Source organism: Nonomuraea glycinis (assembly GCF_014646515.1).
In the GTDB taxonomy this organism is placed as follows: domain Bacteria; phylum Actinomycetota; class Actinomycetes; order Streptosporangiales; family Streptosporangiaceae; genus Nonomuraea; species Nonomuraea glycinis.
Genome location: NZ_BMNK01000024.1, coordinates 2,045 through 58,863, shown reverse-complemented (window position 1 = coordinate 58,863; position 56,819 = coordinate 2,045). Strand labels below are relative to the sequence as shown.

At 69.6% G+C, this 56,819-nt stretch carries 53 protein-coding genes and 1 pseudogene (1 of these 54 cut by a window edge); 20 read left to right on the top strand and 34 right to left on the bottom strand.

The genetic code is table 11. The features are described 5' to 3' along the window. The 10 genes and pseudogenes from IEY87_RS42165 to IEY87_RS47370 form a co-directional block, all read right to left on the bottom strand. Positions 1–1,513 carry the 5' portion of a glycoside hydrolase family 3 protein gene (locus IEY87_RS42165; protein ID WP_189144507.1) on the bottom strand. The gene continues 1,250 nt to the left of window position 1, outside the view, so only the first 1,513 of its 2,763 coding nucleotides appear in the window; it begins with the start codon at positions 1,511–1,513; its stop codon lies off the left edge, out of view. Between the two features lie 102 nt (positions 1,514–1,615). Continuing rightward, positions 1,616–2,821 (bottom strand): ROK family transcriptional regulator, encoded by a 1,206-nt coding sequence (locus IEY87_RS42160; RefSeq protein ID WP_189144506.1) that lies wholly within the window; start codon positions 2,819–2,821, stop codon positions 1,616–1,618. Between the two features lie 54 nt (positions 2,822–2,875). Then, positions 2,876–5,761 (bottom strand): glycoside hydrolase family 3 protein, encoded by a 2,886-nt coding sequence (locus tag IEY87_RS42155; RefSeq protein ID WP_189144505.1) that lies wholly within the window; start codon positions 5,759–5,761, stop codon positions 2,876–2,878. A gap of 17 nt (positions 5,762–5,778) precedes the next feature. Next, positions 5,779–6,600, bottom strand: coding sequence for a carbohydrate ABC transporter permease (locus tag IEY87_RS42150; RefSeq protein ID WP_225278185.1), 822 nt, complete (start codon positions 6,598–6,600; stop codon positions 5,779–5,781). Continuing rightward, positions 6,597–7,460, bottom strand: a complete 864-nt coding sequence (locus tag IEY87_RS42145) for a carbohydrate ABC transporter permease (protein WP_189144504.1) — start codon at positions 7,458–7,460, stop codon at positions 6,597–6,599. Before IEY87_RS42145 ends, IEY87_RS42150 begins: the two co-directional genes overlap by 4 nt. Then, a complete protein-coding gene (locus tag IEY87_RS42140; RefSeq protein ID WP_189144503.1) occupies positions 7,461–8,750 on the bottom strand; it encodes an ABC transporter substrate-binding protein in 1,290 nt (429 codons plus the stop codon). Continuing rightward, on the bottom strand, positions 8,747–11,104 hold the full coding sequence (locus tag IEY87_RS42135; RefSeq protein ID WP_189144502.1) for a TIM-barrel domain-containing protein: 2,358 nt from the start codon (positions 11,102–11,104) through the stop codon (positions 8,747–8,749). The genes IEY87_RS42140 and IEY87_RS42135 overlap by 4 nt, the downstream gene beginning before the upstream one ends. Positions 11,105–11,504: 400 nt before the next feature. Beyond that, positions 11,505–11,711 (bottom strand): DUF397 domain-containing protein, encoded by a 207-nt coding sequence (locus IEY87_RS42130; protein WP_189144501.1) that lies wholly within the window; start codon positions 11,709–11,711, stop codon positions 11,505–11,507. Between the two features lie 39 nt (positions 11,712–11,750). After that, the gene (locus IEY87_RS46895; protein WP_268241374.1) at positions 11,751–12,125 is read right to left on the bottom strand and encodes a DUF5753 domain-containing protein; all 375 of its coding nucleotides are present in this window, start codon (positions 12,123–12,125) and stop codon (positions 11,751–11,753) included. A gap of 23 nt (positions 12,126–12,148) precedes the next feature. Then, a pseudogene (locus IEY87_RS47370) lies at positions 12,149–12,523 on the bottom strand (helix-turn-helix transcriptional regulator); the annotation flags it as partial. A gap of 347 nt (positions 12,524–12,870) precedes the next feature. On the opposite strand from IEY87_RS47370, the gene IEY87_RS42115 reads away from it, so the two are divergent. The 3 genes from IEY87_RS42115 (at position 12,871) to IEY87_RS42105 (ending at position 14,434) form a co-directional block, all read left to right on the top strand. After that, entirely contained in the window at positions 12,871–13,158 is a 288-nt protein-coding gene (locus IEY87_RS42115; RefSeq protein WP_189144498.1) for a hypothetical protein, read from the top strand. Between the two features lie 85 nt (positions 13,159–13,243). Further along, a complete protein-coding gene (locus IEY87_RS42110; RefSeq protein WP_225278184.1) occupies positions 13,244–13,582 on the top strand; it encodes an ATP-binding protein in 339 nt (112 codons plus the stop codon). A gap of 210 nt (positions 13,583–13,792) precedes the next feature. Further along, positions 13,793–14,434, top strand: a complete 642-nt coding sequence (locus IEY87_RS42105; protein WP_225278196.1) for a DNA alkylation repair protein — start codon at positions 13,793–13,795, stop codon at positions 14,432–14,434. Between the two features lie 101 nt (positions 14,435–14,535). On the opposite strand, the gene IEY87_RS42100 is transcribed toward IEY87_RS42105, so the two are convergent. Further along, the gene (locus IEY87_RS42100) at positions 14,536–14,883 is read right to left on the bottom strand and encodes a DoxX family protein (RefSeq protein WP_189144495.1); all 348 of its coding nucleotides are present in this window, start codon (positions 14,881–14,883) and stop codon (positions 14,536–14,538) included. Between the two features lie 138 nt (positions 14,884–15,021). Here IEY87_RS42100 and IEY87_RS42095 point away from each other — a divergent pair, with 138 nt between their 5' ends. Continuing rightward, positions 15,022–15,936 (top strand): LysR family transcriptional regulator, encoded by a 915-nt coding sequence (locus IEY87_RS42095; RefSeq protein ID WP_189144494.1) that lies wholly within the window; start codon positions 15,022–15,024, stop codon positions 15,934–15,936. A 115-nt stretch (positions 15,937–16,051) separates the two neighbouring features. Here the strand turns inward: IEY87_RS42095 and IEY87_RS42090 are convergent, their stop codons facing one another. Next, positions 16,052–17,443 carry an NAD(P)H-quinone dehydrogenase gene (locus IEY87_RS42090; RefSeq protein ID WP_189144493.1) on the bottom strand — a complete coding sequence of 464 codons (1,392 nt, stop codon included), beginning with the start codon at positions 17,441–17,443 and terminating at the stop codon, positions 16,052–16,054. A gap of 71 nt (positions 17,444–17,514) precedes the next feature. Between IEY87_RS42090 and IEY87_RS42085 the strand changes: the two genes are divergently transcribed. Beyond that, positions 17,515–17,967 (top strand): gamma-glutamylcyclotransferase family protein, encoded by a 453-nt coding sequence (locus IEY87_RS42085; protein ID WP_189144492.1) that lies wholly within the window; start codon positions 17,515–17,517, stop codon positions 17,965–17,967. Here the strand turns inward: IEY87_RS42085 and IEY87_RS42080 are convergent, their stop codons facing one another. Beyond that, positions 17,968–19,269 carry an MFS transporter gene (locus IEY87_RS42080; protein WP_225278183.1) on the bottom strand — a complete coding sequence of 434 codons (1,302 nt, stop codon included), beginning with the start codon at positions 19,267–19,269 and terminating at the stop codon, positions 17,968–17,970. A gap of 111 nt (positions 19,270–19,380) precedes the next feature. Here IEY87_RS42080 and IEY87_RS42075 point away from each other — a divergent pair, with 111 nt between their 5' ends. The 5 genes from IEY87_RS42075 (at position 19,381) to IEY87_RS42055 (ending at position 25,647) form a co-directional block, all read left to right on the top strand. Next, entirely contained in the window at positions 19,381–20,361 is a 981-nt protein-coding gene (locus tag IEY87_RS42075) for an Lrp/AsnC family transcriptional regulator (protein WP_189144491.1), read from the top strand. Then, entirely contained in the window at positions 20,358–21,665 is a 1,308-nt protein-coding gene (locus tag IEY87_RS42070) for a M20/M25/M40 family metallo-hydrolase (protein ID WP_189144490.1), read from the top strand. Before IEY87_RS42075 ends, IEY87_RS42070 begins: the two co-directional genes overlap by 4 nt. Before the next feature lie 3 nt (positions 21,666–21,668). Next, complete coding sequence (locus IEY87_RS42065; RefSeq protein ID WP_189144489.1) at positions 21,669–22,472, top strand: purine-nucleoside phosphorylase; 804 nt, start codon at positions 21,669–21,671, stop codon at positions 22,470–22,472. Further along, positions 22,469–24,142 (top strand): phospho-sugar mutase, encoded by a 1,674-nt coding sequence (locus tag IEY87_RS42060; protein ID WP_189144488.1) that lies wholly within the window; start codon positions 22,469–22,471, stop codon positions 24,140–24,142. The genes IEY87_RS42065 and IEY87_RS42060 overlap by 4 nt, the downstream gene beginning before the upstream one ends. Before the next feature lie 101 nt (positions 24,143–24,243). Next, complete coding sequence (locus IEY87_RS42055; protein WP_189144487.1) at positions 24,244–25,647, top strand: ATP-binding protein; 1,404 nt, start codon at positions 24,244–24,246, stop codon at positions 25,645–25,647. 188 nt (positions 25,648–25,835) lie between these two features. Here the strand turns inward: IEY87_RS42055 and IEY87_RS42050 are convergent, their stop codons facing one another. Beyond that, positions 25,836–26,318 carry a GyrI-like domain-containing protein gene (locus IEY87_RS42050; RefSeq protein WP_189144486.1) on the bottom strand — a complete coding sequence of 161 codons (483 nt, stop codon included), beginning with the start codon at positions 26,316–26,318 and terminating at the stop codon, positions 25,836–25,838. Between the two features lie 19 nt (positions 26,319–26,337). Beyond that, positions 26,338–27,339, bottom strand: a complete 1,002-nt coding sequence (locus IEY87_RS42045) for an RNA polymerase subunit sigma-70 (protein ID WP_189144485.1) — start codon at positions 27,337–27,339, stop codon at positions 26,338–26,340. A 132-nt stretch (positions 27,340–27,471) separates the two neighbouring features. On the opposite strand from IEY87_RS42045, the gene IEY87_RS42040 reads away from it, so the two are divergent. From IEY87_RS42040 to IEY87_RS42030, 3 genes are read left to right on the top strand one after another with little or no spacing between them, the layout of a single operon-like run. Then, positions 27,472–28,137, top strand: coding sequence for a TetR/AcrR family transcriptional regulator (locus IEY87_RS42040; RefSeq protein WP_189144484.1), 666 nt, complete (start codon positions 27,472–27,474; stop codon positions 28,135–28,137). Next, on the top strand, positions 28,130–29,728 hold the full coding sequence (locus IEY87_RS42035; RefSeq protein WP_189144483.1) for an AMP-binding protein: 1,599 nt from the start codon (positions 28,130–28,132) through the stop codon (positions 29,726–29,728). Before IEY87_RS42040 ends, IEY87_RS42035 begins: the two co-directional genes overlap by 8 nt. After that, on the top strand, positions 29,725–30,456 hold the full coding sequence (locus IEY87_RS42030) for an enoyl-CoA hydratase/isomerase family protein (protein ID WP_189144482.1): 732 nt from the start codon (positions 29,725–29,727) through the stop codon (positions 30,454–30,456). Before IEY87_RS42035 ends, IEY87_RS42030 begins: the two co-directional genes overlap by 4 nt. 93 nt (positions 30,457–30,549) lie before the next feature. Here the strand turns inward: IEY87_RS42030 and IEY87_RS42025 are convergent, their stop codons facing one another. The 5 genes from IEY87_RS42025 to IEY87_RS42005 all read right to left on the bottom strand — a co-directional run bounded on the left by IEY87_RS42025 (position 30,550) and on the right by IEY87_RS42005 (position 34,809). Beyond that, positions 30,550–31,161, bottom strand: a complete 612-nt coding sequence (locus IEY87_RS42025) for a PH domain-containing protein (protein WP_189144481.1) — start codon at positions 31,159–31,161, stop codon at positions 30,550–30,552. After that, complete coding sequence (locus tag IEY87_RS42020) at positions 31,158–32,231, bottom strand: adenosine deaminase (RefSeq protein WP_189144480.1); 1,074 nt, start codon at positions 32,229–32,231, stop codon at positions 31,158–31,160. Before IEY87_RS42020 ends, IEY87_RS42025 begins: the two co-directional genes overlap by 4 nt. A 47-nt stretch (positions 32,232–32,278) precedes the next feature. After that, entirely contained in the window at positions 32,279–32,629 is a 351-nt protein-coding gene (locus IEY87_RS42015) for a cupin domain-containing protein (RefSeq protein WP_189144479.1), read from the bottom strand. Between the two features lie 4 nt (positions 32,630–32,633). Further along, positions 32,634–33,266, bottom strand: a complete 633-nt coding sequence (locus IEY87_RS42010) for an AMIN-like domain-containing (lipo)protein (RefSeq protein WP_189144478.1) — start codon at positions 33,264–33,266, stop codon at positions 32,634–32,636. A 130-nt stretch (positions 33,267–33,396) separates the two neighbouring features. Beyond that, complete coding sequence (locus tag IEY87_RS42005; protein WP_225278182.1) at positions 33,397–34,809, bottom strand: MFS transporter; 1,413 nt, start codon at positions 34,807–34,809, stop codon at positions 33,397–33,399. Positions 34,810–34,895: 86 nt separating this feature from the next. Here IEY87_RS42005 and IEY87_RS42000 point away from each other — a divergent pair, with 86 nt between their 5' ends. Next, positions 34,896–35,282, top strand: coding sequence for a MarR family winged helix-turn-helix transcriptional regulator (locus IEY87_RS42000; protein ID WP_189144476.1), 387 nt, complete (start codon positions 34,896–34,898; stop codon positions 35,280–35,282). Positions 35,283–35,361: 79 nt separating this feature from the next. Here IEY87_RS42000 and IEY87_RS41995 read toward each other — a convergent pair whose 3' ends face one another. From IEY87_RS41995 to IEY87_RS41970, 6 genes are all read right to left on the bottom strand, one after another. After that, positions 35,362–36,636, bottom strand: a complete 1,275-nt coding sequence (locus IEY87_RS41995) for a thymidine phosphorylase (protein ID WP_189144475.1) — start codon at positions 36,634–36,636, stop codon at positions 35,362–35,364. Continuing rightward, a complete protein-coding gene (locus tag IEY87_RS41990) occupies positions 36,636–37,031 on the bottom strand; it encodes a cytidine deaminase (protein ID WP_189144474.1) in 396 nt (131 codons plus the stop codon). Before IEY87_RS41990 ends, IEY87_RS41995 begins: the two co-directional genes overlap by 1 nt. After that, positions 37,028–38,332, bottom strand: coding sequence for an ABC transporter permease (locus tag IEY87_RS41985; RefSeq protein WP_189144473.1), 1,305 nt, complete (start codon positions 38,330–38,332; stop codon positions 37,028–37,030). The genes IEY87_RS41990 and IEY87_RS41985 overlap by 4 nt, the downstream gene beginning before the upstream one ends. Beyond that, the gene (locus tag IEY87_RS41980) at positions 38,329–39,468 is read right to left on the bottom strand and encodes an ABC transporter permease (RefSeq protein ID WP_189144472.1); all 1,140 of its coding nucleotides are present in this window, start codon (positions 39,466–39,468) and stop codon (positions 38,329–38,331) included. The genes IEY87_RS41985 and IEY87_RS41980 overlap by 4 nt, the downstream gene beginning before the upstream one ends. Then, on the bottom strand, positions 39,468–41,075 hold the full coding sequence (locus IEY87_RS41975; RefSeq protein WP_189144471.1) for an ABC transporter ATP-binding protein: 1,608 nt from the start codon (positions 41,073–41,075) through the stop codon (positions 39,468–39,470). The genes IEY87_RS41980 and IEY87_RS41975 overlap by 1 nt, the downstream gene beginning before the upstream one ends. A 109-nt stretch (positions 41,076–41,184) precedes the next feature. Further along, the gene (locus tag IEY87_RS41970) at positions 41,185–42,255 is read right to left on the bottom strand and encodes a BMP family lipoprotein (protein ID WP_189144470.1); all 1,071 of its coding nucleotides are present in this window, start codon (positions 42,253–42,255) and stop codon (positions 41,185–41,187) included. Between the two features lie 280 nt (positions 42,256–42,535). Between IEY87_RS41970 and IEY87_RS41965 the strand changes: the two genes are divergently transcribed. Next, the gene (locus tag IEY87_RS41965; RefSeq protein ID WP_189144469.1) at positions 42,536–44,416 is read left to right on the top strand and encodes a Xaa-Pro dipeptidyl-peptidase; all 1,881 of its coding nucleotides are present in this window, start codon (positions 42,536–42,538) and stop codon (positions 44,414–44,416) included. Positions 44,417–44,505: 89 nt separating this feature from the next. On the opposite strand, the gene IEY87_RS41960 is transcribed toward IEY87_RS41965, so the two are convergent. After that, the gene (locus IEY87_RS41960) at positions 44,506–45,741 is read right to left on the bottom strand and encodes an amidohydrolase (protein ID WP_189144468.1); all 1,236 of its coding nucleotides are present in this window, start codon (positions 45,739–45,741) and stop codon (positions 44,506–44,508) included. A 71-nt stretch (positions 45,742–45,812) separates the two neighbouring features. Next, positions 45,813–46,028 (bottom strand): hypothetical protein, encoded by a 216-nt coding sequence (locus tag IEY87_RS41955; protein ID WP_189144467.1) that lies wholly within the window; start codon positions 46,026–46,028, stop codon positions 45,813–45,815. Between the two features lie 228 nt (positions 46,029–46,256). Here IEY87_RS41955 and IEY87_RS41950 point away from each other — a divergent pair, with 228 nt between their 5' ends. After that, entirely contained in the window at positions 46,257–47,660 is a 1,404-nt protein-coding gene (locus IEY87_RS41950; RefSeq protein WP_189144466.1) for a peptide ligase PGM1-related protein, read from the top strand. Here IEY87_RS41950 and IEY87_RS41945 read toward each other — a convergent pair. Beyond that, on the bottom strand, positions 47,623–47,823 hold the full coding sequence (locus tag IEY87_RS41945) for an SCO4848 family membrane protein (RefSeq protein ID WP_189144465.1): 201 nt from the start codon (positions 47,821–47,823) through the stop codon (positions 47,623–47,625). The genes IEY87_RS41950 and IEY87_RS41945 overlap by 38 nt on opposite strands. 98 nt (positions 47,824–47,921) lie before the next feature. On the opposite strand from IEY87_RS41945, the gene IEY87_RS41940 reads away from it, so the two are divergent. Next, positions 47,922–49,043, top strand: coding sequence for a D-alanyl-D-alanine carboxypeptidase family protein (locus IEY87_RS41940; RefSeq protein WP_225278181.1), 1,122 nt, complete (start codon positions 47,922–47,924; stop codon positions 49,041–49,043). Here the strand turns inward: IEY87_RS41940 and IEY87_RS41935 are convergent. Further along, positions 49,032–50,141, bottom strand: a complete 1,110-nt coding sequence (locus IEY87_RS41935) for a YihY/virulence factor BrkB family protein (protein WP_189144463.1) — start codon at positions 50,139–50,141, stop codon at positions 49,032–49,034. The genes IEY87_RS41940 and IEY87_RS41935 overlap by 12 nt on opposite strands. 135 nt (positions 50,142–50,276) lie before the next feature. Between IEY87_RS41935 and IEY87_RS41930 the strand changes: the two genes are divergently transcribed. After that, entirely contained in the window at positions 50,277–50,750 is a 474-nt protein-coding gene (locus IEY87_RS41930; protein WP_189144462.1) for a GNAT family N-acetyltransferase, read from the top strand. A 47-nt stretch (positions 50,751–50,797) separates the two neighbouring features. On the opposite strand, the gene trpS is transcribed toward IEY87_RS41930, so the two are convergent. Together trpS and IEY87_RS41920 are read right to left on the bottom strand one after the other, a co-directional pair. After that, positions 50,798–51,802 carry a tryptophan--tRNA ligase gene (trpS, locus tag IEY87_RS41925; RefSeq protein ID WP_189144461.1) on the bottom strand — a complete coding sequence of 335 codons (1,005 nt, stop codon included), beginning with the start codon at positions 51,800–51,802 and terminating at the stop codon, positions 50,798–50,800. 14 nt (positions 51,803–51,816) lie between these two features. After that, positions 51,817–53,130, bottom strand: coding sequence for a hemolysin family protein (locus IEY87_RS41920; RefSeq protein ID WP_189144460.1), 1,314 nt, complete (start codon positions 53,128–53,130; stop codon positions 51,817–51,819). An 86-nt stretch (positions 53,131–53,216) separates the two neighbouring features. On the opposite strand from IEY87_RS41920, the gene galE reads away from it, so the two are divergent. Both galE and IEY87_RS46890 read left to right on the top strand, forming a co-directional pair. Next, complete coding sequence (galE, locus tag IEY87_RS41915; RefSeq protein WP_189144459.1) at positions 53,217–54,164, top strand: UDP-glucose 4-epimerase GalE; 948 nt, start codon at positions 53,217–53,219, stop codon at positions 54,162–54,164. A gap of 67 nt (positions 54,165–54,231) precedes the next feature. Continuing rightward, positions 54,232–54,357, top strand: coding sequence for a hypothetical protein (locus tag IEY87_RS46890; RefSeq protein ID WP_263653277.1), 126 nt, complete (start codon positions 54,232–54,234; stop codon positions 54,355–54,357). Between the two features lie 41 nt (positions 54,358–54,398). On the opposite strand, the gene IEY87_RS41910 is transcribed toward IEY87_RS46890, so the two are convergent. Continuing rightward, on the bottom strand, positions 54,399–55,373 hold the full coding sequence (locus tag IEY87_RS41910) for a malate dehydrogenase (RefSeq protein WP_189144458.1): 975 nt from the start codon (positions 55,371–55,373) through the stop codon (positions 54,399–54,401). 54 nt (positions 55,374–55,427) lie between these two features. Then, positions 55,428–56,819: transporter substrate-binding domain-containing protein (locus tag IEY87_RS41905; protein ID WP_189144457.1), on the bottom strand; the 1,392-nt coding region annotated here is incomplete at its 5' end.

Here is a 56,819-nt window from a genome sequence, read left to right as displayed (position 1 = left end):
CGTCGCCCGTGCCGACGTAGCGGCCGGTGTGCAGGTGGCGCAGGGCGAGCGAGCCGCGCGGCCGCTCCTCCAGGCGGAAGGTCTGGCGCACCTCCCAGCCGCTGGGTCCCGGCTGGTCGTTGACCACGATCCCGTCGGCGACGGAGACGAAGCGGCCGGTGGCCACGGCACGCAGCGCGTAGGCGCCGCCGCCCCAGTCGAAGACGTCGAACATGTCGGCCGCCGCCGAGCCCAGGCTGAGCGGCCCGCCGGCCGGATCGGCGGTGACCGGCCCGGCGTCGGCGGTCAGCGTGACCCGGTCCACGCCCTCGCAGAACACGGTCTCGCACCGCTCAGCCAGCCCCCTGCGGGCGGTGACGGCGTACGGGAGCGTGCCGCTGTACCAGTCCTCCATGAGCGTGTCGCCGAGCTGGCCGATCACCGCGAGCCGGGCCACCTCCCCCAGGGGTAACAGCCCGTCGTTGGCCAGCAGCACGAACGACTGCCGGGCTGCCCGCCTGGCCAGGTCCTGGTGTTCGGGGCAGTTGACCACCTCTTCGGTGACGTGGTCGTACGGCGTGGCGGGATCGAACTCACCGAGCCGGAACCTGACGGACAGCGCGTGGCGCACGGCGGTGTCCAGGTCGTCCTCGGTGAGCAGCCCGCGGCGCAGCGCCTCGCGCAGGTGGCCGAGGGTGGCCTCGGCGCGGTCGTCGTCCTGGGTGAAGCTGTCGAGCCCGGCCTTGACGGCGTGCGCGTACGCCTCGGCGGGGGTGTCGTGGTAGGCCTGCACCTCGACGAGGTTGGCCGGGGCGTAGGCGTCGCTGACCACCAGGAGGTCGTCGGGCGCCCAGCCGCGCAGCACCTCGTTGATCAGCGGACTGAGGTGCGCCGGGCGGCCGTTGACGAGGTTGTAGGAGGGCATGACCGCGACGGCGGCGCCTTGCTCGATGGCGGGCCTGAAGGCGGGCAGCTCGTATTCGTGCAGCACCCGTGGCGGCACGTTGCTGGAGGTCGCGCAGCGGTCGGTCTCGTTGTTGTAGGCGAGGAAGTGCTTGAGGGTGGGCGCGGTCCGGAGGACGTGAGGGTCGCTGCCGCGCAGCCCGGAGGCGTACGCGGTCGCCATCAGCCCCGTCAGCCAGGGATCCTCGGAGTAGCCCTCCTCGTTGCGGCCCCATCGCGGGTCGCGTAACGGGTTGACGACCGGGGCCCACACGTTGCGGCCGACGCCGGTCGGGTCCTTGTGGTGAAAGACCAGCACCTCCTCGCCGGTGGCTTCGCCCACCTGGCGCACCAGGTCCGGGTCCCAGGTCGAGGCCAGGCCGATGGCCTGCGGGAACACGGTGGCGGGGCCCTGCCAGGCCAGTCCGTGCAGCGCCTCGGTGCCGGTGCGGAAGGGGCCGAGGCCGAGCCGTTCCACGGGTGCCTGGTACTGGTGGAGGAGGCCGACCTTCTCCTCCAGGGTGAGCCTGCTCGACAGGTCGGCGATCCGGGCGAGGAGGGGGGTCTCGGGGTCGCGGAAGGGTTCGTGCATGGCCATCCCTTGGGGTGTCGAAGCGCTTCGATGACCGGGCCGGGGCGTAACGGAGAAGTTTCGATAGGTTTCAAGAAGGGTGCACGCCGCGGCGAACCTGGGTCAAGAGGTTCCGCCGGGCAATCTGCCCGAATCGACGGAGTCGAGCACCATGGCCGCGCCACCGAGCGCGGGCGCGTCGTACCCGAGGGTCGAGGCGACGACCTCGCACCCGCCGGACTCCGGCGCGATGGCCCGATCGGCCACCTCCGCCCGCACCGGGGGCAGCAGCCACGGGGCGAGCGGGACGTAGTAGCCGCCGAGGATCACCACCTCGGGGTTGAGCAGGTTGGCGATGACGGACACGCCCCTGCCCAGGTGCGTGCCGACGGCGGCGAGGGTGGCCAGGGTGGCCTCGTCCCCCGCGCGGGCGGAGCGCACCACCTCCTCGATCTCCACCTCGATCTCGGCCGGTGAGGGGTCCCTGCGGCGCAGCACGGCGCCGATGCCGGCCATCGCCTCCAGACAGCCGCGCCTGCCGCACCGGCACTCGGGGCCGTCCGCGTCGAGTTGGACGTGGCCGATCTCGCCGCTGTAGCCGAGGCCGCCCCTGCGCAGCCGCCCGTCGAGGATGACGCCCGCGCCGACACCCATCTCGCCGGTGAGATAGACCAGGTCGCCGGCCCCGGAGTGGGCGCCGAAGCGCTGCTCGGCCAGCGCTCCGAGGTTGGCGTCGTTGTCGACCTGGATGGTGAAGCCGGGGTCGCGCAGCGCCTTGGCCAGGTCGCCGGCGAGGTCGGCGTCGTGCCAGCCGAGGTTGGGCGCGATGCGCACGGTGCCCGCCACGTCCACCAGGGCGGGCAGGGCGACGGTGAGGCCGAGGACCTGCCGGTCCTGTTTGATCATGCGGTTGACCACCCGCCGGATGATCGCGGCCACGGCGGCCACGCCCTGGTTGACCGGCACGCCGGCGCTGAAGGAGCGACGCCAGGTCAGCAGCCGCTCCCCGGCCAGGTCGGTGGCGACGGCGCAGACGTAGTCGACGTTGATCTCGACGCCGATCGCGACGTAGGAGGAGCCGTCGAGGACCAGCATGGTGGCCGGGCGGCCCACCCGGTTCTCCGTCAGGCCCGTCTCACGCACCATCCGGCGGTCGATGAGGTCGGCGATCAGGCTGGAGACCGTCGCCTTGTTCAGCCCGGTCGAGGAGGCGATGTCCGCTCGGGAACACGGCGCGTGCTCCCGCACGAACCTCAGCACGACCGCCAGGTTGGTGGCCCGGACGTCCGCGAAGTCGGCCGGCTGAGGGCCGGTCGTGGATGTGATCAAGATTCGCCCCGTTCCCACCGAGAAGTGACCCCAGCATGCCGTATTCCGAGCTGGTCAGCCGGTCAGGGTGAGATCTTTGAGGCGGATGTCACCCTTGAAGACCACGTACAGGTCCCCCTTTCCCGGCTTGATCGTCGCGGTGGTGGTGGTCCAGTCGTAGACGCCGCCTGTGGCCGGGGCCTGGGCGGTGCCGAGGAGGGCGCCCTTGGGGGAGCCGCGGCGCAGTTCGAGGGCGCCGCCCGTGACCGAGGCCACCCCGGCGGTCAGGCGGGCGCCGTGGACGGTGTCGGTGAAGGAGATCCAGTCGCCGTCGGATCCGGCCACCACGTCGCCGCTGACCTTGGTCTCGTCGGCGAAGGTCACGCCCGAGTAGGCGTCGAAGTTCATCGCCCTGGTGGTCTTGGTGAGGTCCCTGGGCGGGATCTTCTCCCCGTCGACCCGCAGCGTGGCGCGCTGCCGGATCCGGTCGGAGGAGGAGCCCACCAGGATGTCGTGGGTGGCCGGCTCGACCGCCCAGGTCTCCCTGGTGTGGTCCCACACGGCCAGGTCGGACCGCTTGAGCGGGAACGTCACGGTCGTGCTCGCGCCGGGGTCCAGCGTGACCCGCTGGAAGCCGCGCAGCTGCTGGACCGGCTGCTGGAAGCGGGAGCGACGCTGGTGGGTGTAGAGCTGGACGACCTCCTCGCCCCTGGCCCCTCCGGTGTTGGTGACCTTGACGCTGACCTGCTCGCCGCGCACCCGCAGGCCCTGGTAGCCGAAGGTGGTGTAGCTGAGGCCGTGGCCGAACGGGAAGAGCTCACGCCCCTGGTGGTACAGGTACGTCATCCCGGTTTTGGCCAGGTCGTAGTCCAGGATGCTGGGCAGTCTGTCGTCGGCGGCGTACCACGTCTGGGTGAGCCGCCCGGCCGGGTTGACGTCGCCGAAGAGCACGTCGGCGAGGGCGTGTCCGGTCTCGGCGCCCGCGTGCGTGGTCCACAGCAGCGTCGGGGCGTCCACGATGACGGGATAGCTGGTCTCCAGCACCACGACGGTCTTCGGGTTGGCCTTGCGCACGGCCTCGATCAGCCGCCGCTGCCCGTCGCCGAGCCGCAGGTCAGGACGGTCTTGGAACTCCCGGCCTGCGACCCACGGGTGGCTGCCCACCACCACGACCGCGATCTCCGCCTTGCGGGCCCGCTCGGCCGCCGCGGCGATGCCGTCGAAGACGACCTCCTTGGCGAAGCGGGCCGCCTGCGCCTTCGGGGCCAGGCCGAGCGTGCCGTCGGCGGTCACGGTGACGTACGGGTCGGGCAGGCCGTACCAGCTCTCCACGTTCTCGAAGCCGGCGTAACGGATGAGGTGGGAGCCGTCGGACTGGCGTTCCAGAGCGAACTGCTGCTGGACGTACCAGCCGTTGGGGTCGGCGTCGTCGGTGTCCAGGGAGCGCCAGTCGCCGCCGAGCAGTTTGCCGTTGCCGGCGTTGCGCAGCGTGGAGATGCCGCTGACCCAGTCGGTCAGGTCCCACTGCGAGGCAGCCGTGGGGGTGGTGTCGGTGAGGGCGGCGTTGTCGTCCGGGCCGGTGCCGGTGGCGGTGACGTACTTGCCGGACTCGATGTGCTTGAGCGCGACGCGCTCCAGCCCCTCGCCGGTGGTGACGCCGGGCACGCGCTCCTTGACGCCGGCGAGCGGGGTGATCTGGTACGGCATGACGCCGCCGTACCAGTCGCTGTAGAGCTTGTCCGACAGCGGGCCCAGCACGGCCGCGGACTTCGGCGACCTCAGCGGGAGCACGCCGGAGTTCTTCAGCAGCACCGCCGCCTTGCCCGCCGTCTCGCGGTTGAGCCGCTGGTGCACGGGGCTGTTGATCACGTCGGCGGTGATCTTCTTGTACGGCCCGCCGTCGGGGTCGAAGTGACCCAGGCGGAAGCGGATGGACAGCGCGTGGCCGACGCCCTTGTCCACGTCGGCCTCGGTGAGCAGGCCGCGGTCCAGGGCGGCGGTGAGGTTCGCGACCAGCGGGCCGTGGTCGCTGCCGTCGATGGTGAAGCTGTCCTGGCCGGACTTGAGCACGGCGGCGAACGCCTCGGGCTTGTCGTCGAAGTATTTCTCCAGGTCGGTGAGCGCGTGCGGGCCCCAGGCGTCGCTGACGTTGTAGAGCGTCCTGTCCGTCCACGACCTGACGACCTCGTTCAGGTCGGGGTTGACGTGGTTGGGGCGGCCGTTGACCAGGTTGTAGGAGGCCATCACGCCGGTCGCCGCGTTCGCCGAGATGGCCGATTTGAACGCCTGCTGGTAGTACTCGTGCTTGAGCTTCGGCGTCAGGTTGGCCGAGGTCAGGCTGCGGTCGACCTCGTTGTTGTAGGCCAGGTAGTGCTTCAGGACGGGGGCCGTCTTCAGGTAGAACGGGTCGTCGCCCTGCAGCCCCTTGCCGTACGCCGTGGCGATGGCGCCGGTCAGCAGCGGGTCCTCGGCGTAGCCCTCCTCGTTGCGGCCCGCTCGCGGGTCGCGCAGCGGGTCGACCACGGGCGCCCAGACCTGCAGGCCCCACAGGACGGGGTCGAGGGCGTTGTGGCCGCGCGTCTCGTCACCGACGGCCGCGCCGACCCGCTTGATCAGCTCGGGGTCCCAGGTGCTGGCCAGGCCGAGAGCCTGCGGGAAGACGGTCGCCGTGGCGAGCTTCTGGTTCCAGTTGTCGTCGAGGTCGTTGGACCAGGCGACGCCGTGCAGGGCCTCGGTGCCGTTCTTGTGGTACGGGATGCCGAGCCGGGGGATGGCGTCCTGCGACTGGTGCAGCAGCCCCAGCTTCTCCGGCAGCGTGAGCCGGCCCAGCAGGTCGTTCACCCGCTGCTCCAGCGGCAGGGCCGGGTCGCGGAACGGCAGGTCGTCGGCGGCCCTGGCGGGGGCGGCGACCATCGAGCCCGCCAGGGTGAGCACCAGAAGTAACGGGAAATGTCGGCGCATGGGGGGTCTCCTCGGGATCACTTCACGGCTCCGACCGTGATGCCACGGGTGAGCGTGCGCTGGAAGATCAGGAAGAAGGCGACCGCCGGCACGATCCCCAGCAGGGCCGAGGCGCTGGACATGGTGGCGTCCATGTACCTCTCCCCTTGCAGGATGCCCAGGGCGACCGGCACGGTCTGGTTGTCGTTGGAGATCAGGAAGATCAACGGCAGGAAGAACTCGTTCCAGGTCCAGATGAAGAAGAAGATCAGCAGGACGCTCAGCGTCGGCCTGCTGATCGGCACCACGACCCGGATCAGCGAGCGGAACCGCCCGGCCCCGTCGATCGCCGCGGCCTCCAGGATCTCCTTCGGGAACTGGCCCAGCACGGCGCTGAGCAGGTAGGTCCCGAACGCCGCCTGGATCACCGTGAAGATGATGATCATCGACAGCTTGGTGTCGTACAGCCCGAACTCCTTGGCCAGGTAGTAGAGCGGGTAGGCCAGCGCCTCCTGCGGCAGCGTGTTGGCCACCAGGAACAACACCAGGATCGACAGCCTGCCCCGCACCCGGCCGATGCCGAGGGCGTAGGCGTTGAGCACCGACAGCACCACGGCCAGCACCGCGACCGAGCCGCTGATCAGCAGGCTGTTCCAGAGCTTCTGGCCGAAGTCGACCCGCTGCCAGAAGTCGATGATGCCCTGCACGTAGAGCCCGTCGGGCAGGCTCAGCGGACCCGCCGAGCTGTACTCGGCGGGCGACTTCACGGCGTTGATCGCCACGATGACGAACGGGAACATCATCACGACCGCCAGCACGGTCAGCGCCGCCAGCACGGCCCAGCGTCCGGGCCCCCTCACCGCTCACGCTCCTGCAGGCGCAGGAACAGGAAGGTGACCACGATGATGATCACGGCCAGCACGGTGGCGATGGCGGAGCCGTACCCCACGTTGCTCTTCTGGAAGAAGTTCAGATAGGAGAAGTACGACGGCACCATCGTGGCGTTTCCTGGCCCGCCGCGGGTCAGCACGAAGATCGGGCCGAACACCTTCAGCGCGGCGATCGTGCAGGTCAGCAGCACCACGAAGATCTCCGGCCGGATCTGCGGGATGGTGATGTGCCAGACCCGGCGCCACCAGGAGGCCCCGTCGAGCTCGGCCGCCTCGTAGAAGGCCGGATCCACCCGCTGCAGCCCTGCCATGAAGATCACCACCGGATAGCCGAGCTGGAACCAGACCATCACCGCCATCACCGTGGCCAGCGCCAGATCCGGGTCGCCGAGCCAGTCGAGGTCCAGGCCCAGCGCCCGGTTGATCGCGCCGTACGAGGGATGCAGCAGCCAGCCCCACACGACGCCCGCCACCGCCACCGGCAGCACCTGCGGCAGGTAGTACATGGCGCGCAGCGCACTGGCCGTGCGCGGGCCGAACCGCTTGCCGATGAAGTCGAACAGAGCGGCCGCCAGCAGCAGACCGAACGCCGCCGGCACGATCGCCATGGCCACGATGAGCGCCACGTTGTTCTGGAACGACAGCCAGAAGCGCTCGTCCGCCAGCAGCCGGGTGTAGTTGTCCAGGCCGATCCACCTGGGCGTGCCCACCCCCGACCAGCGGGTGAAGCTCACGCCCAGGTTCATCAGGAACGGCACCACGATGACGCCCAGGAACAGGATCAGGCTGGGCACCAGATAGGGCCAGTAGCCCTTGGTGCGGTTGTTCATCTAGTTGCCGAGGTCCGCGAGGTTGTCCTCGTACGGCTTGGCGATCTCGTCCAGCACCTGGTCGGGCGTCTTGCTGCCGTTGATGAGGTTCTGCGTGCCCGCGACCAGCACGTCGTAGTAGCCGGGGGCGGGCCAGTCGGGGTAGAACGCCAGCCCGTCCTGGGCCGTCAGCTTGTTGAAGGTCTCGATGAGCTCCTTGCTCTTGGCGTCCGTGATCGCCGCCGGGTCGGCCGCGACCGGCACGCCGCCGGAGTTGCCGAGCAGGTTCTGGATGTCCTTGGTCATCGTGAGGTCGATGAAGTCGTAGGCCAGGTCCTTGTTCTCGGACTTCTCCGGGACGACCCAGAGGTTGCCGCTGGAGCCGGGGGCCATGGTGGTGCCGGGGAACAGGAAGTGTCCCCACTCGAACGAGGTGGCCTCCTCGACGACCCTGCCGTACCACCAGCTTCCGCTGATCATGACGGGGAACTCGCCCTTCATGAACGCCACGCCCATGTCCTCGGCCTTGAGCCCGGAGGACTTCTTGTCGAGGTAGCCCTTGCTCACCCAGTCGGCGAAGGTCCGCGTGCCGTAGGTGAACTCGGGGCCGTGGAAGTCGACCTTGCCGTTGTAGATCTGGTAGGCGTCCACCCACGGCCGCTGCACCTTGGACAGCGCGAGCTGATAGACGATCTGCTGGGCCGGGTACTCGGCCCCGGCGGAGGCGATCGGCGTCACCCCGGCCTTGACGAAGGTGTCCAGCGCGGCCGTGAACTCCTCGAAGGTGGTGGGCACCTCGACCTTGTGCTTCTTGAACAGGTCCTTGTTGTAGTAGACCATCACGAACTCGCCGTAGTTGGGCAGGCCGTACCACTTGCCGGATCCCATGACGCCGCGGTCGTCGTACTTCGCGGTGGTCGCCAGGCCGCCCGGCAGCAGCTTGTCCCAGCCGCGCTTGGTCACCTCCGCGCTGAGGTCGGCGATCAGGCCCTGCTTGGACAGCAGGCCAGCGGTGGCGTTGCCCTTGTTGTACTCCATGAGGTCGGGGGCCTCGTCGGAGTTGAGCACCATGCTCGCCGTCTTCTGGATCTGCTCGAAGCCCTTCGCCTCGAACTCGACCCGCACGCCGGGATGCGCGGCCTCGAACTTCTTGATCGCCTCGGCCCACGCCTTGCCCATGGCGCTGTCGGCGCCCTCGTAGTGCCAGAGTTTGAGCACCCGGGCCTCGCCGCTCTTGGGGGCCTCCGCGCCGGAGCCGCAGGCCGTCAGGGCGAGCAGCACGGCCGCCAGTGCCGCCATTTTCCTGATCATGATTCCTCCTGAATGATGACGGCCCGGCCGGGAGCACCCGCCACCGGGGCGAACTCGACGGCGGCGACCCGTTTCCGCCCGGTGACGGCCACGCGGAGCGTGTCACCGTCCCGGGTGGCCACGACGACGGTCTCGCCGTCGGTGTCGTGGATCCGCATCCGCCGGTCGCCGCCCCCGAAGGCGACCAGCGTGATCCGGTCCGGCGTGCTCACGGTGTCGCCGGGCCCAGTGTCATCGGGCTCGGTGCCAGCGGACTCGGTGCCAGCGGACTCGGTGTCAGCGGACTCGGTGACCGGGATGAGCGCGCCGTACCGGACGAACAGCGGGATCTGCTCCAGCGGTTTGCTGACGGTGATGTACCGGGAGCCGCTGTGCACCTCGCCCGTCCAGTAGTCCACCCACTCCCCCGCCGGCAGGTAGACCGCCCGGGTGCCCTCGGGCGAGATCATCGGCGCCACCAGCAGGTCACGGCCGAGCAGATACTCCAGGTCGGCCTGCCAGGCGACCGGGTCCTGCGGGTGGTCCACGCAGAGCGCGCGCATCATCGGCGCGCCGGTCCTGGCGGCCTCGACGGCCGCCGAGTAGATGTACGGCATCAGCCGGTATCGCAGCTTCAGCGCCGCCACCACCTGCTCTTCGACGGCCGGGAACTCCCACGGCTCCCGGCTGGTGGTGCCGTGCAGGCGCAGCAGCGGCGACAGCGCGCCGAACTGGGTCCAGCGGACGAACAGGTCGTCGGTGGGCCTGCCGGTGAACCCCCCGGCGTCGTGGCTCCAGAACGGCACGCCGGACAGGCCGTGCGCCAGCCCGCCCCGGATGGTGCTGCCCATGGCCGCGTAGCTGGTGAAGGTGTCGCCGCCCCATTGGGCGCTGTGCCGCTGACCGCCCAGGAAGGACGAGCGCGCCCAGACCAGACTGTGGCCGTGCACCTCGCGGGTGACGGCGGCGACGGCGTCGTTGAAGAGCAGGGTGTAGACGTTGTGCAGGTCCGTGCCGGTCATACCGTCGAAGGCGACCGCGTCGTGCGGCACTCCCTCGGCGAAGTCGGTCTTGAAGGCCTGCACCCCCTGCTGGAGGAGGGTCCGGAGCAGGCCCTGGTACCAGCGGGCGGCGTCCGGGTTGGTGAAGTCGACGATGCCGCAGCGCGGGTGGGAGCTGTGCCAGGTGTCGGCCACGTACACCCCACCATCCCGATTTTTCAGGAAATATCCGGCGTCGGCGGCCTCGGTGAACACCGGGCTCAGGTGGGAGATGTACGGGTTCATCCAGAGGCAGACCTTGAACCCCATCCCGTCGAGCTCGTCGAGCATCGCCTCGGGCTCGGGAAAGTTGACCGGATCCCACCGCAGGTCCGACCAGTGGTCCTTGCTCTGCCAGTAGGTGTCCAGATGCAGCACGTCACACGGGATGCCGCGCTCCCTGATCGTGCGTGCCCTGGCCAACACCCGCTCCTGGCTGTCCACGCAGAACCCGGAGGAGATCCAGGTGCCGAACGCCCACTTCGGCGGCAGCTCAGGCCGGCAGGTCAGCCCGTCGAACCGGTCCAGCACCTCCGGCGGCGTCGGTCCGGCGATCACGTAGTAGTCCAGCACGTCGTCGGGCACCACGATCTGCACGACACTGTGCGTCGACTGGCACACGTCGAACTCGGTCGGCGCCCCGCTGTCGACCAAGATCCCGTAGCCCTTGCTCGACAGGTAGAAGGGCACGTTCTTGTACGCGCGCTGCGACTCGGCGCCGAACGCGTCGAAGTTCCACATGATCGGCCGCTGCCCCCGCTTGTCCAGCGGCGTGAACGACTCACCGAAACCGGTGAACGCCTCATCGGGGGCGGCGGCGAAGCTCTCGTGGAAGGCCACCGCCGCGCCACCGGCCACCGACCTGCCGAACGGCAGCGTACGCAGGCGCCCGCTGATGTCGGTGTGCCCGCGATCCTGCTCGACCAGCGTGGCACCGGAGGCGTCGGTGAAGCGCAGCTGCCACGGCGCGAGTTGGATCTCGGCCCGCAGGGAGCCCGCGTCGACCACGATCGGCTCCCCGGGCACCACCTCGGCCCGCGCCCCCCGGTACGTGCCAGGGGTCACCAGCCGGATCGCCCGCTCCGACCGGGGCCTGGCGTCCGCGTTCTCGCTCAGCCGGACCCGGATCACCCCCTCACCGGCCACCCCGATCTGCACGACCAGGGTCTCCTCCGCCGTGGTCACGGCCTTGAGCATGACTCCGGCCGCGTCGACGGCCACCAGCTCGGCGGCGGTCAGCGCGGACAACCCACCCTCACCATGCGCACGAACCGGCAGCTCAGGCGGATCGGCGACGAAGTACTCGTGCGCCACCAGCGGGGGGCGATAGGGCATGGACGCTCCTTAGCGGGACGGCGCAAACTTGAGAATTAGTTTGGCGTCCATACCAACAAACGTCAACGCTTCAGCTGCACTGACCGGTTCGCCGCTCCAAGACGCTGACCGTACGCCGCTCAAAGGCAAGGTCCTCGCCGGAAACCCGCTACGCGCGAAGGCAGCTCGGGCTCCCCCAGCGGGGGGCCAAGCCCCCCCGCACCCCCTGGCAGGGGGCCGCCGGCCCCCTGCACCCCCGAGCGGAAGGCGAGCGCCGCTGGGTCAGATGCTTCGGGCAGGAAGAGAGGAAAAGGCGTGCTAGCGCCGCCGATCAAGGTCGGCTGCGGAGACCCGCCGGCCGGCCGGTGCCGTGATTGCCCTGGTTGGCGAGAACGGCGCGGGGAGAACAGAAGTGCGGTGGTCACGCCAAGGAGTCGAACTCACCGGCCCTGACGCCGCCGAGGAACGCCTTCCATTCGGCGAGGGTGAAGGCCAGCTTGGCGCCGTTCGGGTCCTTACTGTCGCGTACGGCGACCACCCCGGGCAGATTGGTAGCAACTTCGACGCACTGACCACCGCTGTCTCCCGAATGGGATGACTTGCGCCATACGGCAGCGCTCAGGTCCATTCGAGTCTCGCTTTCTCGATCATTTGGAGGGATACGTGCTCAAGGTAAGAGCCGGATCGCCTCGTAGCGGTTCCACATCGCAGTCACGGTATCGAGATCTGTGGTGACTTGTCCCTCCGCGGAGGATTCCGCATGAATGGCATCCGGCTGCCCGCCCGGAAGCTCGGCGATAGTAAAGGCACCCATTAGACCGGTGAGGCAGTCCTGGCTGACTACCTGGAGGGAAACGGTCGGCACCTGAACGACCTCCAGCAAGTAGTGGAGTTGGTCGCGCATCAGTTCGACTCCGCCGACCTTGCGGCGCAGCACGCCCGCGTCGATGAGCACGAGAACGAGCGGAGGGTTATCTCGGTCGAGGATCCTCTTGCGATGCATGCGGGCCTGGACGCGCTCCTCCACCTCGGCAGAGGTGATCTGCGGGGCCTGCTGAAGAGGTGCCGGGCGTATACCTCTGTCTGAAGGAGGCCAGGGATCAGGAGGGGGTCCCAGGAGCGGAGGATGCGGGCGGTGGGCTCGATCTCCTCGACCCAGCCGCGGAACCAGAGCGGGCCGCCGGGCTGGGTGACAGTGCGCTGGAAGAGCCGAGTGAAGGAGACGCCATCGGACGGGCCGAAGAGCCGGTCCAGCCGTTCGGCATCGGACTTCGACGGGGTCCGGGTCGCCTTTTCCAGGCGGCTCACCTGGGTCTGGGTGCAGCCGAGGCGTGCCGCCACCGCGGCCTGCGAGAGCTGCGCCGCCTCCCGCAGGCGGCGTAGCTCGGCGCCGAAGCGCACCCTCGGGGATCTGGGGTCGAGAGACGGCACAACGTCCATTGAATTTCCTCCCGAATTAGACAAATTAGCTCGATATTCGATTCGTCATGCCGCATCCAGGCCAGGACAGGCCAGGACAGGCCAGGGAGTGTCATGACCCCTGCTGTTTCGGACTGTTGAACCACTCGCCGACCTAATAATGGAAAGGCAGTCAAGGCGCGAACCTTCCGTTTCGTGAATCGCCGAGAAAGGCATGGTTCCACTTTCTCAGCGGCTCGAAAAACGACCGCAGAAGGCGTGGCGGCATCCTCCTCCGCCTTTGGTCGCGGTCGCGGAGAAATCCCCGGAGGGCGGGAACGTCGAGGACTGCGGCCGGGAGGCCGGGGTCTCCACGATGGAGGCGATCAATGACAGCGGGCGAGCAGTACGAGAGGGTCGTTCACCTGGTTCGACTGGGCTGGGATCTGCGAGGTCTGGGCGTCTGCGCCTCACTGGTCCTTCCGTCGGGCGGGCAGCCGATCCTGGAGATCAAGCGGGCGGCCGGCGGCCCGATCCGGATCACAGTCATCCGGCGCCGTTGCGGCTGGGTCTTCACCTGGCGGCCGTGGTGGGCGACGTTGTGGCGGCGGGACAGATGGGTGGTCGCCCACGCCGACAACGCCGCAGACATCATTCTGGCGGAGGTGTCCCCATGAAGGCCTGTGAGCCGATCCGTGGTCGTACCGGCACCTGGCTGCGGGAGTTCCCCGGAGCGGAGAGGTCCGTAACCGAGGCCCGGGAGTGGGCACGCGGCCTGCTGGGAGAGCGAATAGCCGCTCCTGTCCTCGACGATGTGGTGCTGCTGCTCAGCGAGTGGTCACCAATGCGGTCGCGCATTCGGACTCGGGACGCGCGAAGGACGGTCGGGTGACAGTGCGGATGGCCTGCGAGGCCGGAGGCGTCCGCGTGGAGGTGTGCGACGGTGGATCGACCACCAGCTCGCCAGCGGTGCGCGTGCCGAGTGCCGACGACGACGGCGGACGCGGCCTCTGGCTGGTGGACCTGCTCGCTACCGCATGGGGCGCGCATCCGGACACGACCGGCGGATCGGTCTGGTTCCGGGTGGCCGGGCGCGTGTGAAGGACTGCCGCGGTGGTCCCGCGCTGATGTACGGGTATGCGCGGCCGCCGTCCAGGAGTGAAAAGGCGTGGGGATTCGTGTCGGTGACTACTGCCGAGCCGGCGTGTCCGCCAGGAGGCCGGCGTCCGTCGTACGCTGAGTCGCGTACCAGACGGACAGGAGGCTGAGGTGGCAGGGACGACGCAGGCCGGGACGACGGTCGCCGAGGTGATGGCCGAGCTGGCCGACCTCGCGGACCCGAAGATCCGCGAGGTGAACGAGAGGCACGGCGACGATCACGGTGTGAACCTCGGCAAGCTGCGCGCGCTCGCGAAGCGGCTGAAGACGCAGCAGGAGCTCGCGTACCGGCTCTGGGAGACCGATGACACCGCGGCGAGACTGCTGGCCCTCCTGATCTGCCGGCCGAAGGCGTTCGGGCGGGACGAACTGGACGTCATGCTGCGCGAGGCGCGCGCACCCAAGGTGCACGACTGGCTCGTGAACTACGTGGTGAAGAAGAACCCGCACGCCGAAGAGCTCCGCCTGGCCTGGTCCGCCGATCCGGATCCCGTGGTCGCGAGCGCCGGCTGGGCGCTGACCACCGAACGCGTGACGAAGAAGCCCGAGATCCTCGATCTCACCGGGCTGCTCGACGTCATCGAGGCGGAGATGAAGGACGCCCCGGATCGCCTGCAGTGGGCGATGAACCACTGCCTGGCCCAGATCGGCATCGACCACGCCGAGCACCGCACCCGGGCCATCGACATCGGTGAGCGCCTGGAGGTGCTCAAGGACTATCCCACTTCTCCAGGCTGTACGTCCCCGTTCGCCCCGGTCTGGATCACCGAGATAGTGCGCCGGCAAGGCGATTAGACGGTGAATCCGCATGCCTGGCAGGTTGTCGATCAGCTCGGAGTGGACGAGCCGCCAGTCCACGCCGATGCCATCACGCGATGTTCATCACGCGATGTTCATCACGCGATGGCCAGGACGAGAGAGGCGATGGCAAGCCCCAAGAAGGTGCCGGGAAACATGATCTTGGAGAACGCGCGGGCGCGTACGTGCGCGGCGATGGCTCCGATGAAGAACAGGACGAGCCCGAACGCGGCGGCGATGCCGATGAACCGATCACCGAAGATCCCGAGCAGGAGCCCAGCGGCTCCGGCGGCTTTGAGCGCTCCGAGCAAGGGGAGCCAGGACGGCGGGAGATCCAGTTCAGCCGCGTTGCCGAGGACGAACTTGGCCTTCGCGAAGTCGGCGCCGGCGGCCCAGGCGTTGGCCGCGATCGTGAGGACGGTGACGATCACATAGGCGCTGAACATTCACATCCCCCTTCAGCGGAGCAGGCATGCTGTCTCCTCGTCGAGCGTGAGCATCGGCGAACCGCGGCTCGCTTGCTGGATCAAGCCTTGCCGAGCCCCTTCCTCGGAGTCCAATATCTGCATCTATAACCTGGCGGCATGGATGTCGACACCCGGCTGTTGCGCTACTTCATCGCCGTATCGGAGGAGGGAAGCCTCACCCGCGCCGCCGAACGACTGTTCGTGTCCCAGCCGGCGCTGACCAAACAGATCAAGCAACTCGAGGCCCTGCTCGGAGTGCGGCTCTTCACCCGATCCCGGGCCGGCATGGCCCTCACCGAACCAGGCCGAACCCTGATGGAGGGGGCGCCCGCCCTGCTGGCCGACTGGGACCGGGCGCTGCGGGAAACCAAGAGCACGGCCAGCCGGGCAGCGCAGGTGCTGCGGGTCGGCTTCGTGGCCAGCGCCGCCAACGAGACCACCCAGCACATCATCGCGGCGTTCGCCCGTCGCCGGCCGGGATGGCGGGCTGAGATGCGGCACGCGTCATGGTCGAACCCAACGGCCGGACTCGCCCACGGAGACGTCGACGCCGCCCTGCTGCGACTGCCCTTCCCCGGCCAGGACACCCTGCGAGTGAAGGTGCTGCTCACCGAGCCCCGCTGGGTCGCGCTCCCCACCGCCCACCCGTTCGCCGCGCGCGAGCGGATCCCGTTCCGCGACCTGTGGGATGAGCCGTTCGTGGCGGCCCCGCCCGAAACGGGCCGGTGGCGGGACTACTGGCTGGCCACCGACGAACGTGACGGCCACCCGGTCCGCATCGGCGCGGTCACCGACCACCCCGACGACTGGCTCACCGCCATCGCCAACGGTTACGGCATCGCCCTCGCCCCACGATCCGCCGCCCGCTTCTACGCCCGCCCCGGCGTCACCTACCGGCCCGTCAGCGGCGTCAGCCCCAGCCAGGTCGGCATCGCGTGGACTCCCGCCGACGACACCGACCCCGTCGTCCAGGACTTCATACGCTGCTGTCTGGAGAACCGACCGGCCCGACCCGACGAGGCCACCGCCTGATCAGCCGCGACAGGCCCGATCTCGGCGGCTTATGAGCAGGCGGGCAGCGAGGCCCTTGCCTTCGGGCCCAAGCGACATCAAAACCCACAAGCCCAGCGCGGCACAGCCTCAGATCTCAGAGCCCCGAAGCCTCGGGCTGCATGAGCCGGCGGGCCGCCTCGGTGATCGACCCGGACAGCGAAGGATAGACGGCGAAGGTGTGAGCGAGCTGCCCCACCGTCAGGCGCTGCTGCACCGCCACCGACACGGCCAGGATCAGCTCCGACGCGCGCGGCGCCACCACCACGCCCCCCAGCACGATCCCGGTGTGCGGCCGGCAGAAGAGCTTGACGAACCCGTCGTTGAAGCCCGACATCTTGGCCCGCGCGTTGGTGGCGAGCGGCAGCTTGACGACGTTGGCCTCGATCTCGCCCGCCTCGATCGCCCGCTGGGCGACGCCGACGGCGGCGATCTCCGGGTCGGTGAAGATGTTGGAGGCCACGGTCGCCAGCCGCAGCGGCTGGACGGCCTCGCCGAGCGCGTGCCAGACGGCGATGCGGCCCTGCATGGCGGCGACCGAGGCGAGCATGAGCACCCCGGTGCAGTCGCCGGCGGCGTAGACCCCGGGGGCGGAGGTGCGCGAGACCTTGTCGACCTTGATGAACCCGTTGCGGTCGAGCTGCACCCCGGCCTCCTCCAGGCCGATGCCGCCGGTGTTGGGCACCATGCCGACGGTCATCAGCGCGTGCGAGCCCTCGGCCGTGCGGCCGTCCTCCAGCGTCACCACGACGCCGTCGGCGGTGCGCTTGACGGAGGCGGCGCGCGAGCGGCCCATGACGTTCATGCCGCGCCGGCGGTAGACCTCTTCGAGCACCTCGGCGCCGTCGGCGTCCTCGTTGGGCATCATCCGGTCGCGGCTGGAGACGAGCGTGACCTCGGCGCCGAGCGAGCGGTAGGCGCCGGCGAACTCCGCGCCCGTCACGCCCGATCCGACCACGATCAGATGCTCGGGCAGCTCGTCCAGATCGTAAAGCTGGCGCCAGCTGAGGATCCGCTCGCCGTCGGGCTCCGCGCCGGGCAGGACGCGCGGGGTCGCGCCGGTGGCCACGAGCACCACGTCGGCCCGGATCGTACGGTCGCCGGCCCGGACGACCTGCGGGTCGACCAGCCGGCCGCGCGCCTTGACGATCTCTACGCCCTCGGCCTGGACCCGGGTGGCGATGTCGGCCGACTGCGCCTGCGCCAGCTCCTTGACCCGCTTGTTGACCAGCGGCAGATCGACCCGCGCCACGCCGACGTCACCATCGAGTCCGCCGGTGAAGGCGACGCCCAGCGTGGGCGCGTCGAGCAGCGCCTGCTTGCGGACGGAGGTCGCGATCAGGGTCTTGGACGGCACGCAGTCGGTCAGCACGCAGGCCCCGCCTGGGCCGTCCTGCTCGACCATCGTGACCTGCGCGCCTAGCTGTGCCGCTACGAGCGCCGACTCGTAGCCGCCTGGTCCGCCACCAATGATCACAATCCTCGTCACGTATCCCATTCTCCTGCATCGGCTGTGCTGCTGACGATCGGGGCGGCCCTCGCGCGCTAGTCTTGGCTGCTGTGCCTGTCTACGCCGCCTACGGCAGCAACATGGACCCGGAGCAGATGGCCATGCGCGCCCCGCACTCGCCGGTGCGCGACGTGGGATGGCTGCCTGGCTGGCGTCTGACCTTCGGCGGGGAGATCTTCGGCTGGGAAGGCGCGATCGCCACCATCGTCGAGGACCCCGACGATCACGTCTTCGTCGTCCTGTATGACGTGCCCGAGAACGACGAGACCTCGCTCGACCAGTGGGAGGGCGCCTCACGCGGTCTCTATCACAAGGTCCGGCTGCGCGTGCAGACGCTCGACGGCGAGGTCCTGGCCTGGTTCTACGTCCTGGACGGCTATGAGGGCGGCCTGCCCTCGGCCCGCTACCTGGGCATCCTGGCCGACGCCGCCGAGCGGGCGGGCGCCCCCGACGACTACGTCAAGGAGCTGCGGGGACGCCCGTGCAAGTCGCTGGGCTCCTGATCAGCTGAGCGGCAGGTGCTTGGTCTCCTTCAGCGCGAAGACGTACACCAGGGTGGAGATCAGCGCCAGCGCGGACATGTACCACGGGAACAGCCCGGAGGCGTCCGCGTCCTTCAGCGCCGTGCCGATGAGCGGCGCCGTGCCACCGAAGATCGCCACGGTCAGCGAGTACGGGAACCCGGCGCCGGCCGCCCGCACCCGGGTCGGGAACAACTCGGCGTTGACCGCGGCCGAGATCGAGGTGAAGCAGCCGAGGAAGACCATGCCGACGCACTGGATGATCAGCAGGCTGGAGAACGAGTTCGACAGCATGCCCAGCAGCGGCACCGGCAGGATCGTGAACCCGAGACCGAAGGTGATCAGCATGGGCCTGCGGCCGACCTTGTCCGACAGCATGCCGAGCAGCGGCTGCAGCACCATGAAGAAGACCAGCGAGATGGTGCTCACGGTGAGCGACTCGGCCTTGTCGAAGTTCACGTTCTGCTGGGCATAGGTCGGCAGGAACGTGGTCCAGGTGTAGTACGCGACCGTGCCCGCGAGCGTGATGCCGACGATGAGCGCGGCCTTGGTGGGGTAGTGGAGCAGGAAGTCGAACAGCCCCGGCCGCTCGGCCCGGCCCGCCTTGATGTCGGCGGCGAGAGTGCTGGTCTCTTCGGCGCCCTTGCGGATCCACAGGCCCACCAGGCTGATCACCGCGCCGACGACGAAGGCGATGCGCCAGCCGTAGGAGTTCATGTCGGATTCGCTGAGCGAGAGGGCGAGCAGCGCGGCCAGGCCGGAGGCGAGCAACTGGCCGATCGTGGTGCTGACGTACTGGAAGCTGGAGAACAGGCCCCGGCGGCCGGGGGGCGCGGACTCCACCAGGAACGTGGTCGCGGCGGCGAACTCGCCGCCGACCGACAGGCCCTGGATCAGCCGGGCCAGCGTCAGGATGATCGGCGCGAGCACGCCCGCCGCCTCATAGGTCGGCGTCACCGCCAGCAGCAGCGAGCCGAACCCCATCAAGATGATCGTGAACGTCATCGCGGCCTTGCGGCCGAAACGGTCGGCGAACGCGCCGACCAGGAGCCCGCCCAGCGGGCGCATGAAGAAACCGACCGCGAAGATCGCGAACGCGCTCAGCACCGGGACGAGCGGGTTGTCCGTCTCCGCGAAGATCTGCCCGGAGAAGTAGACGGCCAGGAAGCTGTAGGCGTACCAGTCGTACCACTCCACGACGTTGCCGATGCTGGCCGCGAAGAGCTGGCGCAGGCGGCTTTTCGGGATACCGATCGGGGAGGGGGCGGGGGGAGAGGTCACCACGAAGGGCTCCTTTGCTCAACAGTGCGGTAATGGCCTACTGTGCAATTGGTCGACCAAAACAGTCAAATATCTGGCCACATTTTGACGATCCCGACATGGAAGCGGCCCTCTTTGGACGTTCTCGACCGGCGGCTGATCGCCGCCCTCCAGGTCAGCCCGCGCGCGTCGTGGGGCGAGATCGGCCGGGCGGTCGGCGAGCACGAGCGCACCGTCGCGCGCCGCCTGCAGCGGCTGATCTCCGACGGGTACGTGCGGGTCACCGCCATCTACGACGACCTCCGCTCCGGTCACGGCCGCCCCGTCCACCTCCATGTGCAGGTACGTCCGGGCACCGCGGCGAGCGTGGCCCGGGCCATCGCCGACCGGCACGACACCCGCTCGGTCTATGCCCTGACCGGCGCCACCGACGTCGGCTGCGAGCTGGTCTCCCCCTCCAGGGACAAGCTGCACGACATCCTGTCAACGCAGATCAGTGGGATCGACGGGGTCGGGCAGACGCAGACCCAGGTCGTCCTGCACACCTTCAGGACCGTCGCGGAGTGGCACGCGCCGTACCTCACCGAGCGGGAGCTGGCCGAGTTGCGGCCGCCGCCGCCGGACGCTCCCCTGCCGGACGTGGACGGGCTGTCACCGCTGGAGGAGGAGATCGCCGAGCTGCTGGCCGCTGACGGGCGGATCGCCTTCACCGCCATCGCCGAGCGGCTGGAGCTGTCGCTGCCGACCGCGCGCAGGCGGGTCACCTCGCTCCTCGACCGGCGGCTCCTGCTGCTGCGGGCGGAGATCGAGCCGGCGCTGATCGGCCTGGAGGTGGAGGCCCAGCTCTGGCTCAAGGTCCGCCCGAACGGCCTGGACCGGGTCGGCCAGCGGCTGGCCGCACACCCCGACGTGCGCTACTGCGCCGCCACCACCGGCACTCATGGTCTGATCGTCCAGGTGGCCACCGCCCACGAGGAAGATCTCTACCGGTTCCTCTCCGGCGTCGTCGGCTTGCTCGACGAGGTCACCGACGTCAATGTCACTCTCATCACCCACGCGTACAAACGCGGCTATCTTCACAAGTCTGGCCTGCTCACCCTGGAGAAGACACCATGATCCCTACCGCTGAGAACGAAGTCGCCGACCTGTGCGTGGAGCTCATCAAGGTCGACAGCAGCAACTACGGGGACGGCAGCGGCCCCGGTGAGCGCGCCGCGGCCGAGGTCGTCATGGCCAGGCTCGCCGAGGTGGGCATCGACGCCACCTACATCGAGAGCGAGCCCGGTCGCGGCAACGTGATCACCCGGATCGAGGGCACCGACCCGTCGCTGCCCGCGCTGCTCGTCCACGGCCACCTCGACGTGGTGCCCGCCAACGCCGCCGACTGGACCGTCGACCCGTTCGCAGGCGAGGTGCGCGACGGCTACATCTGGGGTCGCGGCGCGGTCGACATGAAGGACATGGACGCCATGATGCTGGCGCTGGTCCGCCGGCTCGCCAGGGACGGCCGCAGGCCGCGCCGCGACCTGGTCTTCGCCTGGGTCGCCGACGAGGAGGCGGGCGGCGTGTACGGCGCCAAATACCTGACCAAGAACCACCCCGAGCTGTTCGAAGGCGTCACCGAGGCGATCAGCGAGGTCGGCGGCTACTCGCTGGAAGTGGACCCGTCGCTGCGGCTCTATCTGATCGAGACGGCCCAGAAGGGCCTGGCCTGGATGAAGCTCGTCGCCGACGGCACCGCCGGGCACGGCTCCATGCTCAACTCCGACAACGCCGTCACCGAGGTGGCCAAGGCCGTCGCCCGGATCGGCGCCCACGAGTGGCCCATCACGCTCACCCCGACCGTGCACCGCTTCCTCAGCGAGACCGCCGACGCGTTCGGGCTGCCCTTCGACGAGCACGACCCCGCGCCCATCCTGGACAAGATCGGGCCGCTGATCCGCTTCGTCGGCGCCACGCTCAGCCACACCACGAACCCCACCCAGCTCGGCGCCGGCTACAAGTCGAACGTCATCCCCGGCCAGGCCACCGCCGTCGTCGACGGCCGCTTCCTGCCCGGCCACGAGGAGGAGTTCTTCAAGACCGTCGACTCGCTGATCGGGCCCAAGGTGCGCCGCGAGTTCGTGCACCACGACATCGCGCTGGAGACCGGCTTCGACGGCGCGCTGGTCGAGTCGATGATCGCGGCGCTCAAGGCCGAGGACCCGACGGCGCGGGCGGTGCCGTACTGCATGTCGGGGGGCACCGACAACAAGACGTTCTTCGCCGACCTGGGGGTGCGCGGGTTCGGGTTCGTGCCGCTGCGACTGCCCGCCGACATGGACTTCGCCTCGATGTTCCACGGCGTGGATGAGCGGGTGCCGGTGGAGGCGCTGCGATTCGGCGTGCGGGTGCTGGACAGGCTCCTCCTAAACTACTGATCCGTGAGCATAGATCCGTACAATCTCGCCGGTGAGGCGGCCGCGGCGCTTAAAGCCGCGGCCGGGCTCGACACCTTCGACGTGGCCCTCGTGATGGGGTCCGGCTGGGTGCCGGCCGCGGACGCGATCGGGCAGGTGGTGGCCGAGATCCCGGTCACCGATCTGCCCGGTTTCCAGGCGCCCGCGGTGGCCGGGCACGGCGGCAAGATCCGCGTCGTCCGGACTCCGGCGGGCCGCCACGCGCTGGTGCTGCTCGGGCGCAGCCACCTGTACGAAGGCCGCGGGGTCGACTCCGTCGTGCACGGCGTGCGCACCGCCGCCGCGGCGGGAGTCCGTACGATCGTGCTGACCAACGCGGCGGGCGGCCTGCGCCCGGAGACGCAGCAGGTCGGCGACCCGGTCCTGATCAGCGACCATATCAACCTGACCGGCGCCAACCCGATCACCGGCACCACGTTCATCGACCTCACCGAGGTCTACTCCAGGCGCCTGCGCGAGCTGGCCCGCGAGGTGGATCCGAGCCTGGCCGAGGGCGTCTACGTCGCCTTCCGCGGCCCCACCTACGAGACGCCCGCCGAGATCCGCATGCTGCGCACCCTCGGCGGCGACCTGATCGGCATGTCCACCGTGCTGGAGGCGATCGCCGCCCGCGAGGCCGGCCTGGACGTGCTCGGCGTCTCCCTGGTCACCAACCCGGCCGCCGGGCTGTCCGGTGAGCCGCTCAACCACGAGGAGGTCCTGGAGGTCGGCCGCGCCACCGCCACCCGGATGGGCGTCCTGCTCGCCAAGGTGGTCGACCGGCTGTGAGCCTTCACGAGCAGGCCCGCGAGTGGCTGAGCCAGGACCCCGACCCCGACACCCGGGCCGAGCTGTCGGCGCTGCTGGAGCGCGACGACACCGAGGCGTTGCGGGACCGGTTCGATGCCAAGCTGGAGTTCGGCACCGCTGGGCTGCGCGGTGAGCTCGGCGCGGGCCCCAACCGGATGAACCGGGTCACCGTCATGCGCGCCGCCGCCGGCCTGGCCCAGGTGCTCGGCCCCGGCAAACACGTGGTGATCGGCTACGACGCGCGGCACAAGTCCGACGTGTTCGCCCGCGACACGGCCGCCGTGCTGACCGGCGCCGGCCTGCACGCCTCGCTGCTGCCCTGCCCGCTGCCCACGCCGGTGCTCGCCTTCGCGGTGCGCCACCTCGGCGCCGACGCCGGCGTGACGGTCACCGCCAGCCACAACCCGCCCAGGGACAACGGCTACAAGGTCTACTGGGGCGACGGCTCCCAGATCGTGCCGCCGATCGACAGCCGGATCTCCGCCGCGATCGACGCCGTGGGCCCGGTCGACGCTCTCCCGCTGCACTCCCCCGGCACGCTCACCGAGCTGGGCGACGCCATCGTCGAGGACTACATCGACGCGGTGCTCGCGCTGCCGCTGGGCGACGCGCGCGAGCTGCGGGTCGCCTACACGCCGCTGCACGGCGTCGGCTCCGGCACGCTGACCGGCGCCTTCCTGGCCGCCGGCTTCGAGACGCCGATCGCCGTCGAGGCGCAGCGCAACCCCGACCCGGACTTCCCCACGGTGGCCTTCCCCAACCCGGAGGAGCCCGGGGCGATGGACCTGGTCATCGAGCTGGCCGCCAAGACCGGCGCGGACCTGGTGCTGGCCAACGACCCCGACGCCGACCGGTGCGCGGTCGGCGTCCCGCTCGGCGACGGCGCCTGCCGCATGCTCACCGGCGACGAGCTCGGCGGCCTGCTGGCCGAGCACGTCCTCACGCACACGTCGGGCGACCGCATGGTGGCCACCACGATCGTCTCCTCGACCCTGCTGGGCAAGATCGCCCGCGCGCACGGCGTCCGCTACGGCGAGACGCTGACCGGCTTCAAGTGGATCATCAAGGCGGGTCCTGGCCTGGTCTTCGGCTACGAGGAGGCGATCGGCTACAGCGTCGGCACGACCCACCCCGCGCCCGAGGACGGCGGCTCCTTCCCGGAGATCGCGGCGCCCTACCTCCCGGTCCGCGACAAGGACGGCATCGGGGCCGCGCTCACCGTGGCGGCCATCGCCGCCGCCGCCAAACTGGACGGCCGCACACTGCTCGACCTCCTGGACGACCAGGCCAGACGGTACGGCCTGCACGCCACCGCGCAGCTCTCGGCCCGCGTGGACGACCTGTCGCTGATCGCCGACGCCATGTCCCGGCTGCGCGCCACCCCACCCACCACCCTCGGCACCCGTACGGTGACCCGCGTCGACGACCTGAGCAGGGACGACGGCGACCTGCCGCCCACCGAGGGGCTGCGCTTCACGCTGTCGGGCGACGCCCGCGTGGTGGTCCGGCCGTCGGGCACGGAGCCGAAGCTGAAGTGCTACCTGGAGGTGGTGGTGCCGGTGACGGGCGAGGTGCCCGACGCCCGCGCCGAGGCGGTCGGCGAGCTGGACGCCCTGAAGGCCGACCTGAGCGCGACCCTCGGACTTTAGTCTCATTCTTGAGACTATCGTGAGCGCGAGGACCGCGAGGATCAGGTCATGACACCATCGCCCCCGGATAGTCTCATCGGTGAGACCATCCGGGAGGTTGCATGGAGCCATTCATCGGCAGGACACGGGAGTTGTCCGTCCTGCGGCGCGCGCTGGACAAGACCGGCAGGGGCGGACGTCCCGGGCGGGCGCTCCTGGTGCGGGGCCGCCGCCGGGTGGGGAAATCGCGACTGGCGGAGGAGTTCATCCGGCAGGTAGGGCTGCCGCACCTCTACTACACGGCGACCGGTCAGACCCTGACCAGCGAACTGCGCACCTTCACCGAAGAAGCGCGCGTGTCAAGCCTGCCTGGCGCCGCCGTGTTCGCAAGCGAGCAGCCGAGCTCATGGCACGACGCGCTCACCCTCCTGGCCCGCGCCCTCCCGCAGGACTCGCCCAGCATCGTCGTCATCGATGAGCTCCCGTATCTCATCAAGGTCGACCCGTCCTTCGAGGGAGTGCTCCAGAAGCTCTTCGACAAGGAGTTCTCCAGACGGCGGGTGCTGTTGCTGCTCATCGGCTCGGACCTGTCCATGATGGAGGCGATCAACACCTACGATCGGCCCTTCTACCAGCGCGCCGCCGATTTCGTGATCAATCCGCTCACGCCGTATGACGTTGGTCATGCGCTCGGCTTGTCGCCGGCGGAGGCGTTCGACGCCCATCTGGTATCCGGGGGCCTGCCCATGGTGTGTGAGGAGTGGCCCGAAGGCGGTTCGCTCTGGGACTACCTGGAGAAGGCGGTCGAGGATCCGCTGTCGGCGCTGATCGTCAGCGGTGAGCGCGCTCTTGGCCCGGAGCTCCCTCCGGAGGCCATGGCCCGGCAGGTCCTCGGTGCCATCGGATCGGGGCAACGCACACACGCCAACATCGCCACGGCCACCGCGGACATCTCCCGCGCGTCGATGAACCGGGCCCTCCAGCTTCTGCTGGAGAAGCGCATGATCACGGTGGAGCGTCCGCTGTCCACCCGCCCCTCCAGAGAGACGCGCTACCACGTCACCGACTCCCACCTGCGGTTCTGGATCCCGTTCATCAGTACGCGATTGGCGGATATCGAGCGAGGTCGTAGCGACAAGGTCCTGGAGAGAATCCGCCAGAACTGGCCCTCGTGGCGGGGGATGGCCGTCGAGTCGCTCATTCGAGAAGGACTCAGGCGGATGGACGAACTGCCCGACGGGACGGGTGCGATCGGCGGCTACTGGACGAGGACGAACGACCCCGAGATCGACCTGGTCGGCGCGGACCGGGAGCCGATCGCCAAGAAGATCACGATGCTGGGGTCGATCAAGTGGCTGGAGAACCGGCCGTTCGACCACCACGATCTGAGTGAGCTCATCGTCCACCGGTCCAAGATGCCCGGAGCCGACGCCTCCACCCCGCTCTATGCCGTCTCCCGCTCGGGATGCTCCGTCCAGGGCGTCAAGCACATCACCCCTGAAGAGCTGCTTGAGGCGTGGCGCTGAAGGTTTGGTCTCATCGATGAGACCAAACGTCCGACGGCGACCACCGAATTCACATAGTGAGACCAGCTGTTGACGTTGGTCTCAGAGATGAGACCAACGAGAGACGATAGGACCAAATCTGGTGGGACCAAATCTGGTGAGACCAAATCTGGTCCTGTCGAGCGTGCACCCCACCTATGTCAGGTCGGTCAGGCGAGGCGGAACTGGATCTCGATCTCCCATTTGTTCATGTCCGGCTGCTCCTCCGGGTGGGTCTTGTAGATCTCCAGGCGGCTGCCCCAGTGCTCGCCGTCCGCCTCCGTCGTCATGTCGAACGCCAGCCCCTGCTCCTTCGCCCACCCGCGCACCGCGCCGACGACGCCGATGAGCTGGTCCGGGTGGCCGAAGTGAGTCTCGGTGACGTAGCGGCCGGCCGGGATGACGCCGGCGTAGACGTCCCCCTCGCCCGCCACCGGGGCCGCGACCGGGACGCCCGCCTCGACCAGCAGGTCCCCTTCCATGTCGATGACCAGGAAGCGGAAGAACGGCCCGCCGTCCGGGGCGGCGCCCCGCTCGGCCAGCCAGGCGAAGATCTCGCCCAGCCGGTCGGCGACCACGTTGAAGGTCGCCATGGTGATGGTCGCGCGGATCCCGACGTAGTACCGCTCCGGGATCTCGATGATCTGTGGCATGTTGTCCTCCCTTTCACTCTTACGTACGAAGCGGGGCGCTGGAACTCATCGGCAGGCCGAAAAGGGGGAAGAGCCGAGGCTCCAGGTAGGTGGTCACGCTGGTGATCGACCCGCCGCCGGTCTCGAGGAGCACCAGGGCGAAGGGCTCGCCGTCCTGGTACTGGCCGTACGCGGGCAGGCCGCCCGCGTCGGCGGTCCGTACCAGGTGGGAGCCGTCGCACGGCGCGCCCGAGGCGACCAGGACGCGGCGGATGCCGTCGCGCCCGCTCAGCCACCAGGTGAACGGCGGCATCGACATCGTGGCGTCCTCGTGCAGCAACGCCACCAGCGCCGCCACGTCGAACCGCTCGAACGCGTCCACGTAACGGGCCAGCAACTCCTCGTCCACGCCACGAAGCGAGGTGTCGGGCACGGCGGCCGTGGTGCTCCGACGCGCGGAGTCGGCCAGAGCACCTGTGCCGGGCAGGGTGATACGACGCCAGGGACCGGGCGCGGCAGCTGGGGCGGGCAGGGTGGTCCTGGCTCGTTGCAGGGCGCTGTTGACGGCTGCCACGCTGGTGTCCAGGAGCGCTGCCACCTCGGCGGCCGACCAGCTCAGCACGTCACGCAGGATCAGCACCGCCCGCTGGCGCGGCGGCAGGTGCTGCAACGCCGCCACGAACGCGAGCCGTACGGTCTCCCTCGACATCGCCAGCTCGGCCGGGTCCAGCAGGTGGTCCGGCAGCGGATAGACCCAGGCGCGCGCCTCCACCGGCTCCCCCAGGGGCGTGCCGGGCTCGGCGGCCGGGCCCAGGTCCATGGCCAGGGCGCGGCGGCGAGCACCGCGTAGCAGGTCCAGGCAGACGTTGGTGGCGATGGCGAAGAGCCAGGCCCGCGCAGACCCACGTACCGGGTCATAGCGGTCGCGGCTCCGCCAGGCCTTGACCAGCGTCTCCTGCACCGCGTCCTCGGCCTCGAAAGCCGAGCCGAGCATGCGGTAGCAGTATCCGACCAGCTCAGGCCGGTGCTCTTCCCACTCCATGAGAACTCCATCAGGTCGTCACCGATCCCGCCCAGGCGTCACACAGTGCCACCGCCAACACGAGAGGTCTAGCTTGTACGCCTTTGGCGGGTTATGGTGCGATCAACGCAACCGAACGTTCGGTAGGCCCCCTTGGACACTTCACTCACTGACCGGGACACCGACGCCGGGCTGCGGATCAGGAGCGCGGCGGTGCTGCTCTTCGCCCGTCAGGGCTACGCCGCGACCAGCATCAGAGACCTCGCCAGAGCCGTCAACCTCACCAACGCCGGCATCTACCACCACGTCTCCAGCAAGGAAGCCCTGCTCGCCGACCTCATGAGAGCCGGCCACCGCGGGCTCATCGACGCCACCGCCCGGCTGCTCGACGGTGTCCAACAGCCGTCGGACCGGCTGGCGCTGCTCATCGCCTCCCTCACCGCGATCCACGCGCGCAGCCCCCTGACCACCCGCGTCATGGACGGCGAACTGCGCTCCCTCACCCCCGGCTCCACCGCCCACGACGAGATCATCGCGCTGCGCGACGAGTACGAGGACCACTGGCGCCGAGCCCTGGCCGACGGGGCCGGGCAGGGCGTCTTCCGCGTCGCCGACCAGAAGCTGTCCCGCCTGGCCTTGATGTCCATGTGCACCGGCACCAGTGAGTGGTACCGCCCCGACGGGGACTCCTCGCTGGAGCAGGTGTGCGCCGAGTTCGTCGCGATCGGACTGGCCGCGGTCCGGGCTCCCGCCCGCCCCACGGCGAGCGCCGACCTCTCCCTGCTGCCCGACTTCCCCTGGGAGCCGCCGGATGCCTGACGCCTCGTACGAGACCATCCCCGACCTGCTCAGACACGCCGCACGCGAGTACGGCGACCGCGAGTTCCTCCGCTTCCCCAAGGCGACCCGAAACCCTGCCGGGACGTCCTTGAGCTTCGCGGAAGTGGACGCCGAGTCCGATCGGCTGGCCGGAGCGCTCGCCGCCAGGGGTGTGCGACCGGGCGACCGAGTGGCGATCATGATGGAGAACGTGCCCGGCTGGCCGCTGAGCTGGCTGGCGATCCTCAAGGCCGGGGCGATCACGGTGCCGGTCAACGTCCGCTACGGGGCGGCCGACCTGGAGCATGTGCTGCGCGACTCAGGCGCCGTGACCACCCTGACCACCACGGAGCACGCCGCCCTCGTCTCGAACACCGCAGCCACCCTGACCATCGCCCAGCATGCCGCGCTCGCATCAGGTGCCGCGGCCACCCTGACCATCGCCCAGCATGCCGCGCACATCCTCGACCCCGTCTATACCCTGGACAGCCTCACGGGCCCGGCCTGCGCACCCGATATCTCCCCTGGCGCGGACGATATCGCGAATTTTCAGTACACATCCGGCACCACGGGCTTCCCCAAAGCCTGCATGCTCACCCACGCCTACTGGCTCAGAGCCGCCCAGGTCATCGCGGACCAGATCCGGCTCCGCGACGACGACGTCATGATGATCGCTCAGGCGTACTCCTACATGGATCCCCAGTGGACCACCGTTCTCTGCCTGATCGGCGGCATCCCCCAGGTGGTCCTCCCCCGCTTCTCCGCCTCCGGCTTCTGGCCCGCCGCCCGCGAGCACGGCGCCACCCTGACCTACGTGCTCGGCACGATGCCGCTGCTCCTGCACAAGCAGCCGCCGCACCCGCTGGACCGCGCCAACCGGATGCGCCTGATCCTGTGCTCAGGCATCGCCCCCGGCCTGCACCGGGCCTTGGAGGAGCGGTGGGACGCACCCTGGCGTGAGCTCTACGGCTCCACCGAGAGCGGCACCGACCTGATCGCCGCCCCGGAGGCCGAGGACACGGTCGGCACCGGCGCGATGGGGCTGCCGCCGCCCGGCAAGGAGGTCAGGGTGGATGCGGCGACGGGCGAGATCCTGGTCCGCGGCGTGCCCATGATGAAGGGCTACTGGAACCACCCCGAGGCCACCGCGCACGCCTTCCGCGACGGCTGGTACCACACCGGCGACCTGGGCACCCAGGACGCGCGCGGCTACGTACACCACCATGGCCGCATCACGGACTCGGTGCGCCGGGGCGGCGAGAACATCTCCTGCGCCGAGGTCGAGCGCGTGCTCGGCGAGCACCCCGCGGTGCTGAACTGCGCCCTGGTGCCCGTCCCGGACGAGCTGTTCGGCGAGCTGCCCAAGGCGTTCATCCAGCTCAACACCGGCTACGAGGCCGGCCGGGACACCGCCATGAGCGTCATCGAGCATGCCAGAGGGCGGCTGGCCCGGTTCAAGATCCCCGCGTACGTGGAGTTCGTCGACGGGTTCACGCTCACCCCCTCGGCGCGCATCGAGAAGCGCCACCTGCTGCCGGCCGGGCGCGACCAGCGCGCCGGAGCCATCCCCGTCGAAGAGGAGCGAACATGATCGACGTGACCGTGCGCGACGAGGTGGCCGTGATCACCCTGCGACGACCGGAGAAGCTCAACGCGCTCACCGCGGACATGCGCAGGAGTCTTGCCGCGGCCGTGCGCGACCACGGCGACGGCGGGCGAGCCAGAGGCATCGTGGTCACCGGCACCGGCAGGGCGTTCTCCGCCGGCGAGGACATCAACGAGGCCGTCGGGCAGTCCCTCCTGGCGGAGGTCGAGCTCTTCCACGACCTGACCAGGTCGGTGCTGGAGACCCGGGTGCCGGTGGTCGCGGCGGTCAACGGGCTGGCCGTGGGCGGCGCCGCCGAGTGGACCCTCTGCTTCGACGCCCGCCTCGGCACGCCGCAGACGGAGTACTTCTGGCCGGAGAACCACATCGGCCTGTCGATCTCCAACGCCGCCAGCTTCCTGCTGCCTCGCCTCGTGGGCGGCCGGGCGCTGCGGCTGGTGCTGGACTCGACCAGGCTGGGCGCGGAGGAGGCCAGGTCGCTGGGCCTCCTGGACGAGATCGCCGACCCCGGCACGCTGGTGGCGAGGGCCATCGCCCTGATCCACCGCTGGACCGAGCCCGGCACCGCCACCGCCGTCCACCTCGAACTGCTACGCCCCTCGCTCGCTGAGGTGGAACGCGCCTTCGCGGCGGAGACCGAGGCCGCACGCGAGGTCGAGCAGAGCGGCATCGCCCAGGCAGGCATGGACCGCTTCGTCAACCGCCGAACCTGAGCGACCCCGCCGTACCTGAGCGACCCCGCCGTACCTGATCCACCCGCCATACCTGAGCCGCCACGCATGGACGGCGACGGCCCGGCGGGACGGTCAGTCGACCACGATGGCGGCGATCACCAGGGCGCAGGCCACGGCGAGCGCCGCGAACGAGTCGTACGCCCACGTCACGCGGACCGCACCCGCCTCCTCCTTGCGGAGCCTGGCCCGCTCGGCGCGGTCGGTGATCTGCTCGCCCACCCAGTCGGCGTGCGTCTTGCCGGCGAACACCTCGGCCGCGGCCTGCTCCCCCTTGGGCAACGTCGGCTCGGTCTGGTAGCGCCCCCGCCGCGCGACGGGCGCACCCCTGCGCTGCGCCTTGGCCCGCTCCCTGGCCGAGCTCACCGGCGTCCACAGCCGCAGCAACCGCTCTGCGCCGTAGTCGATGTTGATCGAGTGGGAGACCGTCACATCGCTGACGGCCGCCCAGGGCACGAACGTCGAACGCAGAGGATTACGCCCGAGCAGGCCGTCCTCGGTGAACACCGTGGCCGGCCTGAGCGCGATCGCGTAGACCACCACGGTCAGCACGGCGAGGACGGCCAGCGCCACCATGGACGGCTTCCCGCTGTAGCGGACGATGAGGTCGAGGACGTTGAAGGCGACGAAGACCACCCAGACCCAGCCGAGAACGAGCGCGGCCTTCGATCGGTAGACCTGTCTCACGGCTGCCACTTGAGCTGCGCGAACCCCGGCTTGATCACGCCGTTGATCAGCGCGAGCCGCTCGTCGAACGGCAGGAACGCCGACTTCATCGCGTTGACCGTGAACCACTGCAGGTCGTCCCACCCGTAGTCGAACGCCTCCACGAGCTTGGCGAACTCCAGGGACAGGCTGGTCCCGCTCATCAGCCGGTTGTCGGTGTTGACCGTCACCCGGAAGTGCAGGCGGCGCAGCAGCCCGATCGGGTGCTCGGCGATGGACGCGGCGGCCCCGGTCTGCAGGTTGGAGGTGGGGCACATCTCCAGGGGGATGCGCTTGTCACGCACGTAGGCGGCCAGCCGGCCCAGCTTGGCGGTGCCGTCGCCGGCCGCCGAGATGTCGTCGATGATCCGCACGCCGTGACCCAGCCGGTCGGCGCCGCACCACTGGATGGCCTGCCAGATGGACGGCAGCCCGAACGCCTCGCCCGCGTGGATGGTGAAGTGCGCGTTCTCCCGCTGGAGGTATTCGAAAGCGTCCAGGTGCCGGGTGGGAGGGTAGCCCGCCTCGGCCCCCGCGATGTCGAACCCGACCACGCCGACGTCGCGGTAGCGCACGGCCAGCTCGGCGATCTCCATCGAGCGCGCCTGGTGCCGCATCGCGGTCAGCAGGGTCCCGACCCTGATCCCCCGGCCCGCCGAGCCCCGCTCGAACCCCTCCAGCACGGCCTGGACGACCTCGTCGAGGCTGAGGCCGCGGGTCGTGTGCTGCTCGGGCGCGAAACGCACCTCGGCGTAGACGACGCCGTCGGCGGCCAGGTCCTCGGCGCACTCGGCCGCCACCCGGGCCAGGGACTCGCGCGTCTGCATGACGCCGACGGTGTGGTCGAACGTCTCCAGATAGCGCTCCAGCGATCCGGAATCGGCGGCCTCCTCGAACCAGACCCGCAGGCTCTCGGGGTCGGTGGTGGGGAGCCCGTCGTAGCCGCACTCGCGTGCCAGGTCCGCGATGGTCTCGGCCCGGAGACCACCGTCGAGATGGTCGTGGAGCAGGACCTTGGGTGCCCGCCGGATCTCGTCAAAGGTGGGACTCATCCGCCCATGATACGAGTCCCGCGACCGCGTGGCCTTCGCGGCGCGGGTCAGGCCCTGTTGGCCGTGTCCGGGCTGAAGGCGGGCAGGCAGACCGCGATGTATTCGGCGCCCTCGGCACCGGTGCTGTAGCGGATCTTCTCCCCGGGCTCGGTCACCAGGCTCTGGCCCGCGGAGACCTCGGTGGTGCCCCCGGCGTGCTCGACAAGGACGGTGCCGCGCAGCACCACGGTGTACTCGGTGAACGCCGGTGTCTGGGCGGGCTCCTCCCAGCCGGGCGGGGCCACCATGCGGGCGATGGACACCGTCTCGTCGCCGCTGTTGACCCGGCCGATGTGCTCCTCGATGACCTTGCCACCGGGCACCGGGATGCGTGCGGGTCCTTCTAGCTTTCTCACCACCGGGTCAGTGTCCCACGTCGATGACCAGGCGGCTGGGGCCGGTGTACTCCTTCACCCGGAAGGTCCTGGTCCGGTCGCTGATCAGGGCGATGCCGACGTGACCTTCGAAGTCGCCGGTGGAGACGATGCCGGTGACGGCGGTGAGCGGCTCCGCCGAGGTGCCCGACCAGGTCGGCGTCCCTTCCTCGGTGTGGGCCACGGCCGGGATGAGCATGACGTGCAGGGCCCGGCCGCCCTTGAGGTCGATGGCCTTGCCGGCCCCCTCCGTCTCCACCTTGCTCGTCCAGCGCACGGCATAGCCGGGTATGTCGCCCTTGAAGTCGACGACCACCCGGTCGAACCCGTCGTGCCGGGCGACACGTACGCCCGTCACCAGGGCCGGCACCATGCCGTCGGCGCGCCGGACCCGCACCGCCGCGGTCCCCGTCGGGGAGGGCACGGCCCGGGCCGGCGTCCGGGCCTGGGCGGACGTGGCCGGCGGACTGGTCACGGGGTCGGACGTGCCGGGCGAACCGGTGCGGCCGGACGGGGATGACGTGGTGGTCTCGCCGGCCGTGTCCGCGCCCGGCTGAGCCGTACCGCAGGACAGCAGGAGTGCGCCGCAGACGGCGAGCGGGGCGAGACGCGCGAGGTTCATGTGAGGGGGATGCCCGCTCGCACATCCCCGAAAGCACCTGTTGTCGGATCGACATGAGCGGGCTCCGCACTCGCGGAGCCCGCCCTTTCACAAAACCACCCAGTGGTACGTGAACCCGCCGGACGACTGGTCAGACCGTCTCGAACACCTTCGCGTCGTCAGGCTGGGCAACCACGGGCTTGCGCGCCCGCAGGCCGGTGGCCGAGATAGCGACGCCGACCAGGGCGAGCACCAGGCAGACCATGATGGCCGCGCGCAGCGAGCCGATCGAGAGCTCGCCGGCGGTGCCCGAGGTGAGCACGGCGGTGACCACGGCCAGCACGATGGCGCCGCCCACCTGGCCCGAGGTGTTGAGCAGCCCGGAGGCCAGGCCCTGCTCCTCGTCGTCCACGCCGTTGGTGGCCTGGATGTTCAGCGGCGGGAACGACAGCGCGAACGCGATGCCCAGCAGGAACATGCCGGGCAGCACCAGACCGCCCAGGCTCGGGGTCTCGCTGATGCCGAGGAAGATCGCGTACCCGCCGGCGAGCGAAGCCGCGCCGACGATGATCAGCTTGCCGGTGCCGAACCGGTCGGCGAGGCCGCCGACCTTGGTGGAGCTGACGGCCACGATCAGGCCCGCGGGCAGGAACGCCAGCGCGGTGCCCAGCGCCGACCAGCCGAGCAGATTCTGGAAGTACTGCATGGCCACGAACTGGAAGGACACGTACGAACCCATGAGGATGAACAGGCCCAGGTTGGCCCGCACCAGCGGCCGGGACCGCAGGATGCCGAGCCGTACCAGAGGGTGCCTCGTCCTGCGCTCGGTCACCACGAACAGCGCGAGCAGGGCGGCGACGGCGACCAGCGAGCCGATCGTGCGCGGGGTGGCCCAGCCCACCTCGGGGGCCTGCACCACGGTGAAGACCAGCAGCAGCATCGAAGCGGTGATCAACACGGCGCCGAGCAGGTCGTGGCCCCCCTCGGGCCGCTCCTCCACCGGGCGGGGCAGCACCCTGAGCGCCGCCACCAGCGCGATGACGGCGACCGGCACCGGCATCAGCAGCGTGTAGCGCCAGTCGAGCTCGGTCAGCAGTCCGGAGATCACCAGGCCGAGCGAGTAGCCACTGGCGCCGGAGGCGGTGAAGATGCTCAGTGCCTTGTTGCGCTGCGGCCCTTCGGGAAACGTCGTCGTGATGATCGACAAGGCGGCCGGCGCGGTGAAGGCGGCGGCGACACCCTTGACGAAACGCGCGGCGATCAGCAGCGCGCCATCGTCCACCAAGCCACCCAGCAACGACGCGACGGCGAAAACGGCCAGTGCGACCAGGAAAACCCTGCGTCGCCCGAGCAGATCGGCGACCCTGCCCCCGAGCAGGAGAAGACCGCCATAGCCGAGCACATATCCGCTGACGACCCATTGCAGGGTGGAGGTGGAAAGTCCGAGCTCATGCTGGATGGACGGCAGCGCGACGCCGACCATGGACACATCGAGCGCGTCAAGAAAGATCACTGCGCAGAGCACGGCGAGCGCGCTCCAGCGAGACACGTGAGTGGAGGACATGAGGAGAAACATTACATGCAGTCGCATCTAATGCAAGCGCATTAAATGTCCTTGCATCGGTTTGACCGAGGTGGTAATCTCCGGCCATGGACGAGCAGTATGTGGTCAGCACCTGGCATTACGTCCTGGCCAAGCATGCCAAGGCGATGTGCGCGCTGGAGCGCGAGCTGGGTGACAAGCACGGCTTGGGGCCCAGCGAGTTCGAGGTTCTCGACCGCATCGTCCACCACGACCGCAAGCTGCGCATCCAGGAGCTCTGCGATGAGGTGCACCTGAGCCAGAGCGCGCTCTCGCGGGTGGTCGCGCGCCTGGAGAAGGCCGAGCTCGTCTGCCGCGGCGTCTGCGACTCCGACCGGCGCGGCGTGTTCGTCTCCATCACCGAGGAAGGCCGCGCCCGTCACCTCGCGGCCCTCCCCACCCAGCGCGCCGTCCTGGCCGAGATCTTCGCCGACGCCCCGGCCCTGATCGGCTGAGCACCGCGGCCTCGGGCGGGCAGACTCTGGCCTGCCCGCCTGCCCGCCTGCCCGCCCGGTGGATGCCCCGCCGGGATGCTCAGGCGGTGACGCGGTCGATGACCAGGGGCAGGTGCTCCTGAGCGGTCGGCCCCACCTCGTAGCCGCCCGCCAGCGCCTCCAGCGCCCGGCCGAACCTGGCCGGCTCGTCGGCGTGCAGGGTGAGCAGCGGCTCCCCCTCCTTGACCGCGTCGCCCGGCTTGGCGTGCAGCGTGATGCCCGCCCCGAAGGACACCGGGTCCTCCTTGCGCGCCCGGCCCGCGCCCAGCCGCCACGCGGCCAGGCCCACGGCGTAGGCGTCCAGCCTGGCCAGCACGCCCGACGCGGGGGCCTCGACGACCATGGTGTCGGCCGCCCTCGGCAGGGCCGCGTCCGGGTCGCCGCCCTGAGCCGTGATCATGCGACGCCAGGCGTCCATGGCCGAGCCGTCCCGCAGCGCCTCGGCCGGGTCCTTGCCGGTGATCCCGGCGGCCTCCAGCATCTCGGCGGCCAGCCGTACCGTCAGCTCCACCACGTCGGACGGCCCGCCGCCGGCGAGGACCTCGACCGACTCCTGGACCTCCAGCGCGTTGCCCACGGCGCGGCCGAGCGGGCGGTCCATCGCGGTGAGCAGCGCCACCGTGCGCACGCCCGCGTCGGTGCCCAGCGCGACCATGGTCTCGGCCAGCTCGCGGGCCCGTTCCGGGGTCTTCATGAACGCGCCGGAGCCGACCTTGACGTCCAGCACCAGCGAGCCGGTGCCCTCGGCGATCTTCTTCGACATGATCGACGAGGCGATGAGCGGGATCGACTCGACGGTGCCGGTGACGTCGCGCAGCGCGTACAGCTTCTTGTCGGCGGGCGCCAGGCCGGAGCCGGCGGCGCAGATCACCGCGCCGGCGGCGCGCAGCACGCCGAGCATCTCCTCGTTGGACAGGGAGGCCCGCCAGCCGGGGATGGACTCCAGCTTGTCCAGGGTGCCGCCGGTGTGGCCGAGGCCACGGCCGGACAGCTGCGGAACGTAGGCGCCGCAGGCGGCCACCAGCGGCGCGAGCGGCAGCGTGATCTTGTCGCCGACGCCGCCCGTGGAGTGCTTGTCGGCGGTCGGCCGGTCGAGCGCCGACCAGTCCATCCGCTCGCCGGAGCGGATCATCGCCTGCGTCCAGCCGGCGATCTCCCGCCGGTTCATGCCGTTGAGCAGGATCGCCATGTTCAGCGCGGCCATCTGCTCGTCGGCGACCTCGCCGCGCGTGTAGGCGTCGATCACCCAGTCGATCTGGGCGGCCGTCAGCTCGCCACCGTCGCGCTTGGCGACGATGACCTCGATGGCGTCCATCAGCCCATCCGGGTCAGGTCGTCGGGGCCGAACGCGTAGGGCAGGATCTCGGCCATCCGCTTCGGCCCGTCCACGGTCTCGACCAGCAGCTCCTCGCCGCCGAACTCGAAGAGCAGCTGGCGGCAGCGCCCGCACGGCATGAGCAGCTCGCCGTGGCCGTCGACGCAGGTGAAGGCGACCAGCCTGCCGCCGCCCGAGGACCGCAGCGCCGAGACCAGCCCGCATTCGGCGCACAGGCCGATGCCGTAGGAGGCGTTCTCCACGTTGCAGCCGGTGACGATCCGGCCGTCGTCCACCACGGCGGCCGCGCCGACGGGGAACTTGGAGTAGGGGGCGTAAGCGTGCTGCATGGCCTCGGCGGCCTGCTCACGGAGCGCGTCCCAGTCGATGTTCAATGTTGTTCCCCCCGGCGGTAGCTCACGCCGTCGGCCTTGGGCATCCGCAGACGCTGCGAAGCCACCAGGAGCACGAGCAGCGTGAGCACGTGCGGTGTGATGTAGACGAATTCGTTCGGCAGCTTGTCGACGGTCAGCCAGAGCCAGATCAGCACGACCGCGCCCGCCGCCACGGCAGCCAGAATGGTGTACTCCCTGGCCCCCCGGGCGGTGAGCTCGGCCGGCTTGGCGGGCGACAGCATGGCGCGGGCCCGGACGCCCAGATAGATCAGCAGCAGGATCGCGCCGAACAGCAGGAACGACGTTACCGCGCCGGCGCTGCGCAACTGCAGAGCGTCCGCGTAGCCGAACAGCGCGGCGCCGGTGGCCAGCCCGCCCGGCCGCCAGTTGCCGAAGATCATGGCGGCCAGGCCGATGAACCCGCGCCCGTTCGTCTGTGCCTCGACGTACTTGGTGGTCACGAAGACGAGGAAGACGCCGCCGAGCCCGGCGAACGCGCCGGAGATGACGACCGCGACGTACTTGATTAGGTAGACGTTCACGCCCAGCGACTCGGCGGCCCACGGGTTCTCGCCCGCCGAGCGCAGCCGCAGCCCGAAGGAGGTGCGCCAGAGCACGAAGAACGTCAGCGGGAGCAGCAGCACGGCCAGCACCACCAGCAGGTTCACGTTGTACGTGAGCCCGCGCAGGATGCCCGCCAGGTCCGACAGCAGGAACCAGTGCGTACGCTCCAGACTCCCCAGCCAGTCGGGCCCGGAGGAGAACAGCGGCAAGCTGACCCGTGGCGGCTGGGACGACATCACCGGTGAGGTGGTGATGCCGGCGCCCGCCTCGGCCGCCTGGGAGCCCTCCTTGTAGAGGACCTCGGACAGGAAGCGGGTGACGCCGGGACCGAGCAGGTTGATCGCGACACCGCTGATGATGTGGTCGACGCCGAAGGTCACGGTGGCGATGGCGTGGATCAGCCCGCCCAGCGCGCCCGCGGCCAGTCCGGCCAGCAGCGCGGCCATGGGGCCCCACTGGTAGCCGGCCCAGCCGGCGAACCAGGTGCCGAGCACCATCATTCCTTCGAGGCCGATGTTGACCACACCGGCCCGTTCGGCCCACAGGCCGCCGAGCCCGGCCAGGCCGATCGGCACCGCCAGCATCAGCGCGGCGCCGAACGTGCCCGAGGAGGTGATGTCGTTGGCGCCGGTCACGACCCGGACCAGGGACATCAGCAGGATGAGCACGGCGACGCCGATGAGCGCCAGGTGGTACTTGCGGGTCCTGGTCGATCCCGCGACGGTCGTGATCGTCATGCTGCCACCTCAACGGGAGTGTTCCTGCCGAGCTCCTGAGCGGCCCGCCGTTCCTCACGCCGCAGCGCGAGCCTCCTGGTGATCTCGTTGGCGATGACGACGAGGAGGACGATCGTACCCTGCATGATCATGATGACCGAGGGCGGCACGTTGGCGAACTGCAGCGGCCCCTGCGCCTGGTCGAGGAAGCCGAACAGCAGCGCGGCGACCGCGATGCCGACGGGTTTGTTACGGCCCAGCAGCGCGACCGCGATGCCCAGGAAGCCCAGGCCGGGGGTGAAGTTGGAGCCGAAAGCGTGCTTGTCGCCGAGGATCTCGGGCAGCCCGATCAGCCCGGCGATCGCGCCGGAGAGCACCATCGCGGCGATGACCATCTTCTTGGCGTTGACGCCGGAGGCCACTGCGGCCGACGGGTTCAGGCCGCTGGCCTTGACCTCGAAGCCGAACCTGGTCCGCTCCAGCAGCACCCAGAGTCCCACGCCGAGCAGGATCGCCACGATCAGGAAACCCCACAGCCCACCGCCGCGCGGCGCCGGCAGGCCGAACACCTCGAAGATCCAGTTGAGGTTGGGGAACCAGGCGGACTGCGGCATCTCCGGTGTGCTGGTGGTGAGCAGCCCCTCGCCGCGCTCGCCGGTGAAGGGACCCCGGACGAGGAAGGCCGTCAGGCTGATCGCGATGTAGTTGAGCATGATCGTGGAGATGACCTCGTTCACCCCCCTGGTCACCTTCATGATGGCCGGGATCAGCGCGTAGAGACCGCCCACGGCCGCCGCCACCACGATGATCACGGCGATCTGGATCGGGGCGGGCGCGGTGAAGGTCGAGCCGACGTAGGCAGCGCAGATGGCCGCGATCCGATACTGGCCCTCCACACCGATGTTGAAGAGGTTCATCCGGAAGCCGACGGCCACCGCGAGCCCGGCGATGAACAGCGGCACCGACCGGTTGAGCATCGAGGTGATGCCGTTGACCACCGACCGCTCGGTCTCGCCGTAGTTGAAGAAGGCGGCGAAGGCAGCCCCCGGGCTGGCGCCCGCCGCGATGATCGCCACGCTGGAGATGATGATGGCCAGCACGATGGCGGCGACGGCGCCTGCGACGGTCAGCAGTGCCCGGTAGAGCCCTGCGGGCATCACGCCTCCTCAGTGCCGGTGATGGCACCGGTCATGTATCCACCCAGCCGTTCGGGCGTGACATCGGACGGGTCGAGCCGGGCGACGAGCCGCCCGCGGTAGATGACCCGCAGGGTGTCCGACAGGCCGATCAGCTCGTCCAGGTCCGCCGAGATCAGGAGTACGGCCAGCCCGGCGGCTCTGGCGTCGCGCAGGTGGTCCCAGATGGCGGCCTGCGCCCCGACGTCGACGCCCCTGGTGGGGTGGGCGGCGATGAGGAACCTCGGCTTTCCGCTCATCTCCCGGCCGACGATCAGCTTCTGCTGGTTGCCGCCCGACAGGGCCAGCGCCAGGGTGTCGACCCCCGGCGTGCGCACGTCGTAGTCCTTGACGATGCGCGCGGTGTCGGCCTTGGCGGCGCGCCTGTTGACCCAGATCCCCTTGCGCGCGGGCGGCCTGGTCTGGTGGCCGAGCACCCGGTTCTCCCAGAGCGACGCTTCCAGCAGCAGGCCCTGGCGGTGGCGGTCCTCGGGGATGTAGCCGATGCCCGCCTCACGGCGCCGCAGGGTGGACCAGGGGGTGATGTCGGCGTCGCCGAGCCGGATGCCGCCGTGCGCCGGGCGCAGGCCCATGATCGCCTCGATCAGCTCGGACTGCCCGTTGCCCTCGACCCCGGCGATGCCGAGGATCTCGCCCTCGTGGATGTCGAACGACACGTCGTCCAGGACCAGCCGCCTGCCCTCCTCGCGGAGGCGGTCGAGGTAGAGCTCGACCGAGGTGCCCGCGGGCGCCGGCCGGTGGCCGTCGGCCTCCATGGTCAGGCCGGACACGCTCAGCGTCACGGTGTCGGTCACCGTGGACTCGCGGGTCTCCGGGGTGGGCAGCTCGCTGCCGACCATGAGCTCGGCGAGCTGCCGGGCGGTGACCTCGGCGGGGATCACGCTGGCGACGGTGGTGCCCCGCCTGATCACGGTGATCGCGTCGGCGATGTTGAGCACCTCGTCGAGCTTGTGGGAGATGAAGATGACCGTTAGGCCGCCGGCGGTGAGCTCGCGGAGGTTCTCGAAGAGCTCGTCGACCTCCTGGGGCACCAGGACCGCGGTCGGCTCGTCGAGGATGAGGATGCGCGCGCCACGGTAGAGGACCTTGAGGATCTCCACCCGCTGGCGGTCCCCGACGCCCAGGTCCTCCACCAGCCGGTCAGGGTCGACCCGCAGGCCGTGCCGCTCGGCGAGCTCGTTGATGCGGGCGCGGGCGCCGGCCACGTCCAGGCCGATGCCCCGCTTCGGCTCGGCGCCGAGGACGATGTTCTCCAGGACGGTGAAGTTGTCGGCCAGCATGAAGTGCTGGTGGACCATGCCGATGCCGGCGTCGATGGCGTCGCTCGGGGTCCGGAAGGCGACCTCGGCGCCGTTGACCCTGATGGTGCCCTCGTCCGGCTTCTGCATGCCGTACAGGATCTTCATCAGGGTCGACTTGCCCGCACCGTTCTCCCCGACGATCGCGTGCACCGTGCCGGGTTCGACGGTGATGCGGATGTCGTGGTTCGCCACGACACCGGGAAAGCGTTTGGTGATGCCTTCCAGTTGGACGGCTGGTTGCACCGCGGCGACGGTGTCGGCGTTCATCGGCCGCTCATTCGATCTCTCCTAGAGCTCGGCAGATAAGCCGAAGGCCCGGGTCTCGGGTGACCTCGGGCCCTCGGCCTATGTCCGTCATCAGGCGTCCGTCAACAGGTTACGGCTTGGCCGGCACCGTGATCGTGCCGTCCACGATGCCCTTCTTGGCCTCGTCGAGCTTGTCCTTGATGTCGTCGATCTCGCCACCGGTGGTGGCCAGGCCCACGCCGTCGACCTTGAGGTCGTAGATCACGTTGGAGCCGCCCTTGGCGCCGCCCTGGAAGGCCTTGATGAACTCGAAGACGCCCACGTCCACGCGCTTGAGCATCGAGGTCATGACGACCGACTGGAGCTCGGTCTCCTTGATGGTCTGGCGCTGGTCGGAGTCGACGCCGATGGCCTTCTTCTTCGCGGCGGCCGCCGCTTGGAACACGCCGAGGCCGGAGTCGCCGGAGGCGTGGTAGACGATCTCCGCGCCGTCCTGGTACATCTTCTCGGCCGCGACCTTGCCCTTCTCGGGGGCCTTGAAGCCGCTGAAGTCACCGTCGGGGGTGAGGTACTTCACGTCGATCTTGGCGTCGGCCTTGACCGACTTGACGCCGGCCGCGAACCCGGCCTCGAACTTCTTGATCAGGTCGTTCTCGACGCCGCCGACGAAGCCGACGTGGCCGCTCTCGGCCTTGGTCGCCGCGGCGACGCCCGCCAGGTAGGAGCCCTGCTCCTCGGCGAACAGCAGGCCGGTGACGTTAGCCGCGTTGGAGGCCGAGTCGACGACCGCGAACTGGATCTCGGGGTATTCCTCGGCGGTCTTCTTGATGTCCTCGCCGTAGGCGAAGCCGACGCCGATGATCGGGTTGTAGCCCGCGTCGGCGAGCTGGCGCAGCAGCTCACCTCGGTTGGAGCCGTCGGATGCGGGGCTCAGCTCCTTGATCTCGGCGCCCAGCTCGGTCTTGGCCTTCTCCAGGCCGGTGTAGGCGGCGTCGTTGAACGACTTGTCGCCACGGCCGCCGATGTCGAACGCGAGGCCGACCTTGAGCGCACCCGCGGCCGGCGCGCTGCTCGCGTCGGCGGAGGGCTGAGCGCTCGCCGTGGTGTCTCCGCCTGTGCCGCTGCCGCAGGCCGCGGCCGCCATGAGCATGACTCCCGCTACGGTGCCTGTCGCCAACCTGCCGAATCGCTTGCTGAGCAAGGCGACTCCCTTCCATTTCCCCGCCGTCAAACTTCATCGCGGGCGCGAAGAAACGTACGGCAACCCTGCACGGAAGATAGTTGGTTGACCAGGGCATACCAAACCGCAGCACAGGGTCGCAACCGCTCCGTTATCGACATCAAGCGCGTCCGTGACCTGATTCGGGCGGTGAGAGCCCTTCCGAGGCTTTACCGAACTTTGGGCCTCGCCAGCGCTTCATCCACGGACGATCATGTCAGGGATTCCCACCAACGGTGGAAATATCGTCTGGAGTCCCTACATGCAACCCTGGAAGGCACTCACCGTGCCGCTCACGGCGGTCATGGTCCTGACCATGGCCACCGCGCCCGCCACGGCGACCATCCCCGCCATCACGGTCACCGACAACGCGACCCAACCGGTGTTCTCCCGCGCCGACGCCATCAAGCAGACGGTCTTCGTCGAGGTCGCGGGCACCGACAGCGACAGCGACGGCAAGCCCGACCGCGTCGCCGTCGACATCCTGCGGCCCAAGGAGACCGATCAGGGCCTCAAGGTCCCAGTGATCATGGAGTCGAGCCCCTACTACGCCGGCGGCAACGACGTGGCCAACCACCTGGTGGACGTCGACGAGCACGGCAACCCGCTGCCCAGCGCGTCCCGCTCGGCGAGCAAGGTGGACGCGGAGCCGTTCGACGGCTACTACGACAACTACTTCGTGCCCCGCGGCTACGCCGTCGCGCTGGTGGAGAACCTCGGCAGCGGCCGCGCCACCGGCTGCCCCACCACCGGCGCCCGCAACGAGACCGCCGGCCCCAAGGCAGCGATCGACTGGCTGAACGGCCGCGCCAAGGGCTTCGACGCCGACGGCAGACGCGTCGACGCGACCTGGTCGACCGGCAAGGTCGGCATGATCGGCGTCTCCTACAACGGCACGCTGCCCAACGCGGTGGCCGCCACCGGCGTGAAGGGCCTGGAGACGATCGTGCCGATCGCCGCCATCTCCTCCTGGTACGACTACTACCGGGCCAACGGCGGCGTCCTGGCGCCCGGCGGCTTCCAGGGCGAGGACGCGGACGTGCTGGCCAAGTACGTGCTCACCCGGGAGAACGGCCAGCAGGTCTGCGGCGGGGTGATGGACCACCTGACGGCCGCCCAGGATCGGATCACCGGCGACTACAGCCGGTTCTGGGACGAGCGCAACTACCTCAACGACGTGCGCAAGGTGAAGGCCAGCGTCTTCCTGGTGCACGGGCTCAACGACTGGAACGTCAAGACCAAGCAGGCCGCCCAGTGGTGGTACGCCCTGGCCGACCGCAGGGTGCCGCGCAAGATCTGGCTGCACCAGGGCACCCACATGAACCCGTTCAACCTGCGCACCGCCGAATGGCTGCGCCAGCTGCACGGCTGGTTCGACCACTGGCTGTACGGGATCAACAGCGGGATCATGAGGGAGCCGCAGGCCGATGTGGAGATCGCCGCCGGCCAGTGGGGACAGCACGCCTCCTGGCCGTTGCCCGGCACCCGGCCGCAGCGGCTGTGGCTGGGCTCCGGCGCCCGGCTGAGCCCGCGTCCCGGCCCGCACTCCGGTCGTGAGTCGTTCACCGACCAGAAGATCCGCACCGCCGAGCAGCTCGCGGAGGCCGCGCCCGCGCCGGATCCCAACCGGCTGGCCTACCTCACCGGCGCCCTGCCCGCGGACGTGCGCATCTCGGGCACGCCGACGGTGTCGGTCCGAGCCTCGATGAAGAACGGCGCCTCGCCGTACCTGACGGCCCTGCTCGTCGACTACGGCGAGGACATCCGCCCCAACGGCACGCTGGTGCCGACCGGCGAGAACTACTGCTACGGCCAGGGCATCCCGGGTGACACCGGCTGTACGGCGCTGCGCCGGCTCGGCACGGCGGTGACGCCGTACAAGATCGTCACGCGCGGCTGGCTTGACGTCCGCAACCGGAACCGGCCCGACCGGTCGGAGGCGGTCAGGCCGGGCAAGGAGTACGGCTTCAGCTGGGACTTCCAGCCGCAGGACTACGTGTTCAAGAAGGGGCACCGGATCGGCGTCGTGATCATCTCGACGGATCGCGACTACACCCTGCGCTACCCGGAAGGGACCAAGGTCACGATGTCTCCCGGGCAGTCGTCGCTCGACCTGCCGATCGTCTCCGGCCGGATCTTCTGAGACGGCCGGATCTTCTGAGACGCGGCGGCATCCTCTGAGACGCGGCGGCGGCGAAGGACTCGTGAGTCCTTCGCCGCCGTGCGGGAAGGTCAGGCCAGTGCGGAGGTGATCTCGTCCGCCGACGGCAGGTGGCCGCCCTCGAACAGGGCGGTCAGCGCGGTGGTGGCCATGAGGCGGACGCCCATGCCGATGGCCCGCTCGTCGATGTCGAACGTGCCCTGGTGGATGTCGTAGGTGATGCCCGTCTCCGGGGAGCGGGTGCCGAGCCGGGCGAACCCGCCGGGGATCGACTCGAGGTACCAGGCGAAGTCCTCGCCACCGAGTGACTGCTGCGTGGCCACCACGGCGCCGGCGCCCAGGGCGCGGGCGGCGGCCTCACCCATCATGGCCACGCTGAGCTCGTCGTTGACCACCGGCGGCACGCCCCGGGTGTAGTCCATCGTGGCCTCGACGCCATAGGCGCCGGCGACGGACTCCAGCAGCGCCTTGATCAGGTCGGGCGCGGCGTGCCACGCCTCCTCGTCCAGGCAGCGCACGGTGCCCTCGGCCACGCCCTCGTCCGGGATGGCGTTGGCGGCGGTGCCCGCCTGGACCTTGCCCCAGACGAGGCTGAGCGAGGAGCGGGGGTCGATCCGGCGCGACAGCGCGGCGGGCAACTCGGTGAGGATCTTGGCGAGGGCGAAGACCAGGTCGGCGGTGAGGTGCGGCCTGGCGGTGTGGCCGCCGGGTCCCGAGACCCGGATCACGAGCTTGTCGCAGGCGGAGGTGATGGGCCCGGACTTGAGCCCGACCTGGCCGACGTCGACGCGCGGGTCGCAGTGCAGGCCGAAGATGCGCTCCACGCCGCTGATGCCGCCGTGGGCCATGACCTCCAGCGCGCCGCCGGGGAGCTCCTCGGCGGGCTGGAAGATCAGCCGCACCCGGCCCGGCAGCAGCCCGGCGGCGGCTTGCTGGGCCAGGAAGAGCGAGGTGCCGAGCAGGATCGAGGTGTGCACGTCGTGCCCGCACGCGTGACAGGAGCCGGCGACGGTGGAGCGGTAGGGCAGCTCCTTCTCGTCCTGGAGCGGCAGGGCGTCGATGTCGGCGCGCAGCGCCACGATCGGGCCGTCGCCGCTGCCCACGTCACAGATCAGCCCGGTGCCGCGCGGCAGCACCGTGGGGACCAGCCCGACGGCCAGCAGCCGCTCGGCGATCCGCTGCGTCGTGCGGTACTCGGCGAAGGCCAGCTCCGGATGCATGTGCAGGTCGCGGCGGAACGCCACCAGATCCTGCTCCGTCTCCGCCAGGAACGCGTCGAGTTCCCCTCGAAGCTCACGTCCCTGCATCTGTCACCATCCCGTCCTATGCCGTGCGATTTCCCACTGCCCGACATCGCACCGCTCATAGCGCCATTTCGTCATTTGTTCCACTGCGCGCGAAGGCTGTTCTGATCGGAACAGCCGTCCGGCGAATCAGATGCCACACCCACTGGTTTCGGTGCCAAAAAGATCGTCAGCACGGGGTCGCGGATCTCGGCCGCCTGAAGGGTGGGCAGCCGCCGCAGCCCGGAAACACAGCGGTCGGCCGTGGAACCTGGCGATGCATCGACTTTATCGCCTACCCGGGGCTTCACGGCGACAACTACACCAAAAGTTAGCCGACTGCGTGCCCGTAACCATGGATCGTCACGCACCGTAACCGCATGCCTGACTCGAAGATGGTCATAACGGATCATTAATTGGTGACCCGATGTCGCTACTCCCAAACGTGGTCAGCGATTCCGAATCGTGTCACCTTCCGTCATGGTCATCACACTCCCGCGCTGGCTGCATTTGCGAATAATGCGTGTTTCACTCGCTATATGATCACTAACATCCCGTTCGGGGAGAAGTATGCCAGGTTGAGCATCTTCGAGCCGGGCGAGGGGACCCTGGTGGTCGTACCCTCGCTGTCTCTCCCGCAGGACGAGCTGCGCCGCATCACCGGCGCGCGCTGCTACGAGGAGCGCCTGCTCTTCCTGCTCCTGACGCTCCGCCGGCCCGAGGTCAAGGTGGTCTACCTCACCTCCGCGCCGATCGATCCGGAGATCGTCGACTACTACCTCGGCTTCCTGCCCGACCCTGAAGAGGCGGCCAAGCGGCTGGAGCTCATCAGCCTGGACGAGCCGAATCTGCAGCCTTTGACCAGAACGCTGCTCTCCTCCCCCGACGTGCTGGACCGGCTGCGTTCCGCCATCGAAGGTGACGCCTGGCTGGTCCCGTTCGTGCTGAGCGAGCTGGAGGAGCAGCTCGCCTCGTCACTGAACGTTCCCCTCTACGGTCCCGCGACGACGCTGGCCTACTACGGCTCCAAGAGCGGCTCCCGCGAGGTGGGCACCGCGGCGGGCGTGCCCATGGCTCGCGGCTTCGGCGGCCTGCACACGCTGACCGAGATCGAGGACGCGATCGAGTCGGTGCCGGGCGAGCGAGTGATCGTCAAGCTGAACGACGGCTATTCGGGGCTCGGCAACGTCATCCTCGCCAAGAGCGACCGGTCACGCACGAGCTTCACCGCCGCCGGGGAGACCTGGGCCAGCTTCACCGAGAAGGCCCTGGAGCGGGGGGCCGTCGTCGAGGAGTACATCGAGCACCGGCCGCTGTTCTACCCCAGCGCGCTGGCCCGCATCACGCCCGGCGGGCAGCACGAGGTGCTCGCCACCCACGACCAGGTGCTCGGCGGCGCCAACGGCGACGTCTTCCAGGGCTGCACCTTCCCGGCGGCGGAGGAGTACCGCGCCGAGGTGGGCGCCTCGGCGGACCGGATCGCCGAGGTCCTGGCGAGCAAGGGCGTGGTCGGGCTGTTCGGCATGGACTTCTTCGCCATGAAGACCGACGCCGGCTACGCCGCGCTGCTGTGCGAGATCAACCTGCGCATCGGCGGCACCACCCATCCCTACGGCGCGACGCTGCTGACCACCGGCGCCGACTACGACCCCGGCACCGGCCTGCTCATGGCCGACGGCCGGCCCAAGCACTACACCGCGACCGACAACTGCGCGGCCTCCTGCCTGCGCGGCCGGACGCCGGGCGAAGTGGTGCGCGCGGCGGAGCGGCTCGGCCTGGGCTTCGACCAGGAAACGCGCACCGGCAACGTCTTCCACCTGCTGGGCGCCCTGCCCGAGCATGGCAAGCTGGGCTTCACCTCCATCGGCGACTCCCGTGACCAGGCCAACGAGCTGCACGCCCGCACTAGACGCGTGCTCTGCGGAGACCTCGTACGCCAATGATCACGAGCACGGCCGCCAGGATGATGTTGACCGCGATCAGGATGCCGTGGACCACATAGAAGCCGGTCGCGTGCCCGTCGGCCAGGTTAAACCCCAGGTTGATCCACTCGAAGACCATGAACACGCCGAGTGCGATGAGGAATCCGGCGATCTTTCGTGACATGCCACTCTCTCTAGCGTTGAAGGCAGACCATCGGGGGATGTGTCGCCGCATGGGTAACAACACGAAGCTACGCTGAGACCGTAATGTGGACGAAACTGGTGTCTACTACGGCACTCCTCACCGCGGTCACTCTTGCCGGCCCCCTCACGGGAGCCGCCCACGCCGCACCGACGCCGCCGCCGGTCGGCGGCGACTCGCTCGGCAGCCGCGGCCTGGTCAAGCCCGCGGGCATCAAGGCGCCACCGAAGACCAAGGCGACCTCGTACGTGATCGCCGACCACGAGACCGGCCAGGTGCTCGCGGCCAGGAACGCCCACGGGCGCTACCTGCCGGCCAGCACGCTCAAGATGCTGACCGCGCTCACTCTCATCCCCAAGCTCGACAAGGACCTCACGGTCAAGCCGAGCCGTAACGCGGTCAACCAGGAAGGCAGCGCGGTCGGCCTGCGGTCCACGCCGATCTACAAGGTCGACGACCTGTTCAAGGCGCTGATGATGTCCTCGGGCAACGACGCGGCGATGGCACTGGCCGAGACCAACGGCGGCCTGGACCGGACGATGGCCGACATGAACGCCGAGGCCAAGCGTCTGCAGGCCAACGACACCGTGGCCAAGACGCCCAGCGGGTTGGACAAGCCCGGACAGAGCAGCTCGGCCTATGACCTGGCGCTGATCGCCCGCGCCGGCCTCGCCAACGCCGAATTCCGCCGATATATCAGTACGAAGACCGCGAAGTTCCCGGCGCCGAAGAAGAAGTTCTACGAGATCAGCAACCACAACAAGCTGCTGTGGCGCTACAAGGGCATGATCGGCGTCAAGAACGGCTGGACCTCCAAGGCCCAGGGCGCCTTCGTCGGCGCGGCCACCCGGAACGGTCACACGATCATCGTCTCGATCATGAAGCACACGGGCTACTTCTGGGACGAGGTGCCCGAGCTCCTCGACTGGGGCTTCACCGCCAGGGGCAAGGTCACCCCGGTCGGGCGGCTCGTCGACCCGCTCCCCGTCCAGGCGCCGGTCCAGCAGGCCGCCCCGCTGGTGAGCGGGCCGGCCGTGGCGCCCTCCGGGACCAGCGCCGCCCAGCCGCTGCTCGACCACGCCGCCTCCGAGCAGACCGCCACCAGCCGCACGCTGGGCTCGGCCGCCATCGGCGGCGGGCTGCTGTTCGGGCTGATCTGGCTCGGCTACGGCATCCGCCGCAGGCGCCGCTCACGCCTGTGACGCCTTGGTCGGCCGAACCGCCTCCTGAGGCTGCTCCGATGCCTGCTGAGGCTGCTCGGGAGCCTGCTGGGGCGCTGACGGGGGTGCCGGCCGGGGTGCCCGCTCGGCCGCCTTCTGGGACGCGTCCCGGCCCACCTTCTGGGACGTGTCCTGGCCTGCGTCCGGGGACGCTCCAACGGTTGACGACGGGACGGGTGACGGTGCGGGCGGCGGAGGGAGGCCGGCCGTGGCGGTCCAGGCGGCCACGTAGAGCACCAGCCGGGCAGAGATGTTGATCCAGATCAACAGTCCGACGATCACCGCGAACGCGCCGTACACGGGATTGCTCAGCGTCTGGGCCAGCAGCAGCGACGCGACCTGCTTGAGCGCGCCGAAGCCGACCGCGCCCAGCAGCGCCCCCCTGGCGATCAGCCGGAACGGCTGGGTGGGCCTGGCCACCCAGCCCAGCAGGATCACGAACAGCACCCAGTCCGCGCCCACACTGCCCAGCACCCCCACGAGCCAGGTCACCGCCGTGACCACCGGCGAGCTGTCGCCGAAGAGGAAGAGCGCGACGTTCCGGGTCGCCTGCGTCGCCAGCCCGCCCACCAGCACCGACACGATCAGCGTCACCCCCAGCATCAGCAGGGAGACGAGGTCGCGCAGCTTGCCGACGAAGAAGTTGAGCGGCGGCGCGGTGGTCATCGAGATCTCGCGCAGCGCCCCGCGCAGCGCGTCCACCGCCCCCAGGCCCGCGTAGAGCAGACCGAGCAGACCGATGATCCCCGCGGTCGCCTTGGCGTTCTCGATGGAGCTCAGGTCGAGCTGGTCGGCCACGCCGGGGAACTGCTCCCGGATCGCCTCCCGCAGAGCCTGCTCCACGCTCTCGTCGAACACCAGCAGGTAACCCAGCAGTGCGAAGGCCAGCGCGAGCAGCGGAAAGAACGACAGGAACGCGAAGTACGTGACCGCTCCCGCCAGCCGGTCCCCCGACTGACCCTGATAGCGCTGCACGGTCCTGAGCAGATGATCGAAGAACGGCCGACGCACCCGCCAGTGCTCCATCAGCCGGCGCCCCCGGCTCTTGGCCGCGTCGATCCGCTGGGTCAGGCTCGCCATCACGCTGCCTCTCAGGTCCCCTGTATCGGCAGACCTGCCCCGAGGCGAGCCTTCGTATCCACCGGCGCACTTTTGTACCACGCCCGCCGACGCCCGTCAGGCGGCCCGGAGCGGCCCGTGCCAGAATGGGCGACCATGATCGACATCCGCCCGTTGCGCCCCGAGGATCGCGACGCCTGGGAAGCGCTGGCGCGTGGCTACAAGACGTTCTACGAGACCACGGTGCCCGACGAGGGATACGAGGAGACCTGGCAACGGCTGCTGAGGCACGGCGCGGAACTGTACGGCATCGGCGCACACTCGGACGGGAAGCTGGTCGGCATCGCGCACTACCTGTTCCACCCCACCTTCTGGTCGTCGGACGCCTGCTACCTGCAGGACCTGTTCGTCGACGAGGCGGCGCGCGGCCAGGGTGCGGCGCGGGCACTGATCGAGTGGGTGGCCCGAGCGGCGCGAGAGCGAGACGCTTCCCGCCTCTACTGGACCACCAAACAGGACAACACCGGCGCTCGCATCCTGTACGACAGGGTGGCGCGCTTCCACGGGTTCATCCGTTACGACTACCCGCTGGACCAGGGCCTACGGCGAAGCCGGGCTGACGACTTGTGAGGCCCGCCCGCATGCGGGCGGGCCTTTGGGGGCCCGCCCGGGTGGGGTCAGAGGCTGGGGAGGAAGCCGACGCGGTCCCGGACCTCGGCCATGGTGTGGCGGGCCACCACGCGGGCACGCTCGGCGCCGATGGCCAGCAGGCGGTCGAGCTCCACCTCGTCGGCCAGCAGCTTCTCGGTGCGCTCGCGGATCGGTGTGAAGGTCTCGACCACGGCCTCCGCCACTTCCTTCTTGAACGTCCCGTAGCCCTGCCCCTCGTAGCGGGCGACCAGGTCGGGGATGGCGGTCCCGGTGAGCGCGGACTGGATGCGCAGCAGGTTGGAGATGCCCGGCTTGTTCTCCTCGTCGAAGAGCACCTCGGACCCGGTGTCGGTGACGGCGCGCATGACCTTCTTGCGCAGCGGCCCCGGCTGCTCCAGGACGTCCAGGATGCCCGCGGGGCTGGAGGAGGACTTGGACATCTTGGCCGACGGGTCCTGGAGGTCGGTGATCTTCTCGACCTCCTTGAGGATGTACGGCTCCGGGATCGTGAAGGTGTCGCCGAAGCGGTGGTTGAAGCGCTGGCCGAGGTCGCGGGTGAGCTCCAGGTGCTGCTTCTGGTCGGCGCCCACCGGGACGCTGTTGGCCTGGTAGATCAGGATGTCCGCGGCCTGGAGGATCGGATAGGTGAACAGGCCGACGCTGGCGGCCTGCTCGCCGAACTTGGCGGACTTGTCCTTGAACTGGGTCATCCGGGCGGCCTCCCCCATCCCGGTCTGGCAGATCAGGATCCACGCCAGCTCGGTGTGCTCACGGACGTGCGACTGCACGAAGACCGTGGCGCGTTCGGGGTCGAGCCCGGCGGCGAAGAGCTGCGCGGCGGCCACCCGGCTGCGGCGGCGCAGGGCGGCGGGCTCGGTCGCGACGGTGATCGCGTGCAGGTCCACCACGCAGTAGAAGGCGTCGTGGGTCTCCTGCAACGTGACCCACTGACGAACCGCACCCAGGTAGTTGCCCAGGTGGAAGGAGTCCGCAGTGGGCTGGATGCCGGAGAGTACACGAGGTCTGGCCATAGCAGGCAATTGTGTCAGGAATCCTGTTCAGGAGGCGACTCGATCAGCGCACGGCGTTTCACTCTCACCCGGGCGATACGGCGGCCGTCGAGCTCCGTCACGGTCAGCTCGAAGCCCGGCACCTCGACCTGCTCGTTCAGCTCGGGTACGTGTCCGAGCATCGCCATGACGAAGCCGCCCAGCGTCTCGTAGGGCCCGTCGGGCAGCCGGATGCCGGTTTCGGAGCTGAAGTCGTTGAGGTTCGTCAGGCCGTCGATCTCGATCTCGCCGGCCGGGAGGACCACGGTGTCGTCCTCGATGTCGTACTCATCCCTGATGTCGCCGATGAGCTCCTCGACCAGGTCCTCCATGGTCACGATGCCGGCGGTGCCGCCGTACTCGTCGATGACGATGACCATGTGCTGCCCCTCGGTGCGCATCTCCGACAGGGTCGTGAGCAGCCGTTTGGAGGCGGGCACGAACTTGGCGGGCCTGATCGGCACCAGCTCGCTCAGCGGCTCGGTGCGGCCGGTGAGCACCGGGTCCAGCAGGTCCCTGACGTGTACGAACCCGATGACCTCGTCATAGGACTGGCGGTAGACGGGAAAGCGCGAGTGCGGCAGCCCGGCGGCCAGCACGGCGGCCTCGGCCAGCGGCGTGTCGGCCTCCATGAACTCCACCTCGGTGCGCGGCAGCATGACCTCGCGCAACTGCCGCTTGCCGGCGGCGAACACCTCGGCGATGAGGTTGCGCTCGTCGGTGGTCAGCTCGGCGTGCCCGACGACCATGTCACGCAGCTCCTCGGTGGTCACCTCCTCCCTGTCGGCCTTCGGGTTGCCGCCGAGCAGCCGGACGACGCCGTCGGTCGACTTGGACAGCGCCCAGATGATGGGGCGCGACAGGGCGGCGATGCGGTCCAGGAAGGGGGCGACGAACAGCGACAGCCCCTCGGCCCGCTGCAGGGCCAGGCGTTTGGGCGCCAGCTCGCCGAGCACCAGGGAGAAGTACGAGATCGCCAGCGTCACCAGTACGAGGGCGAGCACGGGGGCGAAGGCGGCGGGCACGCCCCACCCCTCAAGGACGGGAGACAGCTGCATGCCGAGCCGGTCGGCGCCGAAGGCGGCGGAGAGCATGGTGGCGACGGTCACGCCGATCTGCACGGCGGACAGGAAGCGATTGGGATCGCGGGCGAGCTTGGCCACCCGCTCGCCACGGCGGCCCAGGTGGGACAGCTTGCGGACCTGGCTCTCCCGCAGCGAGACCATGGCCATCTCGGCGGCGGCGAAGAACCCTCCCACCAGGATGAACAGTAGAACCAGGGCGATGTTGGCCACGACGGTGTCAAACATGGTGTTTGGCAGCGTACTCGGCGAGTTTCCCGCGTATGCTGAACGCCAAGCCGTACAAAATCAAACATATTCAGACAGGAGTGAACATGAGGCTGCTGGTCACCGGAGGTGCCGGGTACGTCGGCAGCGTCGTCGCCGCCCAACTCATCGAGGCGGGCCACGAGGTGACCGTGCTCGACGACCTGTCCACCGGGCACGCGGACGCGGTGCCGAGCGGGGCGCGGTTCGTCGAGGCCCCGATCACCGACGCGGGCGGCGCGCTCGACGGGGTGGAGGCGGTGCTGCACTTCGCGGCCAAGTCACTGGTCGGTGAGTCGGTGCAGAAGCCGGAGCTCTACTGGGCCAACAACCTCGGCGGGACGCTGGCGCTGCTGGAGGCCATGCGCGAGCGCGACGTGCGCAAGATCGTGTTCTCCTCGACGGCGGCCACGTACGGCGAGCCGGAGCGCTCGCCGATCCAGGAGAGTGACCCCACCCGGCCGACGAACCCCTACGGCGCCTCCAAGCTGGCCGTGGACACCGCGCTGTCGGCGTACGCGGTGCTGCGCGGCCTGGGCGCGGTCAGCCTGCGCTACTTCAACGTCGCCGGCGCCTACGGCCACTACCGCGAGCGGCACGCCGTGGAGACTCACCTCATCCCCAACGTCCTTAAGGTCGCCACCGGGGAGCGGGAGTCCGTCAGCGTGTTCGGCACCGACTATCCGACGGCCGACGGCACCTGCGTGCGCGACTACGTGCACGTGTCCGACCTGGCGCGGGCCCACCTGCTGGCGCTGGACGCCTGCCAGGAGGGCGAGCACAAGGTCTACAACCTGGGCAACGGCACCGGCTTCTCCGTGCAGGAGGTGATCTCGGTCTGCCGCGAGGTCACCGGGCACGAGATCCCCGCGGTGGTCGGCCCGCGCCGCGCCGGGGACCCGGCGGTGCTGGTCGCCTCGTCGGAGAAAATTCAGCGCGAGCTGGGGTGGAAAGCCGAGCGGACCTCCCTCGGGGACATCGTCTCGGACGCCTGGGATGCGCTTTCCGGCAAATGACTCATACCAGGGCTTAATTTATGCTCTGATACGAAATGTGAGGAACTTTTCACCAAGGGTCACGAAGGTGCTGCTCGGCATCCTCGTCGTGCTCGCCAGCATGACGGTCGCCGCCGGGGTGGTGTTCGCGACACCCGACCCCACCCCTGGCACACCGTCCATCACCCACCCGGCGACTCCCCACCAACCCTGAGACAGGGACAGGGCGGGGAGCACGGCCGGGACGGGCGAAGGTCAGATCAGGCCCAGCTCGCGCACCGCGTCGCGCTCCTCGGTGAGCTCGCGCACGGAGGCGTCGATGCGCTCACGGGAGAACTGGTCGATCTCCAGGCCCTGGATGATCTCGAACTTGCCGCCCGCCGCCCGGACCGGGAACGACGAGATGAGCCCCTCGGGCACGCCGTAGGAGCCGTCGGAGACGACCGCGGCCGAGGTCCACTCCGTGCCGTTGACCCAGTCGTAGACGTGGTCGACGGCCGCGTTGGCGGCCGAGGCGGCGGAGGAGGCGCCACGGGCCTCGATGATGGCGGCGCCGCGCTTGGCCACCGTCGGGATGAACGTGTCACGCAGCCACTCGGTGTCGACCTGCTCGGCCGCGATCTTGCCACCGACCTCGGCGTGGAAGAGGTCGGGGTACTGCGTGGCGGAGTGGTTGCCCCAGATCGTCAGGTGCTTGATCTCGGTCACCGGGACCTGCAGCTTGACCGCGAGCTGCGACAGCGCGCGGTTGTGGTCGAGGCGGGTCATCGCGGTGAAGCGGTCGGCCGGGACGTCCGGCGCGTTCTGCTGGGCGATGAGCGCGTTGGTGTTGGCGGGGTTGCCCACCACCAGGACCTTGATGTCGTCCGCGGCATGATCGTTGATCGCCTTGCCCTGCGGGCCGAAGATGCCGCCGTTGGCGCCGAGCAGGTCACCGCGCTCCATGCCGGCCTTACGCGGCATGGCGCCCACCAGCAGCGCGACGTTGGCGCCGTTGAAGGCGACGTCCGGGCTGTCGGTGATCTCGATGCCGGACAGCAGCGGGAAGGCGCAGTCGTCGAGCTCCATGGCGGTGCCCTCGGCTGCCTTCACCGCCTGCGGGATCTCCAGCAGACTCAGCTTGACCGGGACGTCCCGGCCCAGCAGCTGGCCCGAGGCGATGCGGAACAGCAGCGCGTAGCCGATCTGACCGGCTGCTCCGGTGACGGTCACCTTGACGGGCGTGGCCATGGCCTTCCCCTAACTCGCAGGTAGATTCACTGACTTTCGGATGTTACCTGGTCGTCATTCGCAGGCATTCATCGCGGGCACCTTCGACTCCGGTGTGAAGTCCACCTTGGCGAAATGTTTCTTCATGAGCTGCTTGATGAACCCGGTGCGGTAGAGGTCGGCGATCACGCCGTTGATCGCCTTGCAGGTCTTGACGTCGCCCGTTCTGAGCGCGACGGCGTAGCGCTCGTCGTTCAGCTTGGCGCCGAGCACCTTGTAGCGCTGGTTCTCCCGGCCGGCGAATCCGGCCAGGATGAGGTCGTCGCCCGGCACCGCGTCCACGGCGCCGCTCCTGAGCAGGTCCATGCATTCGGCGTAGTTGCCGGCCGGGACCGGCTCGACCTTCACCCGGTCCTGCACGATGCCGACGGACGGGCTGTTGACGCCGCAGATCTTCTTGCCCTCCAGGTCCTCGATCGAGTCGATGGACCCGGGGCGCACCAGCAGGTCCTGGTGGGCGAGGTAGTAGGGGCCGGCGAACTCGACGTCGTCGTCGTTGACCGAGTAGGTGGCGACCACGAGGTCCACCTTGCCCTCCGCCAGCGCGCCGGCCCTGTCGGCCCTGGACACGGCGACGAAGTCGGTCCGCTTGGCGCCCAGCTCCTCGGCGATCCGCCGGGCGAGGTCGACGTCGAACCCCTCGAAGCGGCCGCCGCGGGAGAGCCCGACGCCCGGCAGGTCGCCCTTCACCCCGATCAGGATCTTCCCCGTGCCGGCCACCTTGTCCGCCACGGACGAGCCGGCGGATGGGGGCTGTTCCTCGGTGGCGCCGGACCCGGCCGCCCCGAACAGCTGCCAGCTGTCCCCCAGGACCACCAGCGTCGCGGCCGCGGCCAGCGCCAGCACCGCGACCAGCACCGCCCACCACTTCCCGCGCCCGCGCCGCCGCACGGGCGCGGGACTCACCTGCGGGTACGGCCCACCACCGGCCTGCTGATGCCCGCCCGGGCCCCCCGAGTGCTGGTACGACGCCACATCCCCGGTCTGACCCCCCAGGCGCTGGTACGACGCCACATCCCCCGTCTGACCACCCAGACGCTGGTCCCCCGTCGGGCCACCCAGGTGCTGGTACGGCGTCACATCCCCGGTCTGCTGGGGCAGCGAGCCCATGCCCGCGGCCGACTCCCGCCTGGCCCGGTCGGCGAGCGTCGGTGAGACCCGCGAGAACGGCGTGGTGTCGTCGCCGGCCACCTGCGCGCCCTGGTTCAGCACCGCCGTGGAGGCGCCCACGGTCTCGGGCTGGCCGAGCAGCCGCAGCAGGATCTGGTCGGCGGACGGCCGGTCGGCGGGCGACTTGGACAGGGCCGCCCGCACCACCCCGCGCAGCGGCTCCGGCATCATCTCCACGTCCACCTCGTGGTTGAGGATCCGGTTGAGCACGGCGGCGATGGAGCTGCCCTCGAACAC

Coding starts and splice junctions, on each gene's coding strand:
- IEY87_RS42155 (WP_189144505.1), bottom strand. CDS start 5,761: ATGCGCCGACATTTCCCGTTACTTCTGGTGCTCACCCTGGCGGGCTCG.
- IEY87_RS42145 (WP_189144504.1), bottom strand. CDS start 7,460: ATGAACAACCGCACCAAGGGCTACTGGCCCTATCTGGTGCCCAGCCTG.
- IEY87_RS42140 (WP_189144503.1), bottom strand. CDS start 8,750: ATGATCAGGAAAATGGCGGCACTGGCGGCCGTGCTGCTCGCCCTGACG.
- IEY87_RS42135 (WP_189144502.1), bottom strand. CDS start 11,104: ATGCCCTATCGCCCCCCGCTGGTGGCGCACGAGTACTTCGTCGCCGAT.
- IEY87_RS42130 (WP_189144501.1), bottom strand. CDS start 11,711: ATGGACCTGAGCGCTGCCGTATGGCGCAAGTCATCCCATTCGGGAGAC.
- IEY87_RS42115 (WP_189144498.1), top strand. CDS start 12,871: ATGACAGCGGGCGAGCAGTACGAGAGGGTCGTTCACCTGGTTCGACTG.
- IEY87_RS42105 (WP_225278196.1), top strand. CDS start 13,793: ATGGCCGAGCTGGCCGACCTCGCGGACCCGAAGATCCGCGAGGTGAAC.
- IEY87_RS42100 (WP_189144495.1), bottom strand. CDS start 14,883: ATGTTCAGCGCCTATGTGATCGTCACCGTCCTCACGATCGCGGCCAAC.
- IEY87_RS42095 (WP_189144494.1), top strand. CDS start 15,022: ATGGATGTCGACACCCGGCTGTTGCGCTACTTCATCGCCGTATCGGAG.
- IEY87_RS42070 (WP_189144490.1), top strand. CDS start 20,358: ATGATCCCTACCGCTGAGAACGAAGTCGCCGACCTGTGCGTGGAGCTC.
- IEY87_RS42055 (WP_189144487.1), top strand. CDS start 24,244: ATGGAGCCATTCATCGGCAGGACACGGGAGTTGTCCGTCCTGCGGCGC.
- IEY87_RS42050 (WP_189144486.1), bottom strand. CDS start 26,318: ATGCCACAGATCATCGAGATCCCGGAGCGGTACTACGTCGGGATCCGC.
- IEY87_RS42045 (WP_189144485.1), bottom strand. CDS start 27,339: ATGGAGTGGGAAGAGCACCGGCCTGAGCTGGTCGGATACTGCTACCGC.
- IEY87_RS42035 (WP_189144483.1), top strand. CDS start 28,130: ATGCCTGACGCCTCGTACGAGACCATCCCCGACCTGCTCAGACACGCC.
- IEY87_RS42030 (WP_189144482.1), top strand. CDS start 29,725: ATGATCGACGTGACCGTGCGCGACGAGGTGGCCGTGATCACCCTGCGA.
- IEY87_RS42020 (WP_189144480.1), bottom strand. CDS start 32,231: ATGAGTCCCACCTTTGACGAGATCCGGCGGGCACCCAAGGTCCTGCTC.
- IEY87_RS42010 (WP_189144478.1), bottom strand. CDS start 33,266: ATGAACCTCGCGCGTCTCGCCCCGCTCGCCGTCTGCGGCGCACTCCTG.
- IEY87_RS42005 (WP_225278182.1), bottom strand. CDS start 34,809: ATGTCCTCCACTCACGTGTCTCGCTGGAGCGCGCTCGCCGTGCTCTGC.
- IEY87_RS42000 (WP_189144476.1), top strand. CDS start 34,896: ATGGACGAGCAGTATGTGGTCAGCACCTGGCATTACGTCCTGGCCAAG.
- IEY87_RS41995 (WP_189144475.1), bottom strand. CDS start 36,636: ATGGACGCCATCGAGGTCATCGTCGCCAAGCGCGACGGTGGCGAGCTG.
- IEY87_RS41985 (WP_189144473.1), bottom strand. CDS start 38,332: ATGACGATCACGACCGTCGCGGGATCGACCAGGACCCGCAAGTACCAC.
- IEY87_RS41980 (WP_189144472.1), bottom strand. CDS start 39,468: ATGCCCGCAGGGCTCTACCGGGCACTGCTGACCGTCGCAGGCGCCGTC.
- IEY87_RS41975 (WP_189144471.1), bottom strand. CDS start 41,075: ATGAACGCCGACACCGTCGCCGCGGTGCAACCAGCCGTCCAACTGGAA.
- IEY87_RS41965 (WP_189144469.1), top strand. CDS start 42,536: ATGCAACCCTGGAAGGCACTCACCGTGCCGCTCACGGCGGTCATGGTC.
- IEY87_RS41960 (WP_189144468.1), bottom strand. CDS start 45,741: ATGCAGGGACGTGAGCTTCGAGGGGAACTCGACGCGTTCCTGGCGGAG.
- IEY87_RS41950 (WP_189144466.1), top strand. CDS start 46,257: ATGATCACTAACATCCCGTTCGGGGAGAAGTATGCCAGGTTGAGCATC.
- IEY87_RS41945 (WP_189144465.1), bottom strand. CDS start 47,823: ATGTCACGAAAGATCGCCGGATTCCTCATCGCACTCGGCGTGTTCATG.
- IEY87_RS41935 (WP_189144463.1), bottom strand. CDS start 50,141: ATGGCGAGCCTGACCCAGCGGATCGACGCGGCCAAGAGCCGGGGGCGC.
- IEY87_RS41930 (WP_189144462.1), top strand. CDS start 50,277: ATGATCGACATCCGCCCGTTGCGCCCCGAGGATCGCGACGCCTGGGAA.
- trpS (WP_189144461.1), bottom strand. CDS start 51,802: ATGGCCAGACCTCGTGTACTCTCCGGCATCCAGCCCACTGCGGACTCC.
- IEY87_RS41920 (WP_189144460.1), bottom strand. CDS start 53,130: ATGTTTGACACCGTCGTGGCCAACATCGCCCTGGTTCTACTGTTCATC.
- galE (WP_189144459.1), top strand. CDS start 53,217: ATGAGGCTGCTGGTCACCGGAGGTGCCGGGTACGTCGGCAGCGTCGTC.
- IEY87_RS41910 (WP_189144458.1), bottom strand. CDS start 55,373: ATGGCCACGCCCGTCAAGGTGACCGTCACCGGAGCAGCCGGTCAGATC.